This window comes from Halomonas urumqiensis, assembly GCF_003028575.1.
Classification (GTDB): Bacteria; Pseudomonadota; Gammaproteobacteria; order Pseudomonadales; family Halomonadaceae; genus Halomonas; species Halomonas urumqiensis.
Genome location: NZ_PYUD01000010.1, coordinates 1 through 57,671, shown reverse-complemented (window position 1 = coordinate 57,671; position 57,671 = coordinate 1). Strand labels below are relative to the sequence as shown.

Annotated in this window: 54 protein-coding genes and 1 tRNA gene (1 of these 55 running past the window's edge); 33 read left to right on the top strand and 22 right to left on the bottom strand. The window is 59.7% G+C overall.

Annotated features, from left to right (window positions below; genetic code table 11):
• From C6V82_RS16980 to C6V82_RS16935, 10 genes are all read right to left on the bottom strand, one after another.
• On the bottom strand, positions 1–741 hold the 5' portion of the coding sequence (locus C6V82_RS16980; protein ID WP_102587520.1) for an NAD(+) kinase. Its footprint begins 186 nt before the window's first position; the window shows 741 of its 927 coding nt (coding positions 1–741); its start codon is at positions 739–741; its stop codon lies off the left edge, out of view.
• Positions 742–804: 63 nt separating this feature from the next.
• Complete coding sequence (locus tag C6V82_RS16975) at positions 805–1,674, bottom strand: carboxylate/amino acid/amine transporter (RefSeq protein WP_102587521.1); 870 nt, start codon at positions 1,672–1,674, stop codon at positions 805–807.
• A gap of 111 nt (positions 1,675–1,785) precedes the next feature.
• A complete protein-coding gene (locus C6V82_RS16970) occupies positions 1,786–3,465 on the bottom strand; it encodes a glycerol-3-phosphate dehydrogenase/oxidase (protein ID WP_102587522.1) in 1,680 nt (559 codons plus the stop codon).
• Between the two features lie 143 nt (positions 3,466–3,608).
• The gene (locus tag C6V82_RS16965) at positions 3,609–5,351 is read right to left on the bottom strand and encodes an ABC transporter substrate-binding protein (protein ID WP_102587523.1); all 1,743 of its coding nucleotides are present in this window, start codon (positions 5,349–5,351) and stop codon (positions 3,609–3,611) included.
• A 60-nt stretch (positions 5,352–5,411) separates the two neighbouring features.
• Positions 5,412–5,684: a DUF2160 domain-containing protein gene (locus C6V82_RS16960; protein WP_102587524.1), complete on the bottom strand. Its 273-nt coding sequence runs from the start codon at positions 5,682–5,684 to the stop codon at positions 5,412–5,414.
• A 16-nt stretch (positions 5,685–5,700) separates the two neighbouring features.
• Positions 5,701–6,594 carry a carbohydrate ABC transporter permease gene (locus tag C6V82_RS16955; protein ID WP_219724487.1) on the bottom strand — a complete coding sequence of 298 codons (894 nt, stop codon included), beginning with the start codon at positions 6,592–6,594 and terminating at the stop codon, positions 5,701–5,703.
• A gap of 1 nt (position 6,595) precedes the next feature.
• Positions 6,596–7,477, bottom strand: a complete 882-nt coding sequence (locus C6V82_RS16950; RefSeq protein ID WP_102587525.1) for a carbohydrate ABC transporter permease — start codon at positions 7,475–7,477, stop codon at positions 6,596–6,598.
• Positions 7,470–8,570 (bottom strand): ABC transporter ATP-binding protein, encoded by a 1,101-nt coding sequence (locus tag C6V82_RS16945; protein WP_102587526.1) that lies wholly within the window; start codon positions 8,568–8,570, stop codon positions 7,470–7,472. Before C6V82_RS16945 ends, C6V82_RS16950 begins: the two co-directional genes overlap by 8 nt.
• Position 8,571: 1 nt before the next feature.
• Entirely contained in the window at positions 8,572–9,660 is a 1,089-nt protein-coding gene (locus tag C6V82_RS16940) for an ABC transporter ATP-binding protein (protein ID WP_102587527.1), read from the bottom strand.
• A gap of 374 nt (positions 9,661–10,034) precedes the next feature.
• Entirely contained in the window at positions 10,035–10,592 is a 558-nt protein-coding gene (locus C6V82_RS16935) for a YqaE/Pmp3 family membrane protein (RefSeq protein WP_102587528.1), read from the bottom strand.
• Positions 10,593–10,784: 192 nt separating this feature from the next.
• Between C6V82_RS16935 and C6V82_RS16930 the strand changes: the two genes are divergently transcribed.
• The 8 genes from C6V82_RS16930 (at position 10,785) to rnhA (ending at position 16,585) form a co-directional block, all read left to right on the top strand.
• On the top strand, positions 10,785–11,192 hold the full coding sequence (locus C6V82_RS16930) for a CBS domain-containing protein (RefSeq protein ID WP_102587529.1): 408 nt from the start codon (positions 10,785–10,787) through the stop codon (positions 11,190–11,192).
• Positions 11,193–11,569: 377 nt separating this feature from the next.
• Positions 11,570–11,643, top strand: a tRNA-Gly gene (locus C6V82_RS16925).
• A 151-nt stretch (positions 11,644–11,794) separates the two neighbouring features.
• Positions 11,795–13,120, top strand: a complete 1,326-nt coding sequence (locus C6V82_RS16920) for a tyrosine-type recombinase/integrase (RefSeq protein ID WP_102587530.1) — start codon at positions 11,795–11,797, stop codon at positions 13,118–13,120.
• A gap of 90 nt (positions 13,121–13,210) precedes the next feature.
• Positions 13,211–13,405: a hypothetical protein gene (locus C6V82_RS16915; protein ID WP_102587531.1), complete on the top strand. Its 195-nt coding sequence runs from the start codon at positions 13,211–13,213 to the stop codon at positions 13,403–13,405.
• A 47-nt stretch (positions 13,406–13,452) separates the two neighbouring features.
• Positions 13,453–13,833, top strand: coding sequence for a hypothetical protein (locus C6V82_RS16910; RefSeq protein ID WP_102587532.1), 381 nt, complete (start codon positions 13,453–13,455; stop codon positions 13,831–13,833).
• Between the two features lie 4 nt (positions 13,834–13,837).
• Complete coding sequence (locus C6V82_RS16905) at positions 13,838–14,215, top strand: KilA-N domain-containing protein (protein ID WP_102587533.1); 378 nt, start codon at positions 13,838–13,840, stop codon at positions 14,213–14,215.
• Between the two features lie 586 nt (positions 14,216–14,801).
• Positions 14,802–15,581, top strand: a complete 780-nt coding sequence (locus C6V82_RS16900) for a hypothetical protein (RefSeq protein ID WP_102587534.1) — start codon at positions 14,802–14,804, stop codon at positions 15,579–15,581.
• Between the two features lie 497 nt (positions 15,582–16,078).
• Positions 16,079–16,585: a ribonuclease HI gene (gene rnhA / locus C6V82_RS16895; protein WP_102587535.1), complete on the top strand. Its 507-nt coding sequence runs from the start codon at positions 16,079–16,081 to the stop codon at positions 16,583–16,585.
• On the opposite strand, the gene C6V82_RS16890 is transcribed toward rnhA, so the two are convergent.
• Positions 16,565–16,990, bottom strand: coding sequence for a KilA-N domain-containing protein (locus C6V82_RS16890; RefSeq protein WP_180978246.1), 426 nt, complete (start codon positions 16,988–16,990; stop codon positions 16,565–16,567). The genes rnhA and C6V82_RS16890 overlap by 21 nt on opposite strands.
• Before the next feature lie 983 nt (positions 16,991–17,973).
• On the opposite strand from C6V82_RS16890, the gene C6V82_RS16885 reads away from it, so the two are divergent.
• Positions 17,974–18,549 carry a recombinase family protein gene (locus C6V82_RS16885; protein WP_102587537.1) on the top strand — a complete coding sequence of 192 codons (576 nt, stop codon included), beginning with the start codon at positions 17,974–17,976 and terminating at the stop codon, positions 18,547–18,549.
• A gap of 207 nt (positions 18,550–18,756) precedes the next feature.
• A complete protein-coding gene (locus C6V82_RS18060) occupies positions 18,757–19,482 on the top strand; it encodes a hypothetical protein (RefSeq protein WP_146009666.1) in 726 nt (241 codons plus the stop codon).
• A gap of 282 nt (positions 19,483–19,764) precedes the next feature.
• On the opposite strand, the gene C6V82_RS18055 is transcribed toward C6V82_RS18060, so the two are convergent.
• Positions 19,765–20,322: a hypothetical protein gene (locus C6V82_RS18055; protein WP_146009667.1), complete on the bottom strand. Its 558-nt coding sequence runs from the start codon at positions 20,320–20,322 to the stop codon at positions 19,765–19,767.
• A gap of 212 nt (positions 20,323–20,534) precedes the next feature.
• A complete protein-coding gene (locus C6V82_RS18325; protein ID WP_102587538.1) occupies positions 20,535–21,272 on the bottom strand; it encodes an abortive infection family protein in 738 nt (245 codons plus the stop codon).
• Positions 21,273–21,818: 546 nt separating this feature from the next.
• Between C6V82_RS18325 and katG the strand changes: the two genes are divergently transcribed.
• From katG to putP, 6 genes are all read left to right on the top strand, one after another.
• The gene (katG, locus tag C6V82_RS16875; RefSeq protein WP_102587539.1) at positions 21,819–24,008 is read left to right on the top strand and encodes a catalase/peroxidase HPI; all 2,190 of its coding nucleotides are present in this window, start codon (positions 21,819–21,821) and stop codon (positions 24,006–24,008) included.
• Positions 24,009–24,274: 266 nt separating this feature from the next.
• On the top strand, positions 24,275–25,108 hold the full coding sequence (locus C6V82_RS16870; RefSeq protein WP_102587540.1) for a 3-oxoadipate:acetyl-CoA acetyltransferase: 834 nt from the start codon (positions 24,275–24,277) through the stop codon (positions 25,106–25,108).
• 68 nt (positions 25,109–25,176) lie between these two features.
• The gene (locus C6V82_RS16865) at positions 25,177–25,548 is read left to right on the top strand and encodes a hypothetical protein (protein WP_102587541.1); all 372 of its coding nucleotides are present in this window, start codon (positions 25,177–25,179) and stop codon (positions 25,546–25,548) included.
• A gap of 58 nt (positions 25,549–25,606) precedes the next feature.
• The gene (locus tag C6V82_RS16860) at positions 25,607–26,395 is read left to right on the top strand and encodes an AraC family transcriptional regulator (RefSeq protein WP_102587542.1); all 789 of its coding nucleotides are present in this window, start codon (positions 25,607–25,609) and stop codon (positions 26,393–26,395) included.
• Positions 26,396–26,710: 315 nt separating this feature from the next.
• The gene (putA, locus tag C6V82_RS16855) at positions 26,711–29,902 is read left to right on the top strand and encodes a bifunctional proline dehydrogenase/L-glutamate gamma-semialdehyde dehydrogenase PutA (RefSeq protein WP_102587543.1); all 3,192 of its coding nucleotides are present in this window, start codon (positions 26,711–26,713) and stop codon (positions 29,900–29,902) included.
• A gap of 734 nt (positions 29,903–30,636) precedes the next feature.
• On the top strand, positions 30,637–32,127 hold the full coding sequence (gene putP / locus C6V82_RS16850; RefSeq protein WP_102587544.1) for a sodium/proline symporter PutP: 1,491 nt from the start codon (positions 30,637–30,639) through the stop codon (positions 32,125–32,127).
• A 115-nt stretch (positions 32,128–32,242) separates the two neighbouring features.
• On the opposite strand, the gene C6V82_RS16845 is transcribed toward putP, so the two are convergent.
• The gene (locus C6V82_RS16845; RefSeq protein WP_146009668.1) at positions 32,243–32,542 is read right to left on the bottom strand and encodes a hypothetical protein; all 300 of its coding nucleotides are present in this window, start codon (positions 32,540–32,542) and stop codon (positions 32,243–32,245) included.
• A 434-nt stretch (positions 32,543–32,976) separates the two neighbouring features.
• Between C6V82_RS16845 and C6V82_RS16840 the strand changes: the two genes are divergently transcribed.
• Entirely contained in the window at positions 32,977–33,591 is a 615-nt protein-coding gene (locus C6V82_RS16840; protein ID WP_102587546.1) for an OmpW/AlkL family protein, read from the top strand.
• Between the two features lie 80 nt (positions 33,592–33,671).
• Here the strand turns inward: C6V82_RS16840 and C6V82_RS16835 are convergent, their stop codons facing one another.
• Positions 33,672–34,004 carry a YqcC family protein gene (locus C6V82_RS16835; RefSeq protein WP_102587547.1) on the bottom strand — a complete coding sequence of 111 codons (333 nt, stop codon included), beginning with the start codon at positions 34,002–34,004 and terminating at the stop codon, positions 33,672–33,674.
• Between the two features lie 316 nt (positions 34,005–34,320).
• Here C6V82_RS16835 and C6V82_RS16830 point away from each other — a divergent pair, with 316 nt between their 5' ends.
• From C6V82_RS16830 to C6V82_RS16815, 4 genes are all read left to right on the top strand, one after another.
• Complete coding sequence (locus tag C6V82_RS16830; protein ID WP_102587548.1) at positions 34,321–35,400, top strand: DUF3549 family protein; 1,080 nt, start codon at positions 34,321–34,323, stop codon at positions 35,398–35,400.
• A gap of 2 nt (positions 35,401–35,402) precedes the next feature.
• On the top strand, positions 35,403–35,840 hold the full coding sequence (locus C6V82_RS16825; RefSeq protein ID WP_102587549.1) for an ATP-dependent zinc protease family protein: 438 nt from the start codon (positions 35,403–35,405) through the stop codon (positions 35,838–35,840).
• Positions 35,841–35,870: 30 nt separating this feature from the next.
• Positions 35,871–36,779 carry a 30S ribosomal protein S6--L-glutamate ligase gene (gene rimK, locus C6V82_RS16820; protein WP_102587550.1) on the top strand — a complete coding sequence of 303 codons (909 nt, stop codon included), beginning with the start codon at positions 35,871–35,873 and terminating at the stop codon, positions 36,777–36,779.
• A 111-nt stretch (positions 36,780–36,890) separates the two neighbouring features.
• On the top strand, positions 36,891–37,337 hold the full coding sequence (locus C6V82_RS16815) for a hypothetical protein (protein WP_102587551.1): 447 nt from the start codon (positions 36,891–36,893) through the stop codon (positions 37,335–37,337).
• A 42-nt stretch (positions 37,338–37,379) separates the two neighbouring features.
• Here the strand turns inward: C6V82_RS16815 and C6V82_RS16810 are convergent, their stop codons facing one another.
• The 7 genes from C6V82_RS16810 to C6V82_RS16780 all read right to left on the bottom strand — a co-directional run bounded on the left by C6V82_RS16810 (position 37,380) and on the right by C6V82_RS16780 (position 44,305).
• Complete coding sequence (locus C6V82_RS16810) at positions 37,380–38,156, bottom strand: SanA/YdcF family protein (RefSeq protein WP_102587552.1); 777 nt, start codon at positions 38,154–38,156, stop codon at positions 37,380–37,382.
• Positions 38,157–38,251: 95 nt separating this feature from the next.
• Entirely contained in the window at positions 38,252–38,824 is a 573-nt protein-coding gene (gene sufT / locus C6V82_RS16805; RefSeq protein WP_102587553.1) for a putative Fe-S cluster assembly protein SufT, read from the bottom strand.
• Positions 38,824–40,095 (bottom strand): cysteine desulfurase, encoded by a 1,272-nt coding sequence (locus C6V82_RS16800; protein WP_102587554.1) that lies wholly within the window; start codon positions 40,093–40,095, stop codon positions 38,824–38,826. The genes sufT and C6V82_RS16800 overlap by 1 nt, the downstream gene beginning before the upstream one ends.
• A 16-nt stretch (positions 40,096–40,111) precedes the next feature.
• On the bottom strand, positions 40,112–41,479 hold the full coding sequence (gene sufD / locus C6V82_RS16795) for a Fe-S cluster assembly protein SufD (RefSeq protein ID WP_102587555.1): 1,368 nt from the start codon (positions 41,477–41,479) through the stop codon (positions 40,112–40,114).
• Complete coding sequence (gene sufC, locus C6V82_RS16790; RefSeq protein ID WP_102587556.1) at positions 41,476–42,228, bottom strand: Fe-S cluster assembly ATPase SufC; 753 nt, start codon at positions 42,226–42,228, stop codon at positions 41,476–41,478. Before sufC ends, sufD begins: the two co-directional genes overlap by 4 nt.
• Positions 42,229–42,314: 86 nt before the next feature.
• Entirely contained in the window at positions 42,315–43,757 is a 1,443-nt protein-coding gene (gene sufB / locus C6V82_RS16785; RefSeq protein ID WP_102587557.1) for a Fe-S cluster assembly protein SufB, read from the bottom strand.
• Between the two features lie 83 nt (positions 43,758–43,840).
• Positions 43,841–44,305: an SUF system Fe-S cluster assembly regulator gene (locus tag C6V82_RS16780; RefSeq protein WP_102587558.1), complete on the bottom strand. Its 465-nt coding sequence runs from the start codon at positions 44,303–44,305 to the stop codon at positions 43,841–43,843.
• A 315-nt stretch (positions 44,306–44,620) separates the two neighbouring features.
• On the opposite strand from C6V82_RS16780, the gene C6V82_RS16775 reads away from it, so the two are divergent.
• The 12 genes from C6V82_RS16775 to C6V82_RS16720 all read left to right on the top strand — a co-directional run.
• Positions 44,621–45,520 carry a complex I NDUFA9 subunit family protein gene (locus C6V82_RS16775; protein ID WP_102587559.1) on the top strand — a complete coding sequence of 300 codons (900 nt, stop codon included), beginning with the start codon at positions 44,621–44,623 and terminating at the stop codon, positions 45,518–45,520.
• Between the two features lie 253 nt (positions 45,521–45,773).
• Positions 45,774–46,886 carry a histone deacetylase family protein gene (locus C6V82_RS16770; RefSeq protein ID WP_229843244.1) on the top strand — a complete coding sequence of 371 codons (1,113 nt, stop codon included), beginning with the start codon at positions 45,774–45,776 and terminating at the stop codon, positions 46,884–46,886.
• Between the two features lie 231 nt (positions 46,887–47,117).
• Positions 47,118–47,783 carry an ABC transporter permease gene (locus C6V82_RS16765; RefSeq protein ID WP_102587560.1) on the top strand — a complete coding sequence of 222 codons (666 nt, stop codon included), beginning with the start codon at positions 47,118–47,120 and terminating at the stop codon, positions 47,781–47,783.
• A gap of 55 nt (positions 47,784–47,838) precedes the next feature.
• The gene (locus C6V82_RS16760) at positions 47,839–48,999 is read left to right on the top strand and encodes an ABC transporter ATP-binding protein (RefSeq protein WP_102587561.1); all 1,161 of its coding nucleotides are present in this window, start codon (positions 47,839–47,841) and stop codon (positions 48,997–48,999) included.
• Between the two features lie 4 nt (positions 49,000–49,003).
• On the top strand, positions 49,004–49,735 hold the full coding sequence (locus C6V82_RS16755; protein WP_102587562.1) for an ABC transporter permease: 732 nt from the start codon (positions 49,004–49,006) through the stop codon (positions 49,733–49,735).
• A 94-nt stretch (positions 49,736–49,829) separates the two neighbouring features.
• On the top strand, positions 49,830–50,708 hold the full coding sequence (locus tag C6V82_RS16750) for a glycine betaine ABC transporter substrate-binding protein (RefSeq protein WP_102587572.1): 879 nt from the start codon (positions 49,830–49,832) through the stop codon (positions 50,706–50,708).
• Positions 50,709–50,825: 117 nt separating this feature from the next.
• Entirely contained in the window at positions 50,826–51,668 is an 843-nt protein-coding gene (locus tag C6V82_RS16745; protein ID WP_102587563.1) for a nitrilase-related carbon-nitrogen hydrolase, read from the top strand.
• A 104-nt stretch (positions 51,669–51,772) separates the two neighbouring features.
• Complete coding sequence (locus C6V82_RS16740) at positions 51,773–53,035, top strand: M20/M25/M40 family metallo-hydrolase (protein WP_102587564.1); 1,263 nt, start codon at positions 51,773–51,775, stop codon at positions 53,033–53,035.
• A gap of 217 nt (positions 53,036–53,252) precedes the next feature.
• Entirely contained in the window at positions 53,253–54,731 is a 1,479-nt protein-coding gene (gene trkI / locus C6V82_RS16735; RefSeq protein WP_102587565.1) for a Trk system potassium transporter TrkI, read from the top strand.
• A gap of 35 nt (positions 54,732–54,766) precedes the next feature.
• Positions 54,767–56,848 carry an ATP-binding protein gene (locus tag C6V82_RS18320; protein ID WP_102587566.1) on the top strand — a complete coding sequence of 694 codons (2,082 nt, stop codon included), beginning with the start codon at positions 54,767–54,769 and terminating at the stop codon, positions 56,846–56,848.
• Positions 56,838–57,548, top strand: a complete 711-nt coding sequence (locus tag C6V82_RS16725; protein WP_102587567.1) for a response regulator — start codon at positions 56,838–56,840, stop codon at positions 57,546–57,548. The genes C6V82_RS18320 and C6V82_RS16725 overlap by 11 nt, the downstream gene beginning before the upstream one ends.
• Positions 57,545–57,671: NAD-binding protein (locus C6V82_RS16720; RefSeq protein WP_146157041.1), on the top strand; the 127-nt coding region annotated here is incomplete at its 3' end. The genes C6V82_RS16725 and C6V82_RS16720, both read left to right, overlap by 4 nt.

Here is a 57,671-nt window from a genome sequence, read left to right as displayed (position 1 = left end):
GATATGAATGCGGATCTCGCTTGCCGCATCGATGACGATCGGTCGGCTCGAGAGGGTATGCGGAAACATCGGCACCAGGGTCACCACATCGAGTTTCGGGTGCATGATCGGCCCGCCCCCGGAGAGCGAGTAGGCGGTGGAGCCGGTGGGCGTGGCGATGATCAACCCATCGCTGCGCTGGCTATAGACGAACTGCCCATCAATGAACAGCTCGAACTCGATCATGCGTACCGCCTTGCCGGGGTGCAGCACCACCTCGTTGAGTGCGTCGCCGCTGCCCATCAGGGTATCTCCCCGGTAGAGCTCGGTATCGAGCAGAAAGCGCTGCTCGACCTCATAGCGCCCTTCCAGCACTTCCCCGACCCTGGCTTCCAGTTCATCAGGTGAAATATCGGTGAGAAAGCCAAGACGGCCACGGTTGACCCCGAGCACCAGAGTACCGCTATGGCAGAGGGTGCGTGCCGCCCCCAGCAGGCTGCCGTCGCCGCCCACCACGATCACCAGGTCGCAGAGCTCGCCGAGCATGCGCCGGCTGGCCTCGGGATGATCGTGGCCGAGCAGCACGGTGGCAGTGCGATCTTCGATGATTACGTGGTGGCCACGCGCGTCGAGAAAGCGGATCAGGCGCTTCAGAGTATCGACCACCTTGGCGCTGCCCAGGCGGCCGATCAGGCCAATATTGCGGAACTGGCTGCGTCTGGCCGTGGTGTTCGTCGTTGGCTGACTGTGTTGGGGTGGCATGCACAAGCCTCTCGCATCGCAGCCGCTCATTATGGCGACTGCCCTGCCCTGCGGCAAACCGCCTCAGGCGGATTGTGGTCGGCGACGGCGCAGCCACCACTCGTTGAGGAACAACGAGCCGACGATGATTGCACCACCCAGCGCCAGTCGGGTCAGGTCGGCTTCACGATTCCAGATCAGCAGGTTGACCAGAAGTCCCGCGGGAATCAGGGCGTTGTTCATGATCGCAAGTGCCCCGGCATCGACCCGGGTCGCGCCAAGGTTCCACAGGAAATAGCCGACCCCCGAGGCGACAATCCCAAGCCACAGCAGCACCCCCCACTGCACACCGGTGGTGGGCAGCCCAGCGCTATTGCCGAGCAACAAAAAACCCGGGGCGGCAATCACCATGGCGCCAAGGTAGAACCAGGCGAACACGCTGTGGCGCGGTAGCGAATCGGGCAGCTCGGCGGAAAAGCGCCGGTAGCCCACCTGGCCCAGGGCGAAACACAGGTTGGCCCCCTGCACTACCAGAAAACCCAGCCAGAAATCGTTGTTCACGCCGTCATAACGGATCACTGCCGCCCCGACCACCGCCAGGGCGGCGGTGACGAGATACATCGGGGTGAAACGACCGAACAGCAGATCATCGAGCAAGGCGATGTAGAGCGGAGTGAAGATGGTGAACAGCAGCACCTCGGGTACCGAAAGCAAAAGGAATGATTGATAGAAGAACAGGTACATCACCCCGAGTTGCACCGCCCCCAGGGCCATCAGCACGAGCCGCTGGCGGCCACGCAGCAGGCGTGGCTTCAGAAACGGCAGGAACACCAGTGCCGCCAGACCGACGCGCAGCATGACCGCGAAGTAGCTGTCTACCTGGCCGGCCAGATAGACGCCGATCAACGAGAACGAGAAGGCCCACAATATGGTGACGCCAACGAGATACCCCATGGTCAACTCCCGAACAATGATAAAGTCGACACGAGTATACGCGCGCGTCCACGACACGCAATCTCACGCCGCGACCAATCCCGGGCCCCACCTGCCCCGACACCGGGCTCTCTACCAGCGCAAGGTTTCCGAATGCGCCGGGTTGTCGCTCTCCGCACCCGGCGACAAGGCCTCTTCCAGCGCCCCATTGTCCTCGGTCAGGTACTCGTGCAGGCGTGCCTCGGCCTGGTCGCCAAACAGCAGTTCGCAGGCCTCGTGCAGGCCCGGTGATTGGCGAATGACCTCCTCGCGCACCACCAGTGAAATCTTGGATCGACGCCGCAGGAAATCCTCGAGGCGGGTGATCATTTCCCGACGGCTCGCCTGGGCCAACTCGCAACGCAGGTATTCGGTGCCCTCGATCAGCACCTCGCCCTGACGAGGATCACGGCGAATGTCCTCGAGCAGTTCCATGGCCTGATCACCGTAGCGGCGCCACAGCCGGGTGCTCAATGGCTCGGAGGCATGGTCGGCGGTAAGCTCATCGAGTTGCATGGCGTGGGCCTGTGCCATGAACGCATCACGCCTGTCGGCATCGGGCTCGCCATACCAGCGAAACTCGGGGTCTGGTATCTCGATGCCAAGCGCCCTGACTTCCTCGACGATCTCCTCGCCGACGTTCAGGCAGTCGGTGAGCTTGCCGCCGAAGATGCTCAGGTGACGGTTAGCGGCATCGATGTCGATGGCATGCTTGCGCGATAGCTGCAGGAAATCGCGGTCCCCACCGGAACTCGCCTTCACCGCCAACGGACGCACGCCGCAGCGGGTGGCGATGATATCGTCCTTGCCAAGCGGCTTGTCGAGACTCAAGCGCTTGTTGATGTTGTCGAGCACAAAGCGAATGTCGTCCTCGGTGATACCGACCTCGGGCTTCTCCACCCGAGTATCGGTGGTGCCGATGCAAGTCCTCGCCCCCATGGGAATGACGAAGAACAGGCGGCCATCATCGGCGAAGAAGGCCAGCACCCGGCCACTCTTGGTCAGCCGCGGCACGATCAGGTGAATCCCCTTGGAAAACACATGCTGGTGACCTGTCGCCTGGCCAGACAGGCTGTTGAGTTCGTCAACCCAGGGGCCTGCCGCATTGACCATCACCTTCGAACGGATGGTAAAGGTCTCGCCGCTCATGCGGTCACGCACATCGGTCACCCACCCGTCATCCTCTCGGCGGGCACCGAGTGATTCGACATAGTTGGCGGCGGTCGCACCGAAATCCAGGGCGCCACGCACGAAATTGAAGACGAAGCGTGCATCGTTGTCATGCAGATACGCATCGGAGTACTCGAAACCTCCGACGGCTCCATCGATGTCGACGATCGGCTCTTCCGCCTTGATCGAGCGTGGCGACAGGAAACGTGGAATTCGCGTGAAGGCATTGCCGATCAGCCAATACAGCCACGCACCGGCCCACAGGTAGCGAGGATGGTAGCGAAAGCCGCGGCTGATAGTGGTCAGGAAGCGAATTTCCTGGACAGTGGAGGGATAGCTCTTGATCAAGTGGTTGCGGCTCTTGCAGAGCTTGCGCACCAGCGCGAAATCGCGACTCTCCATGTACTTGATGCCGCCCCACACCAGGTTGGATGAGTGCATGCTGGTACTGCCGGCGAAATCGCCGCGGTCGATCAGCGCCACACTGACGCCCTTGCCGCTCAATGCCGCGGCGGCCGATGCACCGTTGATCCCACCACCCACGATCAGCACATCGAATTCTCGCTCGGCCAATTGGCGGATATTGCTCCGACGAAGTTGCATATCAGGTCCTTCTTCTACAATAAGGCCCCGCTCGGCTTGCACCGAGCGGGGCCATGGGTCCCGTTCAGGCAACCGGTCACACGATCTTGAACGGCCCCGGCTCACACCAGGGCAGGTAAGGCGCGCAGCACCTCACCCGTTCATCACTCGCGATTACCAGCAGCCATCCACGCCTCCATCATTTCATCGTAGGGAACGGTGGTGCCCTGCGGCATCTCGTCATCCAGCTTGGCCTTCGGCGAGCCTGGCTGCGAGAGCCAATGCTCGGCATCCTGCTCGTCGTTCAAGTTCGGCGAGTAGGTCTCGAAAACGCTGGCACGCGCCAGGCGAGCCATGATGTTATCGAGGTCGCCAGCCAGGTTGTCGAGCGCCTCCTGCGGGGAGATTTCCCCATTCACCGCCGGTGCCAGGTTCTGCCACCACAACGGCGCCATGCGCGGGTAGTCCGGCACGTTGGTGGAGGAAGGCGTCCAGTTGGATTCGTTCGGGCTGCGATAGAATTCCACCAGACCGCCGAGTTTGGGCGCCATTTCAGTCATCTGATCGGAGAACACGTCGGATTCGCGGATCGGCGTCAGCCCGGTCATCAGCTTCTCCAGTGACACCGTCTTGGCGACAGTGAACTGGGCGAACAGCCAGGCCGCGGTGCGGCGATCCTCGGGGGTCGAATCGAAGAAGGTCCACGAGCCCACATCCTGATAGCCGACCTTCATGCCCTCTTCCCAATAAGGGCCAGTGGGAGACGGCGCCATGCGCCACTTGGGATTACCCTCTTCGTCGGTGACCGGAAGCGAAGGGTCGGTCATGTCGGCGGTGAAGGCGGTGTACCAGAATATCTGCTGGGCGATATTGCCCTGGGCAGGCACTGGCCCCGCCTCGCCGAAGGTCATGCCGCTGGCCTCGGGGGGCGCATACTTCTCGAGCCAATCGACCATCTTGGTGACCGCGAACACTGAGGCGGGTGAGTTGGTGGCACCACCACGGGTCACGCTTGCGCCCACTGGCTGGCTCTCTTCATTGACGCGAATGCCCCAATCGTCCACCGGGTTGCCGAACGGCACGCCGGGGCTGCCCATTCCCGCCATGGAGAGCCAGGAGTCATGGAAGCGCCAGCCCAGCGACGGATCGCGGCGACCGTAATCCATGTGGCCATATACCTTGGTGCCATCGATTTCGCCGACATGCTCGGTGAAGAACTCGGCGATGTCTTCATAGGCGGTCCAGTTGGTCGGCACACCCAGGTCATAGCCATAGATGTCGCGGAACTGCTCCTGCAGATCCTCGCGCTGGAACCAGTCGTAGCGGAACCAGTAGAGGTTGGCGAACTGCTGTGTCGGCATCTGATAGATACTGCCATCAGGGCCAGTTCCGTACTGGATACCGATGAAGTCGTCGAGATCCAGAGTCGGTAGGGTATAGTCCGCCCACTCGTTTTCCATCGCCTCGGAGATGTTGATGGTGGTGCCATAGCGAATATGCGTGCCAATGGCATCGGAATCGTTGACATAGCCATCGTAGATATTGCGACCAGACTGCATCTGGGTCTGCATGTTGTTGACCACATCACCCTCACCGATGATGTTGTGGGTCACATCGATTCCGGTGAGTTCAGCGAACGCCTCGGCCAGTACATCACGCTCGTAGATATGCGTGGTCAGGCCCTCCGCCACGGTGTTGATCTCCATGTCGCGGAATGGCTCGGCGGCCTTGGCGAACCACAGCAGCTCCTCGATCTGCTCCTCGCGGGAAAGCGTCGAGTCCTGGAAATGTTCGTCTATCAGACGCTCTGCGATGGCGCGTGCATCGTGAGAGTCGGCGTACAGCGCTCCTGAAGCCAGCATCAAGCTGCTGGCCAGCAGCGTCATTTTCATCGTGTTGTTCTTCATGTTGACCTCATTTCCTGTTGTCATCTTCCCTGACAGGTGGTTCATCCATGTCACCTTGATTCAGCCCCAGCGCATCAACACCAGCAACCACAGAATGGAAGCTGCCAGAGCAAACCAAATCGAAATTTCCGTAAAACCGACCACCATCAGGTGGATATAGGCTGCTGAAAGCAGACCGATGAACAGCCGGTCACCACGCGTCGTGGCAAGCGGTAGAAAGCCTCTTCTCTCTACGGTGGGCGAAACCAGCTCCCAGGCTGTCATTCCGATGAGAATCGCCGCAATCGCCGAAAAGAAGATCGCCGTAGGCACAGTCCAGACCATCCATTCCATGACGCACTCCTCCCCTTCAAGTCCTGCCCAGGGCAAAGCCCTTGGCAATATGATTGCGAACGAAATAGACGACCATGATGCCTGGCAATATCGTCAACGTGCCTGCCGCAGCCAGCGCCCCCCAGTCGATCCCTGATGCACCCTTGGTCTGCGTCATTACCGACCCAATGGGCTGGGCGCCAGTTGATGTCAAGGTACTGGCCAGCAGCAGCTCGACCCACGAGAACATGAACAGGAAGAACAGCGTTACCCCGATTCCTGAACTGATCATCGGAATGAATATCTTGACGAAAAACCTGGGAAAGCTGTAGCCGTCAACAAAGGCCGTCTCGTCGATTTCCTTGGGCACACTGCTCATGAATCCCTCGAGAATCCATACCGCCAGCGGGATATTGAAAAGGCAGTGCGCCAGAGCAACGGCAACATGCGTATCGAACAAACCCACCGTGTAATAGAGCTGGAAATAAGGCAGAAGAAATACTGCCGGCGGGGCCATCATATTGGTCAGCAACCAGAAGAAAAGATGCTTGTCACCAATGAACTTGTAGCGACTGAAGGCATAAGCCGCAGGCAGCGCCACACTGATACTGATCAGCATGTTCATCACCACGTAGGCAATGGAATTTATATACCCCATATACCAGCTAGAGTCGGTGAATATCTTCGCATAGTGTTCAAACGTAAAGTCTTGCGGCCACAAAGTCAGCCCACCCAGTATTTCGTTGTTGGACTGGAATGACATGTTGAGAAGCCAGTAGATAGGCAACAGGACGAACAGGATATAGGCCCCCATCAACCCACGCCGACGCCATTGCCGTGTGGCAGATCGGGTCTTGCGACGACGACGATTGTTGGCCAAGGCAGCCTGCTTTCTCACTGCATCAGGAGTGGTGGGTAGTGAATCACTCATGTCAGACCCCTCCTTGGTTTTTATCTTTCTGCATATTCATGATCGCGGTATAGAAAACCCAGCAAACCAGCAGGATGATCAGGAAATAGATCAGCGAGAAAGCAGCGGATGGCCCGAGATCCTGCTGGCCTACGGCCATGGTGACCAGCGATTGACTGAGAAAGGTTGTCGAGCTGCCAGGACCGCCTCCCGTCAGTACGAACGGTTCGGCGTAAATCATGAATGAGTGCATGAAACGCAACAGCACGCCGATGACCAGCACATTGGTCAACTTGGGCAGTTGAATGTAGCGAAACACCGCCCAACGTGACGCGCGATCGATACGCGCGGCTTGATAGTACGCGTCGGGAATCGAGCGCAGGCCGCTGTAGCAGAGCAAGGCGATCAGCGGCGTCCAATGCCAGACATCCATCAATATGATGGTTGCCCAGGCATCCACCGGGCTCGAGGTGATGTTGTAGCCGTAACCCAGCTCGCGAATGCTCCAGCCCATCAGTCCGATATCACCCCGTGTGAACAGTTGCCAGATGCTGCCCACCACGTTCCAGGGAATCAGCAACGGCATGGTCACCAGGATCAACACCGCTGAAGCTTGCCAACCGCTTTTTGGCATGATCAGGGCAATCCCGATACCCAATGGCACCTGGATGGCAAGCACTATCAGTGAAAAGGCGAACTGGCGAAGCAGTGCCGCATGCAGGCTGGGATCATTGAGCATCTCCTTGAACCACTCGGTGCCGGTGAAGAACCGAGTATGCGCATCAAAGACATCCTGAACGGAATAGTTCACGACAGTCATCAAGGGGATGATCGCCGAGAAGGCAACCAGTAGAAGCATGGGCAATATCAGCCACCATGCTCGATTGTTGTAGACTTTATTCATGTTCTAGCTCCACTCGATATTCATCTACATAAAGGCCAAGAAACTGCTCTGGAAAACGCAGGTAGGCCTTGTCTCGTGGAATTCGCTGATCCTCCTCGACACGCGCCTTGAGGGTAATATCGCCAAGTCGTAGCTGAAGTATTGAGTAGGTCCCGAGATCCTGAGAACTCAATATTCTTGCCTCCATGCCGTCCTCGACCGGCTCAGCATGCACTTCGATGAATTCCGGACGGATACCGAGCTTCACGTTAGCGCTTCGCGCGCGCCCGACGGCACTCTTTACCCTTGGAGTAACCTGCAAGGTAACGGCGCCAGAGACCACGTGCTCGCCTTCGATGGCGACCTCGAGAAAGTTCATCCCCGGGCTACCAATGAAGTAGCCAACAAAAGTGTGATTAGGGGTCTCGAACAGTTCCCGAGGGGTGCCGAATTGCACCACCTGCCCTTCGTACATCACCGCGATCTTTTCAGCGAAGGTGGAGGCTTCTAACTGGTCGTGAGTCACGTAGATCATGGTGATGTTGAAGCGCTCATGAATTTCCTTGAGCTTGCGGCGCAATTTCCACTTGAGCTGTGGGTCGATCACCGTGAGCGGTTCATCGAACAGGATGGCCGATACATCATCACGCACCAGACCGCGTCCCATGGACACTTTCTGCTTCTCATCGGCGGTGAGGTTGCGCGCCTTGCGCTTGAGCAGCGGGGTAAGCTCGAGAATGTCGGCAACTTCCGCAACGCGCTGTCTGACCTTGTCCTCGGGTGTGTTGATGTTGCGCAGTGGAAAGGCCAGGTTATCGAACACCGTCATGGTGTCGTAGATCACTGGAAACTGGAAAACCTGCGCAATGTTTCGGGCTTCGGGTGGTAGCTCGTTGACCACGCTGTCATCAAATTCCACTTGCCCATCGGAAGGCTGCAACAACCCCGAGATGATATTGAGCAGCGTTGACTTGCCGCACCCGGACGGCCCAAGCAAGGCATAGGCGCCCCCCTGGTGCCAAACATGATTCATCTCGCGAATCGCATAATCCTCTGGCCCCGCGGGGTTAGGCGAATAGGAGTGGGCCAGCGACTTCAGCGTTATCTGTGCCATATCACTGGGCTCCTATGCGCTTGGGAATGTGCACGACACCGCCGCCATGGTCGAAGGCATAGATCTTGTGCGTAGGGAAATAGACCTTGATGTCCTGGTCGACCGCGAACTCATGGATGCCTGTCAGGTGCAGCACCAGGTGGAACAAGTCGTTGTGCACATGAAGGAAGGTCTCCGACCCGCTGATCTCGGCGATGTCCACTCGCACCTCGATTTCCAGGTCATCATCGCTCTGGGGGGTCAGCGAGATATGCGAGGCGCGCACGCCAAACTGATACTGGCCGGGAGCCAGAGTCTTCAGGTCATCATTGAGGGGAAAGCGCACATCGCGGTCAAAGGTCACCTCCGAACCCGACACCATGGCCGGCACCACGTTGATGGGTGGCTCGGAAAACATCTCGGCCGTGAGAATGTCTCTGGGACGGTGGTAGACATCTTCCGTTGGTCCGTACTGGAGCATCTTGCCTTCGTGCAAGACCGCAGTGTTTCCACCCAGCGCAAGCGCCTCATTAGGTTCTGTGGTGGCGTATACGGCGATGCAGTTGCGGGCACGAAAGAGCTCACGTAGCTCTTCACGAAATTCCTCGCGAAGCTTGTAGTCGAGGTTGACCAGCGGTTCATCAAACAGGATCAGGTCGGCGTCCTTGACAAGGGCTCGCCCCATGGCCGTGCGTTGCTGCTGACCTCCGGAAAGTTCCAGAGGATAGCGGTCGAGAAGGTGCTCGATATGCAGCATCGATGCCGTGTCATGCACGCGTTGGCGAACCTCTTCCGGAACCACCTTGGCCAGCTTCAATGGCGATGCAATGTTGTCGAATACCGTCAGGCTGGGATAGTTGATGAATTGTTGATAAACCATCGACACATTCCGCCGCCGTACCGACACACCGGTAACATCCTCTCCATGCATCAGAACCCGGCCCGCGGTGGGCTGCTCCAACCCGGCCATGATACGCATCAAGGTCGTCTTGCCGGCCAGTGTTCGTCCCAGCAGCACATTGAAGGAACCGGGAGCCAATTCGAGATTGACCCCCTCGATATGGGCCTCTCCATTGACCACATGGTCAATATTTTCAAGTATCAGTGACATGCTGAACTCGCTGTCGTTATTGTCGTGAGCATTCGTGATAACACGGCGTTGTTCGTTTTAGCCGACAAACGATCATAAAATGTTCGATTCCGATAACAAACCTAGCCTAGACAGTATTCAGCGACAACGAAAAACGCCAGGAAATGCGTTATACCTTCGTCTACAATAACAATAAATATATATAATACAGTTACTTAGATTAAAGTCACGGGAGAGAAGCACCGACAGCGCTATGTTCGCTTTCAACAACAAAGCGAGTTCGAACGAACATTCTCTGGCCGGCATGGCAAGCACACCCCCGGCGCAGCACCGCCAGGGGGGGGGAAGGCAAAGAAGGGAGGTAAAAGGAGGGAGAGAGGTAATAAGGAGGGTGATCACGATGTCCGTTGCTTGAGCCACCACAGGGCATGGCAGGCACCAGGCAGCCAGCCAAGCAGAGTCAGGAACACGTTCAGCACAAGGGTCTTGCCTCGCAGCCCTGCCAACCCAAGCGCCAGTGGCGGCAGCAGCACAGCAAGCACGAGCAGTGCCAGGCGGGGACGCTTGGGCAGGGACCCGACAAGCGCTTCAGGGGCTTCGCCGACAGTGTGATCCTCTTCGTGGACCACGTGGCCAGGGTCGAAGGTCTCGACGCTCCTGTCAGGCATCACGAGCTCAGCGTCGCCCTTCGGCCCGCGATCGTCTCGCTGCTGATGGTCCAGGCCATGCCGATGCGCTTCCAGGTCTATCTTCTGTTCGATCGACTTGGCACTCTCAGCGAGCTCGGCGTGGTGGCGTTCCCAATCCTCCCAATCATGGGGAGTACCGGAGTGGGGACGATGATCACCCGCCTCACGCGCCCTAGACCAGGCCTTTTCCTCGAGGGTGTTGGGTCGCTCTTGATCGCGCTCGCCATCGAGCCCCTTCCTGGCGAGATATTCCCGGGCATCCATGGCGCCTCCAATCAGTGGATGAGTGACAACCTAAGGCATCTTACCGCCTTGGAACAATGACGGAAGCGCGGGTTCCCCCGGGTAAATCAATATGCCAACGTCGCGCAGCGTTGGCAGATCGACGATAAGCTTTGATTGTCACGGGTAAGAGTCAGCTATGCTGAAACCGAAATCGGCGCAAGGAGAATAGCCATGCCCAACAAGGCCCCTACCATTGTCCGTGAAATCATGTCCCGTGATTGCTACAGAGTGACCGGCAAGACCTCGGTCTCCACGCTTGCCGAAGGGCTGGCACTGCATCGACTTCCCGGCGTTCCGGTGGTCGACGAACGCGATCACCTGATCGGCTTCATTTCCGAGCAAGATGTGCTGGGCAAGGTACTGGAAAGCGCCTATCTCAACGAGGAGCCGCCGCTGGTCAGGGAACTGATGCGCAATGAAGTGCTGTCGGTGTCCCCCACCAAGAGTATCACCGACCTCGCCCAGGAGATGCTCGGCGCCAAGCCGAAGGTCTACCCGGTGGTTGAACAGCAGCGACTGGTCGGCATCGTCACGCGCCGCGATGTCTTAAGCGCCATCATCAGGATGCGCCATCGCTGAACCGCCTTTCCGTTGATGGATCCGACAACGCCCCACACCAGGGGCTTTTTCTGCGTATGGCAGCCGTTGCCGGGGCTTCAAGCGCAAAAGAAAGCCGCCTCACAATGGGAGGCGGCAAGATTTGATCGAATCAGCTAGTCAGGCAAACAGTGTTAGCGACTGCTATCGCGCTGCTGCCTGTGCTAGTTATGACACCATCAGGAAGAAAAGTTCTCTTTGGCATGTAAAATTTCGTGAGCACCATGTAACCCACCAAACCGCATCCTCTCGGGTGCCCTCAAGGGGTAGCCAAAACAACGTGTTATCCAGCATGCACCGAGAATGTCATGGGACAGCTTGCAATGCCTAAGCAATTGGTTTTACTATCGAAATAGCAAGCGGGTGTAGCTCAATGGTAGAGCAGAAGCTTCCCAAGCTTAAGACGAGGGTTCGATTCCCTTCACCCGCTCCATCCGGCTTTTAACCTACTGATCTCCAAGATTTTTCCCACCTTTCATGGGGTTAGGTGCTACAGGAATGGCTACACAAGTGGCTACACCTGATCCCCGCTCCAGTGATATCCTCGCCCTACTCGTACATTGGTCGAATAGAGGGCGAACATCATGGCCAGAGGCAAGCCCACCGACACCCGCAGCCTTCGCCAACGTGGCAACGTCTGGTTCATCCAGAAGCGGCTATCCCCTACCCTCGCCAAGCACCTTGGCAAGAAGATCCTCCAGCAGAGCACCCAGACAGGCGACCTCGATGAAGCCTGTCGGATACGGGACCGAGTGCTTGCCGACCTGGGCGACCTTGAAGCCCAGCTGAAGGGTGAAGCCTCGCAGCGCCAGCAGAGGCGCATGTTCCTCCAGGCACGGGACCAGCTCAGGGAGACAGCAGACTCGCTAGTCAGCACCGATACTCGCGATCCTGTGGGCCTGTCTGACGTAATAGACCCCGAGAAGCTCCCAGAGATCGAGCAGGACGCCTTCAGGAGTGTCTATGAGGGGGATATACCAGCCCGCTACCGTCTGACCCTGAGAGCGGCTCTAGAGGACTGGAAAGCGTCCCCGCTGGTAGAGCGTAAGCCCTCGACCCGATCAAAGAACGAGCTGGCCATGGAGCGTTTGCTGGCGCACCTGGGTGAGGATGACGTAGCACTGGTCTCCATCGACCGTCGACAGGTCAAAGGCTTCATCACCTCGATGCTTGGCGAGGGCAAGACGAAGCAGACAGTGGCCAACTACCTCTCGGGACTGTCGGCCATCTGGCATCACGCCGAATACTCGATGGAAGAGGAACTGCCAAACGGCAACCCGTTCAAGGGTCACCAACTCAAACCCAAGGCCAGCGTCAGGAGCTACGACCAGTTCACGAGAGCTGAGGTAGAAGCAATCTTCGCGGCTACCGATGAGAATCAAGGCATCTACCGACAGCTGCCCCGCCTGGGCTTCTATACGGGAGCCCGCATCGATGAACTCTGTTCGTTGAAGGTGACGGACATCATCCAACGGCAAGGCATCTGGTGTCTGGCGATCCGTGAGGGGAAAAACAGGAACGCCACCAGGGAAGTACCGCTGCATCCAGAGATCAAGGCTCCCGTACTCGACCAGCTCAAGCACGCCAAGGCAGCGGGGGTTGAGTATCTGTTCACGGAAGCCGAGGCAACCAAACGCAGTGACGGCAAAAAGAGCCCGAAGTTCTCACAGTGGTTCAGCCGGTTGATGGCAAAGACCATCGTCAGGGAAGACCGAAAGCTCTGCTTCCACTCGTTCAGGACCACCGCCATCACCATCATGGGGGACGCAGGAGTGAGTGAATCGGTCATCGTGTGGATCACGGGGCATGAGCGAGGACTTACTACTGCCAACAGGGTGTACAACAGAGGGCCGACCTTCAGGACGAGGCTGGAGGCGGTGGAGACGATACGGCTGGAGGCTCTGCACTGAGCGCTTTGGGCTTGCACACATAGCAAGCCGATAGCTACGGTGATTGTCGAGAAAGATATGTACTCGACGGCAGGGAAGTAGAGCTAAACGATGAAAAAACAGCAAGGTCAGACTGATTACAGTGCGTTGATAGGGGTAGCTCTTGGGGTGGTCAGTGTACTGGCTTGGTTTACCCACGTCATCACGTCTCTAGGTGAAGGCTGGTGGGGGTTCCTCATCGCGGGAGCCCTCTTCTTCCCGATTGGGATCATTCATGGTGTTGGGCTCTGGCTGGGCTTCTTTTAACACCCAATGAAACCGCAGCGACTCCAAGTAGAGGAATGATACATCCCATGTTGAAAAGTCCGCTATTCAAAGGTCCCCTCACAATAATTGCCATTTTGATCTCCTTCGACTCATCAGCAGAAATGATGACAGTTCAAGAGGTCAAAGATTACTACCACGGCGGCATGTCGGAAGAACTCATTGCAACAAGTTACTCACAAGGTGTTTTCGACGGCATGATTGCTATGGAAGGCGCTCGCAGAAATGAGGGCAAAGGGGGAAATGAGTTCTGTGACTTATTCGAAAGGGAGCAAAATGATAACCCCATTCGACATCCTGCCTATCGAACCGAGCAGCTAATTGAAGATTGGCAGGAGGGCGGCTATCCAATGGATGCCCCCTTCGCAGACCTGGCCATAAGCTACTTATCGGGACAATACGGCTGTTGAACCAATTCTTCATCCCAACCTTCACAAGGCAGCCGGTGGTGAGAACCGCAAGCGTCCCAGCTTGTGGGCGTCCAACCTTCAAACCCAAGACCTGATCGATGAGGTCAAAGCCCAAAATCGGGCTTCGGAACCTATCGTCTCCACTCGCGGAGGCACTGGTTCCAGCACCTACGTCGTCAAGGAGCTGGTCTACGCCTATGCCATGTGGATCAGCCCCAAGTTCCACCTGAAGGTCATCCGTGCATACGACCAGCTTCAAACCGAAGGCGTTGCGGTCGCTGACCATGCCGCCGACGACCTGATCGATAACCCGCTCGACTACATGGAGAAGCTCCTGGGTCAGGCGAAGCAACTGAAGGCTGAACGGCTCCACCTGTCCTAGATACGGCTGCGAGGCCCTCTAATCGCTTTCCATCTCCTCGCTAGACCACCCCTACTGCCTCTCCTCTCGAAGCCCATCACAAAGCCTCACAGCACCATCACAATTTTCCCTCACTCCAGGGAGAGCCACCTCCCACCTCAACGTGGACCGTCTGCCCTACTGGCGGGAATCTCGCTCCCGTTCACTGGCTGAGATTATGCCCACTGCGGGCAAGGGGCCATGAAGCCCTCCTCCTCCAGGCAATTACCATGCACTTCAGGGAGGGATGCAGCCCTGCTACCCAGGCAATCGACCCTGACCCAAGGAGTGAGCCTGGCCGTCTCGGGTAATTACCAGACACCTCAGGGGGGGGGGGTGAGCTTCCTTCCACTCATCACAGCGTTCAAGCGAGCCAGTCTCACTGGCGTTCGCCGTCCGGCACGGACATGAGGACGCTTCCACCACACCACCTGACCTCTCATCAGTAGAGCCACCTACCAGCCAAGCGCAGGACTGGGCCTTTCGTACGCCCGGTCAGGTAGTCCTGTGCCTATGGGCTTGTGGTGGGCTCGCTGGTGGGTGGTTCTACTTATGAGGAAAGTACGATATGACCATGAATGCCGCAACTGCTGGGGCCACTGACAGCCCTATCCGCTCCAATGTTGAGAGGTTCAATAGAAGCGGGACGCCGGGCTACCATGAAATGGTGGCCCGTGGGATAGCACTCAAGGAACGATCAGAGAAAAACCTCCAAGAGATCGACAACCTTCCGTATGATGCGTGGCCGTTCGGTCTAGGCACTGGGCCAGTCCACCCGATAGAGCAGATGCCGACCTTGACGAGGCGGTTGGGTAGAGGTCGAACAGCCAAGCTCCGTGCTCAATTCAATGGTAAACCTGTGACGCTCGAAAAGGCTTCTACCACTTCCCGCAACGGAGGCAATCGAGAGAAGCGCATCGAGAATACCGTACGGTCAGCCATGCGAGGGCGAGGGGTCGGCGATTTAGGCTGTCCTGCCTCAGATATTCTGTCTGGAATAGCGAACCTCGATCACCACAACCAGAAAGAGAGGAACATACCGCTCAACAAGATCAGCCTGTATGTAATCCTCCAAGAGATTGACGTGATCACAACGAGGGAAGTCAAGGGGCTTCTCGATGTGGGAGACCGTCAGGCTAGGAAGTATGTCAAGGCTTGTGAGATGGCACTTCCTTTCTTGGAGCGGTCGTTAGTGACAAAGGACATACAACCCCCCACGGAAAACGCTGAAGAAGGACTTTTCGACTACCCAATGAATGTGATCCCAGAGGACTGGCTGGATGACTGGATTCAAACAGAGCCCTATCCAATAGCATATTTAAATCAGCAGATTGGAAGCTCTTTCTAACGGACGCAGTATTAGGGCAACCCGGAAGATGAACAGAGTGAAAAACTGACTGAGAGTAATCGAACTGCCTTATCTATGGAGGATATTTCAACCGTGGTGAATACCACGAAAAAAGACTGCCTGTAGGGTTCGCCTTCAGGGCATCCGTCAGACGATCTATCGAGAGTCGATGGTTGGACTGACACATGGTCCTGAAGATGGGTCCAATATCTCGCTTCGCTCGGGGCTGACATCATTACTTCCTTGGCTCCGCCGTAGACGCTACTGAAGACTTCCGGTCAGTCTCATCGATCAACCTCCCGCTCATCTACCAGTACACCCAACGACATCGATAGACCTGCGTCAGGCTATCGAGAAGGCTCGTCCCTTGAGCCATCCCTTTCGATCATCACCAGCACATTCTCGAAGACAGTCGGTCAGACTGGCGGTTTCGTCCGTCTGCTGGTCCGTCTGTCTGAAGGGAACCGACTGTCTCCGACAATGAGGACGAAACAATCATGGTTGCACCAAACACACTCTCGAATACCAATAGCTCGACCGATACCATCAGCATCTTCACCGACGGTGCCTGTACCAATAACGGTCAGAGCAATCCACAAGGTGGCTGGGGGGCTGTTCTGCTCAGTGCCTCTGGACACCGCCTGAAGATCGCTGACAAGCTCCAAGGTGAACCTGTGACCAACAATCGGGCCGAGTTGACCGCCGTCATTGAAGCTCTGTCAGCACTGAAGAAGGCGTCCACTGTAGACCTGACCACCGATAGCGAGTACGTCATGAAGGGAGCCACGGAATGGCTTCACGGGTGGAAACGGAAAGGCTGGAAGACGGCCAGCAAGAAGCCCGTCAAGAATGCCGACCTGTGGCAGCAACTCGATAAACTGCTGGGGGTTCACTCCGTCCGGTTCCACTGGGTCCGTGGTCACGATGGACACCCAGAGAACGAACTGGCCGATGCTCTGGCGGTGGCTGGGGCTGACGGTCAGTCAGTGAAGGAGTACGGCTAAACAAGCCTGACCCAGGAGCGTCTCCATGTAGGGCAGCGGGTTGTCGAGCAGGTCATCGGCAGCGTGTTCAGCCACTGCCACTCCATCTGTCTGGAGCCGGTCGAACGCACGGATCACCTTCACCTTGAACGCGGGGCTGATCCACATGGCGTAGGAGTAGACCAGCTCCTTGACGACGAAGGTGCCACCGTAGCGACCACGTTTGGAATTGACTGGGTTAAAAGCGGGATTTCCCGCCTTTAACTCATCGACCAACTCGGTGGCCTTGCCATAGCGCAGCCACTCGCTCGGCTTATCCTTCGGATCACCACCGGCTGCCTTGTGGAGGTCGTTGAGGTTGTAGCGACCGTGGTCGTCCTGGCGAACGGTCATGTCTGCGACGGTAAGGGTCTGGTTGTTGCTCATTGCGTAGCTCTTTCGCGAAATCTGACTGACCATCAAGGCGTTGGTCCTGTCGATTTGCTCATGTGGCGAGAAATGCAGACGCACATAGATTCGATCTGCATGTGATCCATCAACATGGTGGGGGCTTACGTGTCTGACTGCGTGTCGACTCTACAGCGACAGAGGAACGGGACTCCTACCAACGGTCAGCCAGCGACCTGACCACCCCGGCTATTTTGTGGCGAATATCTGAGCCAGTATTGATGTATATAGAGCAGCGCGATTACCCCACGGTGCCCCTGGCTAAGGCCTATGGTGGATGTATGAGATCGACTTTTTGATACCCAGGGGTATGCATAACACGGACGGATACTCATCCCCCCATTCTGAATCTCAAGGGTTACAGCACGGGGTCATGCTTGGAGTCTGCCCACCGATCCATGGACAGGCCACACTGATTCCAAGCGAGTTGTCCAACCATCGGCACCCGCAGGAAAACATCGCCAGCGACCAGTCGGACTTTCAGTCCCATGATGGTCAGCTCCATGCCACGGCGTGTTAACTCGATCCGCATTGTTTTGACTCCTTGCACTCGCTCTTGCGAGCTGCGTCTAGCTGTCTGGTGGTAGTTCATCAGCGCCCCTTCTGAGCGCCAGCAGGAACACGCTACAGGTCATGCCGATTATAGGTAAGGCTTTGATTATAATGGATTAACCCTCTTTCGAATGTGATTCGGTATGGGATAGCAGGAATCGCCTGTGCCTCTTCGCATCTGGTGGAAACCAATGCACCACTGGATAAGTCAGACCGATGAGCAATCGGCACAGATGGCATACTTTCGAAGTGCCCGGCTCCAATAGCCTAGTCTCAACAACCGTCCGTCTTATGATCCCAACGACTGGCCTCCTATGCTGGTATCAACAATTCAGGGTTGACGGATGATACCACCCCTATTAGCCTGATACCACGTTAAGCGATACCAGCATTATAGAGGGGAAACCAGCATGAGCCGCACCTTCGCCTATTGCCGAGTGAGCACCGTCGAGCAGTCCACCGACAACCAAGTGGCTGCCATAGAGAGAGCCATCGGGCATCTTGTAGAGCCGCACAGGATTGTCTCGGAGACCATCAGTGGGTCAGTTCAGGCAATGGAGAGGCCAGCCTTCAAGGCCATGGTGGAGCACAAGCTAGAGCCTGGAGACACCTTGGTAGTCTTGAAGTTGGACCGGCTGGGCAGGGACAACATCGATGTACAGCAGACCATCACGAAACTCTCCGAAGCTGGTGTCAAGGTAGTCTCCTTGGACCTACCAGCACAGGACTTGGCGAGCAGTGAGGGTAAGCTGCTGCTACAGATGTTCGCTGCATTCGCCGAGTTCGAGCGGAACCGGATCAGGGAGAGGACACAGGAAGGACTGGAGAGAGCCAAGAGGCAGGGCAAGAAGCTCGGTCGGCCTGTCGCCAAGGACACGACGGAGAAAGTCCAAAGGCTCAAGGCACAAGGGCTCAGTCAGTCACAGGCGGCGGCTCAGGCTGGTCTGGGGATTGCCACAGTCAAGAGGCACTGGAACGCTCGCTAGACGAACATGAGCAGGGCATAAATAATAGATATAAAAATCACCCTATCGATGAATGTTTGTTATGTACGTTCATTAGTGGTGGGGTGATTTATTTCAATCGTACTGCGCGTATTCTAGCCAAAAGTGAATTGATATTGAGATAGGTTGGGGTTATAGTTGTAGATGTATGTCATACATGATAAAAAGCGCTAGGAAAGCAGGGGTCATATGCTCAACTCAAAGTTATTAATTGCATCAACGGCTTTGGTGTCGTTGACAGCGTGTTCCTCAATGGCCATAGAGCGAAAGATTGCTGGTTATGATGATGCGAAAAGTGACTTGATGAAATATAACCAACATCAGGTGTTGGCGTGGGATGTCGGGGTCGAGGAAAAAACCAAATCCAACTCCTCACAACCCAAAACTGAACTCATAAAAAGTGAGTGTGCTGATGATTTTAGCCGTAATGCTAATAACGTTATGAATAGCTTGTCTTTTCGAGATAGTATTTCTTATAACTTGTTCGCAATCAACAGAGATGCGGCGTCAGAGGCAACAAGCGAATTCGAAAAATGTGCCAGTGATTATAATGCCATCGCTGAGTACAGATATGTTCACAGTGAAAAGAATGAATGGGTCACTATCAATGAATGGGTTCGCCAGATGCGTAGCTACGACTACCAGAGGAAGCTGGCCCTCGGCGAACTAGAAGAAGCGAGAGAAAATGATGCTTCGTTAAAAAGGACAATCGGAGTGATTACTGCTGTTGGGGTTGCAGCAGCTGCAGCGGCATCAGCTGCGCACAATACTAGCTATGCAGCTCCGATAAGCAGCTATACTAACTCTAACCGACACTGGGTGAATAGCTACTTTCGAACTGATGGCACCTATGTTCCAGGCCATTGGAGAACTAACCCCAACGATACATGCTTAGATAATATTAATGGATGTTAAGTGGCTAGGCACCTATGAGCTGTTATGACATTGCCTGTTGAATCACCGACGGGCATTTTGCGTTATAGAAAGAGGAATTTATGCTATACAAACAAATTCTGATTTTTTTACCGGCAGCAGCATCTCCGAGACTATTGTCACTCTTTGCTTGGGCTAATTGATGGCTCAGTTTGACGACATGTTACTAGGTTTTCTTTGGTTGCTGTGAGCAGCCAGCATGGGCACAAAGCCTTACCGTTCTTACTACATACTGGAGGACGTACGGAGATATCTTCATCTAGTTTATTCATTGCCTTTCTTCACCCCATCCGTGAAAAATTTAATGTACTGCTCTTGTATACAGTTATAATAACCCTCGAAGTCTCTATATTGCCCAAGACCTTCCATAACTAGATCAAGATTTCCCTTTATTTCTTTAAGCCACTCATTGTTTGTATCTATATTATAGAATGGCTCGCAAATATTTAAAGCGGCTCGACCGTAGCCAGGTTTGTTAGCATATTTATTTGCGAAATCTGATACTTTATCTTGATACTCAGCTCTTTTCAAACTACATTGATTGAGTTTTTCTCCTTCACAGTTAATTACATCCATTGCATGAAATAGAAAGTATCTCTGAAAACATGAATTAGGCATAGGGGTATCGATGCAGTGTGTTTTTATAGTATCACAATCTTTTTTTCCGATATCATTACAAAGCTCTGAAGCACTCTCTGATATTAGTTTATCTTTTGACGCCAGCTCATCAATGTCGTACGCGAAACCTTGCGCATGAGAATAATTAAACGCGAAAAGTAAAACCGCACAGAACATGGCTACTAAAGTCAGTTTTTTATTCATAAGCCACTCCATAATGCTGAACAGTTAAAATACCTTAAATTCAATATCTATCTATTGGCTCTATGCAATGAGAAACTCAAGGATATTGCTAATATAAAAACTTAAAAATTTGACCTCCCGATTAATACACTGAATCACAGAATTTATTCCATTGGCAAGAATTAATACAATACATTACGCTCCTACCCATTTTTCACATGTCGGGATAATTCTCACTTATGAGACTCAAGGGTAGAGATCAAAAATGATGCCATGGTTCCTGCCAAGTTGACAGCAAGTTCTGCATGACGCGGGCTAGGCTTTACTGCTTTTGGTCCTTGACCATGAGCATCACCAATTTTGTTTCGCACCTCTCCCAAACCGGTCACGATATTGGAGCAGCCTCCAAGGATGCGCTTGAAGATATCCTCCATGTGTTGCTCCGGAGCTAGGTTTAGCGCTTGCGAAGCCTTTTTATAAAGAACGGGAAGGTCATCGCTCCGGCCAGTATACTCCTGGCCTTCTACATCTTCGATAATGTGCTTGCAAGTACTCTCGACCAAGGTCTTGGCCATGGTGATCGCACCTTCAGGGTCTGACATCCTCCGTGACAACGCCTTGTGCCAAGCTGCATGAACATGCTCGGAATCGTACCTCTCCAGGTTCTCGGTAACCGTCATGTCAGACGGTGCGCCCACTTCTTCCAGCTTGTCCAGAAGTGGCCTGAACTCGCCCCAGACGTACTCGCGACGCTCGGCATAGCTTGGCCACTGCTTTATGAATCCCCAGAATTGATCCGGAGTCCGGCACGTCTTGACCATATGAGGGACCAGAGGAGCAATGCTGCCATCTGACAGGAGAGCTTGTCTGACTTGACCGTACTCCCATGGTGAAGCATCTCCACCAGTCGCACGAGACACCATCATGTTCTGAAGAGATTCGGCTTGCTCCAGCAAGAAGCTCCTATCCATGCAGCATTCCTTCAACGGTATGAGACTGAGCGGGCGGTTGTTTACCTACCTCCCTTCCTGACTGTACATTCCACCGACATTGGGCGGCTACTGGAATGGCTACAGACATGCCTACAGATGGCTACCGAATCTACATAACTAATTGATTTTAAAAACCATAGCGAAGTGGCGGGCGATTCCCTTCACCCGCTCCATCCGGCTATTCGCGTCACTTCCAGAATTCCCTTCCCCACGCAACACGCTGTCCTTCCCGAAACTGGCTGGCTGATCCACCACCCGTTATCCAGCAACAGCGTTGATGCCGAATGCACGTCGTCAACTGCTACGCTAGAGGGCAACAGGCAGGACCGTGACCAGCCACCGCTTGTCCGTGGCCAGCATAGCCTGTGTGCCCCTCGACAGGTGGATACTACCCGGTGGGCTGGCCATATACCTGCCCTATCGCATTGGTGCAAAAAATCAAATCCATCCAATGCAGTGGGTCTGATATACCTGGGACACACGTGACATTCACCCCCAGCAACCATCAGCAATCCGGAGAGCGAAATGGACGGCAAGGACAACACCAGCGCAGGCAAGTGCCCCGTCATGCACGGTGCCAACACCAAGATGGGCGGTCGTGGCCCCATGAACAAGGATTGGTGGCCCAATCAGCTCAATCTGAGCATCCTGCACCAGCACAACCCCAAGTCCGACCCCATGGGCGAGGACTTCGACTACGGTGAAGCGTTCAAGTCACTTGATCTTGCGGCAGTCAAGAAAGACCTCGCTGACCTCATGACCGATTCCAAGGAGTGGTGGCCGGCCGATTATGGCCACTATGGCCCGTTCTTCATCCGCATGGCCTGGCACAGCGCGGGCACCTACCGGACCGCCGACGGCCGCGGCGGTGCCTCTACCGGCAATCAGCGCTTTGCCCCGATCAACAGCTGGCCCGACAACGGCAATCTGGACAAGGCCCGCCGCTTGCTTTGGCCGATCAAGCAGAAGTATGGCAACAAGCTGTCATGGGCCGACCTGTATATTCTCACCGGCAACGTGGCCCTCGAAACCATGGGCTTCAAGACCTTCGGCTTCGGTGGGGGCCGCCGCGACATCTGGGCACCCGAAGAGGATATCTACTGGGGGGCCGAAAAGGAGTGGCTGGCGACGAGCGACAAGCCCGACAGCCGTTACTCGGGTGACCGGGAACTGGAGAACCCCCTGGCGGCCGTTCAGATGGGCCTGATCTACGTCAACCCGGAGGGCCCCGATGGCAATCCCGACCCTCTCGCGTCGGCCAGGGACATTCGCGAGACCTTCGCCCGCATGGCCATGAATGACTACGAGACGGTTGCGCTGACGGCGGGTGGCCACACCTTCGGCAAGACCCACGGCGCCGGTGACCCGGAGCATGTCGGCCCCGAGCCGGAAGCGGCACCGATCGAGCAGATGGGTCTTGGCTGGATAAGCAGCCACGGCAGCGGCAAGGGTCGCGACGCCATCACCAGCGGACTCGAAGGCGCCTGGACACCGACACCCACCCGTTGGGACATGAGCTACTTCGACGTGCTGTTCGGCTATGAATGGGAACTGACCAAGAGCCCGGCGGGAGCCCAGCAGTGGGCGCCGAAGGGCCTGGCGGACAAGGATCACGCGCCGGACGCGGAAGACGCTTCCCGCAAGGTCGGCATCATGATGTCCACCGCCGACATGGCAATGCGAGAAGACCCGGATTACCGCAAGATCGCTGAACACTTCCACAAGAACCCCGAGGAGTTTGCCGACGCCTTTGCCCGCGCCTGGTTCAAACTGACCCACCGCGACATGGGTCCCAAGGTTCGCTACCTGGGCCCGGAAGTTCCGGCCGAAGACTTGCTCTGGCAGGACCCCGTGCCGGCTGGTAGCACTCACTACGATGTCGATGCCGTCAAAGCCAAGATCGCTGCCAGTGGCCTTGGCATCAACGAGATGGTCGCCACTGCCTGGGACAGCGCCCGCACCTTCCGAGGCTCTGACTTGCGTGGCGGCGCCAACGGGGCGCGTATTCGCCTAGCCCCCCAGAGAGACTGGGAAGCCAACGAGCCCCAGCGCCTGACCAAGGTGCTTGGCGTGCTGGAGGGTATCGCCACCGAGACCGGCGCAAGCATTGCAGATGTGATCGTGCTGGCGGGTAACGTCGGCATCGAGCAGGCTGCCAAGGCCGCTGGTGTCAACGTCGACGTGCCGTTTGCTAAAGGTCGCGGCGATGCCACCGACGAGCAGACGGACGCCGAGTCATTCGACCCCCTGGAACCCGAGGCGGATGGGTTCCGCAACTATCGCCGCGCCAGGTTCACCGTGCCGGACGAGGAAATGCTGGTTGACCGCGCCCAACTGCTGGGCCTCAGTGCGCCGGAGATGACTGTGCTGGTCGGCGGCTTGCGGGTACTGGATGCCAACCACGGCAACGTCAAGCACGGCGTACTCACCGACAAGCCCGGCACCCTGACCAACGACTTCTTCGTCAATCTCGTCGATACCAATACGACGTGGAAGCCGAGCGCGGCCGACGAAGACGTATTCGAAGGTCGTGACAGCAAGACCGGTCAGGTGAAGTGGACCGGTACGCGGGTGGACCTGATCTTTGGCTCCAATTCACAGCTGCGCGCCCTGGCCGAAGCCTATGCCCAGGACGATGCCAAGCAGAAGTTCGTCAAGGACTTCGTGGCGGCCTGGACCAAGGTGATGAACGCCGACCGCTTTGACCTGGCGTAAGCAGGACTTGCCACCGGCCAAGTCAACGACATGACTTGGCGATAGGCAACATCAGGCACTCCCGACGCTTTGGGAGTGCCTTTTTTATTGAACTGACGTTATCGTAACGCCAGTCACCAACGGTAGGCGAGCACGCCAAAAAAGCCTAACCTTCGTGAACAACGCACCCGACCCAATTTCATGTGGACAGGTGGCGAGGGGGCTTGAAGCCCATGACACGGGCCGCCTCGCTGCCAGCATGAGCCAACGCCAGGGAGGAAAGTCCCATGAGCAAGCCCTGCATCATCTGTGTCGCCATTACCGGTAGCGTGCCCCGCAAGGAGAATAATCCAGCGGTACCCATCACCATCGAGGAACAGGTGGAGAGTACTCAGGCAGCCTTCGAGGCCGGCGCCACCATCGCCCACTGTCACGTGCGCAACGCCGACCAGACCCCGAGCTCCGACCCCGAGAAATTCGCCCGCCTGATGGAAGGTCTCACAAAGCATTGCCCCGGCATGATCATCCAGCTCTCCACTGGTGGTCGCTCAGGTGCCGGCGAAGAGCGTGGCGCGATGCTGCCATTGGCTCCCGATATGGCGAGCCTGGCCGTGGGCTCCAACAATTTCCCCAACCGCGTGTACGAAAACTCGCCTCAACTCGTCGACTGGCTAGCGGAAGAGATGCGCAAGTACCACATCAAGCCCGAGATCGAAGCCTTCGACCTGTCGCATATCCACCAGGCGGTCAACATGACGAAGGATGGCCGGATAGAGGCGCCACTCTACGTGCAGTTCGTGATGGGCGTGAAGAACGCCATGCCTGTCGACAAGCCGACGTTCGATTTCTACATCGAGACGCTGAACCGGCTCGCGCCGGATGCCGAATGGTGTGGAGCGGGTATCGGCGCCCAGCAGTTGACACTCAACGAATGGTCGATTGCCGCGGGGGGCCATACGCGAACCGGGCTCGAGGATAACGTGCGCTTCGACAAGCATACCCTGGCACCCTCCAATGCCGCCCTCGTGGCGCGGGTCGCCGAACTTTGCCAACGCTTTGATCGCCCCGTGGCGAGCATCCGCGAGGCACGCGAGATCCTGCATCTGGCACCATCTGGCTGATATCATCGCACGACCATTCATGGTGGCCCGCCAGATACCGAAACGGGTCGCCTGACAAGAGTGATGTCATGGCATTGTTCCTGCTCGTCTTCGCGGTCTGCCTGGTGATCTTCGGCGGCATGGTGGCCATCATGCTGCTGTCGCACACCCCCCGCTTTCGAACCGAACCAGACCATCTGCTGATGCTATTCGACAAGGCATTGGCAAGCGAGGTAGGCGAAACGGAATGGAATACCCTTATCGATTATCCGATTCGACATGACGATACCCTCGATGGGGTGCGCCGACGTGCCAAGCGAATCATGGAAGAGCACGGTCGCCATGGCCGCGTGGCTCGCGGCAAACCGCTGCTCGATGCCAGCGGTCAAGAGGAACTCGGTGCCCTGCGCCAGCATCTTGCCGCGCATACCGCGTTGAAGCGGCGTCAGAGGGAAACATGAGACGCCCGGACCGCATGGACTAGAATGAAGGCCCATACCTGCCCTGACAGGAGCCATCATGTCGAGTGCCATTCGCCAGATTCCTCTCGATACCGCCACCCACCATCATGCCCACGATTACCACCAGATCGTGATCGGTCTGCGTGGACAGGCGGAATTCGAGATCGAGGGCCTGGGCGGATCGATCTCCGCACTGTCAGGCTGCATCGTGCCAGCCAACCATATGCATTACTACGCCGGCACCGGTGACAATCACCAACTGATTCTCGACCTCCCGGGCCAAGCCCCTGCGTTGACCGGCTTCCATCATGAGCTGGCGAAACTCTTTGAGGCCCCCCGCTTCTTTACTCTTGATGAACCACTCAAGCGCTACCTCGACTTTCTTCTGCTCGAGTTGAGCGCCTCCCCCAACCACGCTAGCGCCCAGAACGACCGCCTGGCCGCCACTTTATTGGGTTGCCTGCATGCCCGGCTGGCTGAGGCAGACGCTTCGACCTACCAGCGTCTGGATCTGCCACGACTCGACCGCTTTATCGCCCATCATCTATCGAGCCGCCTGAGCGTCGGCGACCTGGCCCGCGAGGCCTGCCTCAGCGAAGCCCACTTCCGCCATTGCTTTCGCGCACAGACCGGACTTTCGCCGTGGCAGTACGTGCGACGCAAGCGGCTCGAAGCCACCCGCCGCCTGCTGGTCGAAAGCCCCCTGCCGCTCTCCGAGATTGCCGACCTCACCGGATACGCCACCCAAAGCGCACTCTCCCATGCCTTCCGCGCGGCATTTGGCCATGCCCCGAGCCAATACCGAAAGCTGCATCAACTCGGCACACTCTCGGTGACCGACACCTGAGCGATGCCAACCTGGCCCGCTCCAACCACGCTGTTTCGCGCCAGGAGAATCACTCTCCGATTCCACATCCCATTACACCCGAACAAGCCCCCGGCTGCTTGGCGTAAATGCCCGGCGCTTGAATAAGACCAAAGTTGCATAAAGCGCACCATTTCAGCCCCTGCCCGCGAAATCCACAACAATCTCCGCAGAATCGGCAAGCGGTGGTACCCCTCAGAACCTAGAGTCTTGGGTATATCCGCTTTCACGCGTCCGCCGCGTTTGTCGCAACGTGCCACGATGTCCCTACTCGTGGCGTCAACCAGGAGATCTTTCATGCTCGACGCCAACGCCATGCTGCACACCACCACCTGGCAGCAGGATCTCGACACCCTCTTCGCGCGTATCAGTGATCATTACGTGCTCGACGAGGATGTCTTCGTTGGCGAGCTGATCGACACCCTTGCGGCCAATGCCGATGACTTTCGCCGCATCGCCTCGCAGACCGCTGAACTGGTGCGCGAAGTGCGTGGGATGGATACCGCCGTCGACACTATCGACGAGTTGCTCCAGCAGTACAGCCTCGATACCCATGAGGGCCTGATGCTGATGTGCCTGGCCGAGGCGATGCTGCGGATTCCCGACACGTCCACCGCCGATGCGTTGATCGAAGACAAGTTGGGGCCGGCCGACTGGCAGGCCCACATCGGCAAGAGCGACTCCTGGATGGTCAACGCCTCCACCTGGGGGCTGTTGATGACCGGCCGCGTGGTGACTCTGGACAAGCCCCACGACGGCAAGCCCAGCGGCTTCATCAACCGGCTGGTCAACCGCATGGGAGAGCCGGTGATTCGCCGAGCGATGGTCGAGGCGATGAAGGTGATGGGCAAGCAGTTCGTACTCGGACGCGATATCGATGAAGCGCTCAAGCGTTCCAAGCCACTCTTCGACAAGGGCTACACCTACTCCTACGACATGCTGGGAGAAGCCGCCCGCACGCGGAAAGATGCCGCACGCTATTTCGAGGATTACGCCAAGGCGATCCAGCAGGTCGGCAAGACCAGCAAGTCGCTGTCAGCGAAGACGCCCTCGCCTTCGGTCTCCATCAAGCTCTCGGCGCTGCACCCGCGCTATGAGTTCGGGCGCCGCGAGCAAGTGCTGCGCGAGCTTGTTGGCAGCGTACGCGAGCTTGCCGCCATGGCGCGCGAGCAAGATGTCGCGGTGACCATCGACGCCGAGGAGGTGGACCGCCTGGAGCTCTCCCTGGAAGTGTTCCGCGCCGTCTATGAAAGCGAGACGTGCAAGGGCTGGGGCCATTTCGGGCTGGTGGTGCAAGCCTATTCCACGCGTGCGCTGCCCGTACTGCACTACCTCAACCGCCTGGCCGACCAACAGGGGGACGAAATCCCGCTGCGCCTGGTAAAGGGCGCCTACTGGGACAGCGAGATCAAGGAATCGCAGCAGCTTGGCGTCGCTAGCTACCCGGTATTTACACGCAAGGCGAGCACCGATGTCGCCTACCTGGTGTGCGCCCGTTTCCTGCTCTCGGAAGATACCCGCGGCAAGCTCTTCCCGCAGTTCGCCACCCACAACGCCCATACCATCAGTGCGATCCTCGAGCAGGCCAATGAAGCCACTCGCCCGTTCGAGTTCCAGCGCCTGCATGGCATGGGCGAAGCCCTCTACGACGGCGCCCTGAAGCGCGCACCCGAGGGCACCTATTGCCGAATCTACGCACCGGTGGGTGCTCATAAGGAGCTGCTGCCCTACCTGGTTCGCCGGCTGCTCGAGAACGGTGCCAACTCATCCTTCGTGCACCAGCTTGTCGACCCCAAGGTACCGGTCGAATCACTCTGCGAGCACCCGGTGCAGTCGCTCAAGCACCACTCGCGACTGGCCAATCCGCGCATCCCGTTGCCTCGCGACATCTATGGCGAGAAGCGCCCCAACTCACGTGGCGTGAACCTCAACATCCGCAGCCAGTATCAACCCCTGATGGAGGCCATGGGCAAGTTCATGGATTCCACCTGGGATGCACGCCCGCTGCTGGCCTTCGACGTACCCGCCGCCCCGGACAACACGCATGCGGTCACCAGTCCCTATGACCGGCGCCGCAAGGTCGGCAGCGTGCAATGGACCAGCAAGGAGCAGGCCGCCAAGGCGGTGGATGCCGCCTGGGTCGCCTTCCCGCGCTGGAGCGATACACCGGTGACGGAACGTGCGGCAATCATCCGCAAGCTGGGCGACCTGATGGAGGACAACCTCGCCGAGCTGATGACACTGTGCTCTCGCGAGGGCGGCAAGCTGCTCACCGATGGGGTCGATGAGATCCGCGAGGCAGTCGACTTCTGCCGCTACTACGCGATGCGCGCCGAACAGCAGTTCGCCACACCCACGGCCCTGCCCGGGCCAACCGGGGAATCCAACGAGCTGTCGATGACCGGCAAGGGGGTGTTCGCCGCGATCAGCCCCTGGAACTTCCCGGTAGCGATCTTCTGCGGCCAAGTGGTAGCCGCTGCCGTGGCCGGCAACACCGTGCTTGCCAAGCCAGCCGAGCAGACCTCGATCGTCGCACACCGCGTCATCGAGCTCTTGCACGAAGCCGGCATGCCGCGCGATGTCGTACAACTGCTGCCCGGCGACGGGCCTACGGTGGGCAGCGTATTGACTGGCGACCCGCGCATCACCGGCGTGGTGTTCACCGGCGGCACCGACACCGCCCAGATCATCAACCGCTCACTGGCGGCGAGAGAGAATGCGCCACTGCCAACCCTGATCGCCGAAACAGGCGGCATGAACGCGATGATCGTCGATTCCACCGCACTGCCCGAGCAAGTGGTCGCCGACGTCATTCAGTCGGCCTTCCAGAGCGCCGGCCAGCGCTGCTCCGCATTACGGGTGCTGTTTCTACAGGACGACGTGGCGGATCGCGTCATCGAGATTCTCGATGGTGCCATGGCCGAGCTGCATGTTGGCGACCCGCGCGAGCTGGGCACCGATGTCGGTCCAGTGATCGATGATGACGCCCGCCGCGGGCTCACCGAACACATCGAGAAGCTCAAGGGCGAAGGGCGCCTGCTCGCCGAGACGCCGCTCGACCCCGTTCACACCGCTGAAGGCACCTTCATCGCACCGGCGGCATTCCTCATCGATGGGATCGACGCGCTGGACCGTGAACAGTTTGGCCCTGTTCTGCACATCGTTCGCTACCAGGCCAGCGAGATCGACCGCGTGATCGAATCGATCAATGCCCGCGGCTACGGCCTGACCTTCGGCGTGCATAGCCGCAATGAGTCATTCGCCGAACGGATTGTCAGGAAGGTGCAAGTCGGAAACGTCTATATCAATCGCAACATCATCGGAGCCGTGGTGGGCGTTCAGCCCTTCGGGGGGCAGGGGCTTTCCGGCACCGGCCCCAAGGCAGGCGGCCCCAACTACCTGCTACGTTTTGCCACGGAAAAGACCATCACCATCAACACCGCGGCACTTGGCGGCAACGCCTCGCTGCTGGCACTCGGTGATGAGTGAGCGATGGGAGAGTGACAAGCCAAGGGTGAGTCACAGTTGTTGTCACTACCGGTACTGCAACCCGACACAGCCATGATGGACCATAGGCCCTGCCGCGTCAGGCGCGGATGCCATGACATCATCCAGCCATCCAGGTGCTACATTCGGCAGGGCAACATGGTGCACCTGCCACACTCTCGCCTCCGGTCACCGTGGGCAATCCCGACAAGCGGTCTGCAACAATCACAATTCGAGGCCCCATCATGAAAGGCACTACCACCTCCGGGAACGTTGGCGAGCCGGCACTCGAGGGTGTTCTTGACCCCGTGGCCATCACCCTCGCGACACTTGCCGTTCAACCCACCCACTTTGAGGATTTCACACCCCATATTCGCTGTTCATAGGTATCACGATGGCCGGCATACTTGGCCTGATGCTCGGTCAACCGAGGCCAACTACCGAGAGGTGAGCCATGAAATGACAAAAGTTGAACGTCCGTTAGCATTCTCGCCCCTATACTCATAATGTGACCATAATAATGTTGAAGCTAGTGCCAAAGGCAGTGACGACATTAGTAACGAAAAATATACCGACAACCGGACGCAAGGAAATTCCCCATGGTTGAAAACAACACTACCATCGCCTTCACCATCGCACCCTACCTGATCGCGATGCCTGCCATCAGCGCTCTGGCTTGAATGCGCACCAAAAACCTGTCGGAGCTACATCCGGCCCAATAAACTGGAGTTTTTTTTATGGCTATCGGTGTATGGATCAGTCTCATCGCTTACTTTGCGCTGATGATCGCCATCGGCGTATACGCGATGCGCACAGCGACGTCTTCATCCGAAGACTACATGTTGGGTGGCCGAGGCCTCAGTCCACAGGTAGCGGCCTTGTCGGCCGGCGCTTCGGACATGAGCGGCTGGCTGCTGCTGGGGTTGCCCGGGGCAATGTTCGTCTCCGGCCTGGGGTCCGCCTGGATCGGGATCGGTCTGCTCGTGGGTGCGTTCTTCAACTGGACACTGGTCGCACCACGCCTTCGCGAACAGACGGTTCACTACGGCAACGCGATTACCATTCCGGAGTTCCTGGCTAACCGGTTCCCGACACGAGCACTTTCCCTTCGCACGGTGTCCGCCATCGTCATCGTGGTGTTCTTCGCCGTTTACACGGCATCAGGCCTGGTGGCCGGTGGCAAGCTGTTCGAGAGCGCGTTTGCCGGTATCTTCAACTTCGGTGGCCTGAGCGACTACGCGGCTGGGATCGTCATCACGCTGGGCGTGGTACTCGTCTATACGGTGGTTGGCGGCTTTCTGGCCGTGAGCATGACGGACTTCGTACAAGGCTGCATCATGATGCTGGCCCTGGTGATCATGCCGGCGGTTGTGCTGTTCGGTGAAGGCGGCGGCGGTTTCTCCCAAGCCTCGCAAACCCTCAATGAGGTCGACCCCACGCTGCTATCGTGGACGGAAGGACTGACCTTCATCGGCTGGCTGTCTGCGGTGACCTGGGGACTTGGGTATTTCGGGCAGCCGCACATCATCGTGCGCTTCATGGCCATCCGCTCTCTGAAGGACGTTCCCATTGCCCGCAACATCGGCATGAGCTGGATGCTCATCTCTCTGATCGGCGCGATCTCTCTGGGTGTGTTCGGCCGGGCCTATGCGGTCCGCAACGGTATGGATGTCCAGGATCCGGAAACGATCTTCATCATCCTGGCGGATCTGCTGTTCCATCCGCTGATCACCGGCTTCCTGTATGCTGCACTGCTCGCCGCGATCATGAGCACCATTTCCAGTCAGCTCCTGGTGTCGTCTTCCTCACTGACCGAGGACTTCTATCGCCTGTTCCTGCGCAAGGAAGCCAGCGAGAAAGAGTGTGTGACCGTAGGCCGGGCTTGCGTAGTGGTAGTGGGTCTGGTGGCAACCATCATTGCCTCCAATCCGGACTCACAGGTTCTGGGGCTGGTCAGTAACGCCTGGGCAGGCTTCGGCGCGGCATTTGGCCCGTTGATCATCCTGTCGCTGATGTGGTCGCGCACCAACGGCGCTGGTGCCATCGCCGGTATGGTGGTGGGTGCTGTCACCGTCATGATCTGGATTTCCTTGGGCTGGAACGGAGAGTTCATGGGGGGTCCCGGCGTATACGAGATCATTCCTGGTTTCCTCGCTTCCTTCATTGCCATCCTGGTGGTGAGCAGTGTGACTGCCGACGCTGGCGAATATCAGCACATCACTCGCTAAAAGCGCGCCTGGCGCACTCACGCTCTACCGCGCCAGTCCGTAGGCATAGAGAAGCCGCCCCAAGGGGCGGCTTCATGTTTTTCACGGATCCCCCACCCCGCCAACACCGTGGCCGTCAGACGAACACCACACAGCCCACCAGCACCAGAGCGAACACCAATAACATCAGCAAACTCGCCTTGGGCGATAACGCCTGGCCGAGCAGACCTCGGCGCTGCTGATCCTGCATGGGTTGCACGAAGCCCGCGCCCAACGACCAGATCCCCAGCAGGATTACCGGTACACGCAAGGCCATTGGCAAACTCTTGATCACCTCGGGCTGCATCAGCAACCAGACAGCAAGGCCAGCCGCCAGCAGCAGAGTGATCATCGCCAACATCCATGAAGGTTGTCCGGGGGACGTCTGGGTTCTCATCGCCACACTCCTCGTCAACGACTCGCCAACTCTAGTCTGCTCAAGCTCAGCAACCCTACCGACCTCACCCGCCTGGCCGCTGGCTTTCAGTCAAGCCGATTTTTTCTTCCGGCGCGAGCCGTAAACACTGCAACGCATCAAAAGTTGTACAATAAGACCACACCTACCAGTCCTCACCCGGGCACCTACCATGGCATAAACCCTGGCACAAACCCTGTAACCCAGGGATTTAATGGGCATGAAGTAGTTTACAAAAATTTACGAGATTTTTTGAACTACCACCCCTATCATTATCTTGTACAAGTTTTATGAAAGAAATACCTGTTGGATGTGGCGTGCAAGTGACCCAACCCTACGCCACCTCACGATGCATTCGGCGGTCGATCATTCAGCCATCGCCTACGCGGTTATCTCGACGAAAGAGGACTCTCTCGATGAGCAAGTCAACTATCATCTGTTCCGCTGTCATCTCGGCCAGCCTGTTATTGACAAGCCAGGCCGCACTGGCCTTCGGCGCAGGAGACATCTTCGTGCGTGGAGGTATTGCCAAGACCGACACCAAGGACCAGAACGGCACCCTTGACGTGGCGGGCGACCTCAACGTCTACAACGCACGAGGCCTCTACTACGGTGTGGGTTACCTGTTCACCGACAAGATCGGTATGGAGCTTTCCGGACAGGAACCGGTCGATCACATCCTGGTGACCGGCAATGTGGGTAATATCGGCACGGTTGATCGCACGCCGGTCAACCTGATGGCCAACTACTACCCATTGGGTGGCATGGCGTCTCGGGTACAGCCTTATGTCGGAGTGGGTATCAATTACACCCACTTCTCAGGAGAGGAACTGGAGGGTCTCGACGTCGACAACACCTATGGCGTTGTCGGGCAGGCGGGGGTGGATCTGGCGATCACCGACAACCTGATGCTCAATGGCTTTGCCAACTATGCCGACGTGAAAGCGGATGTCAGCTTAGGTGCAGCAGAGCTTGGCGAAGCGGACATCCGGCCATTGACCGTTGGCGGCGGCATCACCTACCGCTTCTGAACATGATGGCGGCATAGTGATAAAGTGCCGTTGGTGCACCATCGCCGGGCCTTGAGCCCGGCGATGGCATCAACAACCACTCAATTCTCGGTGACCAGGCGGTCGACTTCTTCCACTGCCTTTTGCATCAACAGGCGATGAGCCGCGCTGATACCCTTCTCTGCCAGGTAGACATCCACCGCGGGGGCCACCTCGCATTTCGCCGGCATCGCAGCGCGATGCTCGACAAGTGTGTCGAGACGTGCAATGAACACGAACCGCAGCCACTGCTGCATCGTCATGGTATCGATGCAGAAGGGTGCTTCGCTGGCATAGGCGTCAGGAGATGGTGGCTCCATACGCCATAAGTTGGCGGCCATCATGGTAGCTTCGAGCCGGCGTAACGCCGTATCCAGTTCCTGATGAACGGACATGGGACCTCTCTTCTCTGGTTGGATCACCATTATCGATGCCTGCGTGCTCGCCAGCAACGCCCCGAACATTCACTGCGGATTCAAACGCCAGGCAACTCGATCTCGCACACAGCACGACAGGAAGGTCAGGCATAATTCACAGAATGGCTGAACGGCCCTGTGGATAATCACTGGACACACTTCGCCGGGCCAGGCGGCATGGGCATTTCAGCCGATCGATCAATTCGTGATCAACATGCCCTGAAAGACGTCTTCCCACCTGCTGACATCACCTATTCACCAAGGTAGAGTGCACGGTTCGCAACACGGAGACACCATGCAACCGATCCACAGCCTTCATGACTTCTTCGAGCGTAGCGGCGCCGAGGTGTGGCTTTATCACCTGGGCCGACGCGTCGAACCCTGCTCGATGGCGACCCTTGCCGCCTTCGAAGCCGGTGAACAGCCATGGCCGTTGCCCTGGCAAGGCCAGGCGCGCCTTGGCCTGGTGTTTCGCCTGGCCGGTGTGGACGATCCATTGATCTGGTTCCTGGCGCTGCCGCTGGACGAGCAGGGCCTGCTGGTGCCAGCACCGCGTGACGCTTTCGTGCAACGCCTGCTGGAAACCCTGGGTCGCAGCGCAACGGCTCTCGATCAAGGCGACGGGCTGTCCACCAATGGTCTTCCTGTCGACGGCAAAGCCGGTGTGGATAACCTGATGCAGGACAATCCGCTGGCGTTCTCCCCAAGCCTGCCCTTCCAGGCCCTGCTGCACGCACGCGCCAGTCGCGACCTGGACCAGCCTGCAAGCCAGCACCTCGAGCCAGTGGAAGCCTATTTGAGTGGTCAGCAAGACTTCGACTGGCAGGCGCTTGGGCTTCAGGGACTGGCGGATTTCTCGGTGCGCATGGACGCAAACGCGGCACTTTCCCTTGCCAAGCATATGCCGACATTGCCAAGCCAAGTCGTCATCTCGCTGTGTTACTGTCTCGAACACCTCGAGGTGGACGACAATCTTGCACTAGCGCTGCGAGAACGCGGTGAGAAGGCCGCTCAATCGGGTGATATTGAAGCCTTCTGCGCGTGTGTCAGGGCAGTGAGTGGCGCCAATGATGCTGTCGCTGGCGCCTGGATCGATGCACTGCTGGCGGATCCCGATGCCTGCGGCCCCGACCTGCTGGCGGCCATCGCCGCGCGGGGCTATCGGCATCTCGAGCACGCGCAGCGGCTACCGAGATTTCTCGAACGCCTGGCATCCTGTGATAATGCCGATTTCATGGGCGTGGCACGTGATCTTGCACTGATCCCACGTCTACGCTTGCTGGTTTTGATGACGCTGCGTGACGTCTCTGCGGACACTGCCATCGGCCGGCGCCTGGCGACACTCACAAGGCTTGCGGGGACAGCGACACGATGACAATGAAAGAACTTCCCTATGCACCAAGGGCGGTGATCGGGCGCCGCGAGATGGTCACGCTACCCGAGATGGGGCTACTACTTTGCTCCAAGGTGGATACCGGTGCGCGCACTTCCGCACTGCATGCCGAAGACATCGAGTCCTTCGAGGAAGGCAACCATCTATGGGTCAGTTTCACGACTCGCAGTGGTGGCCCAAACACGCCACCTCATGTATTTCGCATGCACCTTCATGACCGCCGCAAGGTACGCAGCTCCAATGGTCAGGAGGAGTGGCGCTACGTGATTCGTACTCCCCTGCGCCTTGGTGACCTGGAATTCCCGGTGGAGTTGACCCTCACCGACCGGCGCAACATGCGCCATCCCATGCTATTGGGCCGCCGAGCACTGCGCCGCCTGCTGGTGGCCCCAGGTGCAGCCTTCCTGCACGGCGAACCCTGACACACATGGCCCAGAGCCAAGGAGCCCCTGATGCACATCGCCCTGCTGTCGCGTAATCGCAATCTCTACTCGACCCGCCGCCTGATGGAGGCAGCCGAGCAGCGCGGCCATACCGCGCGGGTCGTCGACACACTGCGCTGCTACATGAGCATCGCCTCCCATCACCCTTCGATTCACTACAAGGGCCAGGAGGTCGAGCCATTCGACGCAGTGATTCCACGCATTGGCGCGTCGGTGACCTTCTATGGGTGCGCGGTGCTGCGTCAGTTCGAGATGATGGGCACGTACGTACTCAACGACTCCGTATCGATCACCCGCTCTCGCGACAAGTTGCGTTCCCTGCAGTTGCTCTCACGCAAGGGCCTGGGCCTGCCGATCACCGGTTTCGCGCACTCGCCGGATGACATTCCCGACCTGATCACCATGGTGCGTGGCGCGCCACTGGTCATCAAGCTGCTGGAAGGTACCCAGGGCATCGGTGTGGTGCTGGCGGAAACCAATCAGGCCGCAGAATCGGTGATCCAGGCCTTCATGGGCATGAAGGCCAACATCATGGTGCAGGAGTACATCAAGGAAGCGCGCGGCGCCGATATCCGCTGCCTGGTGATCGGCGACAAGGTGGTCGCCTCGATGAAGCGCCAGGCCGCCGACGGCGAATTCCGCTCCAACCTGCACCGCGGAGGGACGGCAAGCCTGATACGCATCACCCCGGAGGAGCGCTCGACCGCCATTCGGGCGGCCAAGGCCATGGGGCTCAGGGTCGCCGGTGTCGACCTGCTGCGCTCCAACCATGGGCCGGTGATCATGGAGGTCAACTCATCGCCTGGTTTGCAAGGTATCGAGAATGCCACCGGCAAGGACATTGCCGGATTGATCATCGAACACATCGAAAAGAACGCCACACCCGCGCGCAAGGCACCCCCTAAGCCCAAGGGGTAATTGCAAAAAGGCGTTAATAGCGGGTTAATGAGCGAAAATTTATTGCCGCCGGGGGTAGCAAAACAGTGTTTCCCCCGCCACAATCTGCGTCACCGGAGGAGGTGACCGCTCATGTTTCTCGACAATCGCCAAGTGGCGATGGACAGTGCCTTGGAGGCCCTGGCCGACAGTATCGATTATTTTCAGGACAACCTTGAGCGCCTGGGCCCGTCCCTGCGCGACGCCCTGAAGCCCCACTACGAGGCACGCGCCAAGTCGATGCAGAAGCTTCAGGGCCTGGCGCGCCAGCACCTCAACATGTTGCCCCGCGATGCCGATGTCGAACGCGACGATTACATGTGGCTGTGGAGCCGTCTGAAGAGCTTCGTCGGCAACGAAAGCCAGGTGGTGATCGGCGAGCTGCTCGAGCAGGAGCGGGTTCTGATGCAGTCGCTGTCGACGCTTTACACTCACCCACTGCCCGAGGCCGTCGAGCCGGTCATCGAGGAGTGCTGGAAGGGGTGTCGTGCGCTGATCCGCGAACTCTATCGCCAGCAGAAACAACGCCAGCGCCGCTAAGGCAGCGTGGCGGATGCGCTTCCCTGGTGTTGATACACCTGCTCAAGGCGTATCGCGCTCAACTCTCTCCGTGTTCCCTGCGCTCTCCACGAGAGCCGTCGACGCCCGTGCCTGTTCAGCCGCATGGGCGTTCTGATCTGCGTCCCACTCTCGTGGCGCGATCTCGAGCGGCTCCAGCGGTCCAAGGAAGTAAGGCGCCCTGCCCCACAGGTAGAGATCGCCAATGGTCGCCACGCGCGCGACCCATTCCCTTGCCACTAGCTTCCACAGCCCGCTTACCGGGCGTGCCGGCACCGCGCATCCGGTCGCTTCGACACCCAATGCATCGGCGATGAAAAGCGCCCTGGGCAGGTGCCATGACTGAGTGACCAACAACGCCCGGTGAACATCGAAGACCTCCCGAGCACGCGCCAAGGTATCGAAGGTGCTGAAGCCGGCGTAATCCAGGGTCATGTCGGCGTCGCGAACTTCACGGCTGCGCAGGTCGCGCCACATGGTCACTGGCTCATTGTAGTAACGCGTACGGTTGTCGCCGGAGAGCAGCAGATGGTCGACACGCCCGAGTCGAATCAAGCGTGCCGAGGCGCTCATTCGCGCATCAAAGTGCGGATTTCGCACGCCGCTACGGGTCCAGTGGGAGGTGCCGAAGACGATGCCAACCCGCTCGGCACGGCACAAGGGAAGCGTGGTCTCGATACGCGACTGCGCCTTGCCAACCACCCACACGTTGATGCCCACGAACAGCAACGTGGCCAGCAACGCAAGTGCGCCCAGCGACATCAGCAGTACCTTGAAGGCCTTCCACACCAGCACCTGCATTGACACCCTCACCCATGAAAAGATGCCGAACGGGAAACCTGCTGCCCACCATCAAGCCCACGCGAGGTCACGCCAACGCGACATGGACCATTCACTCAGAACATACCGAGTTCGAGCTTGGCCTCATCGCTCATCATCTCACGGCTCCAGGGCGGGTCGAAGACGATATCGGTGTGTACCTGGCTGATCTGCGGTGCGCCAAGGATCTTGTTGCGGGCATCGGCGGCAATCACATCGCCCATCCCGCACCCAGGCGCGGTCAGCGTCATGCGGATGGTGACGATGCGCTCACCAGTGAGCAAGCGTTCGATACGGCAGCCATAGACCAGGCCAAGATCGACGATATTGACCGGTATCTCGGGGTCGAAGCAGGTGCGTAACTGATCCCAAACGAACGCCTCGATGTCGTCATCACTGGCGTCTTCCGGCAGTGTCGGGCGCGGCAATGCCTCGAGCCCCAGGGCGTCGAGGTTGGCACCCTCGATCAGATATAGCCGCCCCTCATGGGCAACGCTGACCGTGCTGCCCTTGGCTTGCATCACGCTGACCTCGCTGTCCTCGGCAAGCGTGATGGTCTTGCCGAAGGGGATGGAGATAGCCGCCACATCGCGCTGCAGCGGCAACGTCTGGCCCTTGTGGAGACTTTCTATCTGCTCGATATCACTCATCAGCGAACCATGTCGATGACGCGTTGCAATGCCTCGGCAAACACGTCGATCTCTTCGAAGGTGTTGTAGGCGGCAAACGACGCGCGACAGGTAGCGTCCAGGCCAAATTGCGCCAGCAGTGGCTGGGCGCAGTGGTGGCCGGTGCGAATCGCCACGCCGAGCTGGTCGATCAGAAGGCCGATGTCCTGGGCGTGGGCGCCATCGACCACGAACGACAGCACGCCAGCCTTGTCGGGGGCAGTGCCGAGAATGCGCAGGCCATCGATACGCGACACCCGGGCGGTGGCATGGGCAAGCAAACGCGCTTCCCAGGCACCGATGGCATCGAGCCCCACACCGGATATCCACTCGAGCGCCTTGCCAAGCGCCACCACCTCGGCGATCGCCGGCGTGCCGGCTTCGAACTTGTGGGGGATCTCCGCGAAGGTGGTACCGGCCTCGAAGGACACCGTGCGAATCATCTCGCCGCCACCCTGCCACGGCGGCATTGCCTCGAGCAGCGCCGCCTTGCCGTATAGCACCCCCACACCCGTTGGCCCATAGACCTTGTGACCCGAAAAGGCATAAAAGTCGGCATCGATGTCATGCACATCGACACGCTGGTGTGGTGTGGCCTGGGCACCATCCACCAGGATCAGCGCACCATGCTGGTGGGCGATGCTAGCCATCTCGCGCACCGGATTGACCGTGCCGAAGGCATTCGAGACATGGTTGACCGCCACCAGCCGGGTACGCTCGGTGAACAGTGCCCGATAAGCCGCCTGATCCAGCACTCCACGCTCATCGACCGGAATCACCTTGATGGTAAAGCCAATCTCCTGGGCCAATAGCTGCCAGGGCACGATATTGGAGTGATGCTCGAGGCGCGAGATCAACACCTCATCGCCCGGGCGAAGGTTGGCCCTGCCCCAACTGTTGGCCACCAGATTGATCGCTTCGGTGGTGCCACGGGTAAAGATGATTTCGCGAGATGCGCCGGCATTCAGGAAGCCGCGCACCGTCTCGCGGGTACCCTCGAAGGCGGCTGTTGCCTCGTCCGCCAGGGTATGAAGCCCGCGATGAATGTTGGCATTGAGCCGCGAATAGTAATCATCGAAGGCGGCTATCACCTGGCGCGGGGTCTGACTGGTCGCGGCATTGTCGAGATAGACCAGCGGCTTGCCATGCACCTGCCGCGCAAGGATCGGGAAGTCCGCACGAATCGCGGCCACGTCCAGGACCGGGGGTTGAGAGGTACCTGCCCGTGGCAGGTCGCTGGCAAGCTCGCTCATGATGGTCTCCTCACGCTTATTCATCGCCCAAGGCGACGGCGGCCTCGACGAGTCCGGCCAGGTTGAAGCGCTCCGGCAACTTGCCCGCCACGGCGAGCTCGACCCGCTCGGCGATGGCATCGAGGTCGACCTCTTCCAGCACCTCGCCGGCAAACGCCAGTGTCAGAAGGCCACGGGCGGTCTGCTCGTCGATGCCGCGCGTACGCAGCGCAAAGACGGCATCGGCGTCGAGCTGTCCAGTCGTGGTGCCGTGGGAACACTTCACGTCATCGGCATAGATCTCGAGTTCCGGCTTGGCATCGATCTCGGCGCGATCGGAGAGCAGCAGGTTGGCGTTGCTCTGGTAGCCTTCGATCTTCTGGCTATCGCGCTTGACCACCACCTTGCCGTTGAACACGCCATGGGCACGGTCGTCGAGGATGCCCTTGTAGTTCTCGTTGGAGAACGTCAGCGGTGCGTTGTGGTTGGCCAGGGTATGATTGTCGACGTGCTGGCGCCCCTGGCCGTAGAACAGACCGTAGAAGTTGGCGGTGGCACCCTGGCCGTTGAGCTCGCTGATCAGGTCGTTGCGCACAAGCCCGCCCCCCAGGTTCAGGTTGAACGAGGTGTAGTGCGCATCGCGAGCCTGCTCGACGTGAATGCTGGCCACGTGCAGGTCCGCAATCGGCGCTTCCTGCAACTTGTAGTGGGTCAGAATGGCGCCTCGGTCGAGCATGATCTCCTCCACCAGGTTGGTGAAGTTGGCAGCCTCCTGCTCGCCGACATGATGCTCGATCACACGGGCCTCGCTGCGCCCGCCGGCCTCGATCAGGATGCGCGGGTGACTCATCACCGGCTGCGATCCGTTCCTGGAAAGAAACTGCAGGATGATCGGCTTTTCCACCACGCAGCCAGGCGCCAGGCGCAGCACCGCGCCCTCTTCCATGAAGGCCGTGTTGAGCGCCGAGAACGGCGAGAATTCGACGCCGGTGAGCCGGCCAAGCGGGCCACCCACGGCTTCGTGGTTCTCGGCAAGCGCCTGTGACAGCGGCAACAGGTGAACTCCCGTCGGCAGGTCATCGAGCTGCGACAGGGCCGGGGCGAACACGCCATCGACGAAGGTCAGCCGGTGCGCATCAATGGGCAGCGTCAACGCCGCCGCGGAGGCCTTGGAGAACTCGGCGTCCTGCGCCAGCCCGAACTCGCCACGCGCAATGGCGCGCACGTCGGTGTATTTCCACGCTTCGTCGCGCCGGGTCGGAAACCCGAGCGCCTCGAAGCGTGCCGCTCCCGCCTGCCGGCGGGCGGCGATCCAGGTCGGCTCGGGGCCGTTGGCGGCGCGCTCGGCACGGCGCTCGGCGAGCCGCTCGAGAAAGCGCGTCACGTCGCTTTGCACATCACTCATGCCGCGGACTCCTCCACTACCCAGTCATATCCACGAGACTCGAGCTGCTTGGCAAGCTCAGCATCACCGCTCTTGACGATGCGGCCATCGACCAGCACGTGTACGCGGTCCGGCACGATGTAGTCGAGCAGGCGCTGATAGTGGGTGACCAGCAGGATGGCCCGGTCCTGGTCACGCAGGCTGTTGACGCCATCGGCCACTACGCGCATGGCGTCGATGTCGAGGCCAGAATCGATCTCGTCGAGCATGGCGAGCTTGGGTTCGAGCACCAGCATCTGCAGGATCTCGTTGCGCTTCTTCTCGCCGCCGGAGAAGCCCTCGTTGACGGCGCGCTGCAGGAAGCTGGAGTCCATCTTCATCTGGGCGATCTTGTCCTTGATCAGCTTCATGAACTCCGGCGCCGGGATATCATCCTGGCCATTGGCCGCCCGCTTGGCGTTGAGGGCCGCCTTGAGCAGGTAGATGTTCTTGACCCCGGGAATCTCGACCGGATACTGGAACCCCAGCAGCATACCGGCCAGGGCACGCTCCTCGACCTCCATCTCCAGCACGTCCTTTCCCTCGAAGGTGATCGAGCCGGACGTCACTTCATAGCCCTCCTTGCCGGCGATCACCGCGGACAGGGTCGACTTGCCGGCCCCATTGGGGCCCATGATGGCGTGCACTTCCCCGGCGTTGATGGTCAGCGACAGGCCCTTGAGAATTTCAGAGCCTTCCACCGTGACGTGCAGATCCTTGACTTCGAGCATGTTGAATACCTTTCGATTCTGGCGAGCCGCCTGGGCGACTCGTTAAACATTTATCCACTGCAAGCGAAAGACGCGCAGCCGTTTGCTCAGCCAACCGCGCCTTCCAGCGTCACGCTCAGCAACGCCTCGGCTTCCACCGCGAACTCCATCGGCAGCTCCTGGAAGACATCCTTGCAGAAGCCGTTGACGATCATGCTGACCGCATCTTCCTCGGAGATACCGCGGCTCTGGCAGTAGAACAACTGGTCCTCGCCGATCTTCGAGGTGGTCGCTTCGTGCTCGACCGTGGCGGTGCTGTTGCCGATCTCCTGGTAGGGGAAGGTGTGGGCGCCGCAGGTGTCACCGATCAGCAGCGAGTCGCACTGGGTGAAGTTGCGCGCGCCCTTGGCCCGCGGACCGATCTTCACCAACCCGCGATAGGACTGGTTGCTTCTACCGGCGGAGATGCCCTTGGAAATGATGCTCGAACGAGTTCCCTCGCCGATGTGGATCATCTTGGTGCCGGTATCGGCCTGCTGGCGGCCATTGGTCACCGCCACGGAGTAGAATTCGCCGATGCTGTCGCGGCCACGCAACACGCATGACGGATACTTCCAGGTGATCGCGGACCCCGTCTCGACCTGGGTCCAGCTGATTCTCGAGCGATCGCCCCGGCAATCGCCACGCTTGGTGACGAAGTTGTAGATGCCGCCCTTGCCATCCTCGTCGCCCGGATACCAGTTCTGCACCGTGGAGTACTTGATGTAGGCATCTTCCAGCGCCACCAGCTCCACCACCGCGGCGTGCAGCTGGTTCTCGTCGCGCATCGGCGCGGTACACCCCTCCAGGTAGGAGACCTGGGCGCGCTTCTCGCAGATGATCAGGGTGCGCTCGAACTGGCCGGTGTTGGCGGCATTGATCCGGAAGTAGGTGGAAAGCTCCATCGGGCAGGTCACGCCCTCGGGCACGAACACGAAAGAACCATCGGTGAATACCGCGGAATTCAGCGCCGCGAAATAGTTGTCGGCCACCGGCACCACGGTGCCCAGGTACTGCTTGATCAGTTCCGGATAATCGCGGATCGCCTCGGAGATCGAGCAGAAGATCACGCCCGCCTCGTGCAACTTGTCCTTGAAGGTAGTGGTCACCGATACCGAATCGAACACCGCATCCACGGCGACACCGGCCAGTGCCGCCCGCTCATGCAAAGGAATACCCAGCTTCTCGTAGGTCTCGAGCAGCTTGGGGTCGACCTCATCCAGGCTCTGCGGACGATCCTCGTCCCGTTTGGGCGCGCTGTAGTAGGAGATCGACTGATAGTCGATGGGCGGATAATCGAGATGTGCCCAGGACGGCGTCTTCATCTTGAGCCACTGGTGATAAGCCTTGAGACGCCACTCGAGCATCCACTCGGGCTCGCCCTTCTTGTTGGAGATGAAGGCGATGGTGCTCTCGTCGAGGCCGGGCGGTACGGTCTCGCTCTCGATATCGGTCACGAACCCTTCCTTGTAGTCGCGACGAACGAGCTGTTCCATTTCCTGACTTGCCATGATGTCTCCCCTCCCGGGCGGTTGGGCTGGCGAACGTCACGCTCGCCGGGATAATGTTGATTCGTGGGTGCGCAACGCGCGGCTCACGCCGTATCGGCGGCCAGGCTCACGCTCTGAATGGGTAGCTGTACCGGCAGCTTGATGGGCGAGGTATCCGCCAGGTGCGCAAGCGTCACGCTGTCGAGCAGAGTGCGAACCCCCAGCGACACACGCTGCCAGTTGTCCGCCACGCCACAGGTCGCCGCCAGGTCGCAGTCGCCCTCGGCATGACTGCACTCGGTCATCGCCACCGGCCCTTCGATGGCGGTGATGATATCGATGGCGGTGATGCGCGAGGCCGGACGGGCCAGCGAATAACCACCCTGGGCGCCGCGCCGCGACTCGAGAAGCCCCGCCTTGACCAGCATCTTCAATGTCTTGGACACCGTGGGGTGCGGCAATTGCACGGCTTCGGCAAGCTCGGTGGCCGCGTGGGGATGCTCGGGATGACGCGCGATTTGCGCCATCACCACGGCGGCGTAATCGGTCAACCGTGAAAGCTTGAGCATGCCGACCCTCCAGGGTACTGAGTCACAAACCGTTGAAAATCAAAATCTTGATCTCAACATGGCTCGTTTTCGCGCGGCACGAGATGTGCGGCGGCTTGTTGCGTGACGAGCTCGATACGTCAATTGCGGACCATTTTAGTCCTGTATCAATTCGATGTGAAGCCCGAGTGAATGTTCCCGCCATGAAACAGCAGGATGCCGGCACGTTCACTGCCATTCACATCAAAAACGACAATCATTCTCATTGATGGAATGCATGACGCCACGCCCATCCGCTGGCACGATATGGCGAAACACGCGCAACCGGGAGATCCGATGCCACAAGCCCGCATCACCGTATTCGGCGGTACCGGATTCCTGGGCCGCGAGATCGTCCGTGAACTGGTGGAATCGGGCCACCTCGTGCGCCTGGTAGCCCGCGCTCCCACGCCCCCGGCATGGGCACTGGAAAGCGATCAACTGGAAATGGCCATCGCCGACATTCGCTCCGACGCCGATGTCGCCATGGTGCTTGAAGATGCCGACGCGGTACTCAATGCCGTGAGCCTCTACCGCGAGACGTCAACCACCGGGTTCGAGGAGATACACGTCGAGGGGGCCGGACGGCTCGCGATGCTCGCCCGCGAGGCAGGCATCGAACGCCTGGTGCATGTCTCCGGCATCGGCGCCAGCAACGACTCACCCTCGGCCTATGTGCGAGCCCGAGCCAGGGGCGAGGAAGCGGTGCTCGACGCCATGCCGCGCGCCACCCTCCTGCGCCCGAGCGTACTGTTCGGCCGCGACGACGCCTTTCTCGCCGCACTCGATACGCTGACCCGATTGCCCGTGGTGCCATTGTTCGGGCGCGGCGAGACGCGCCTGCAACCTGTACATGTCATCGACGTGGCGCGCGCCGCCGCACGTTTGCTGGCCGGCCCCGAGCAGCCGCGTCGGCTGTTCGAACTGGGTGGGCCAGAGGTGATGAGCTACCGCGAAATCGTCGAGCTGGTAATGGCGTACCGTCAGCGCCAGCGGCGCCTGCTGACGGTGCCCTTCTGGGTCTGGAGAACGTTGGCAAGCCTGCTCTCCCCGTTGCCCGATGCCCCGCTGACCCGCGATCAAGTCATCCTGATGCGCGACGAAAATCAGGTCGGTGACGGTGTCGGCACCTTCGCCGACCTGGGGCTAGCGCCGCGCTCATTGCGCGATGCCCTGCCCGACTGCCTGGACGATTGACGCGTTCGACGCCCCCACGCCATGCCGCCTTCCTCTTTCAACGGCTATGCTGTTTGGGAAACGCTGAACAAATTGTCGAGCGAGATGAAGCGCAAGGCGCACGGAGCACAGGGACCGGAGCATATGGGGTATATGTGAGGATACCGAGCACCGCGCAACGCAGCGATTCGCTCGTACAGGCATTTGTGCTGCGTTTCCTTAGCCAGGTGCCGCCTACGCGGCAAACTCGAATAATGGACAAGGGAGTCCCCAGGTGGCCGAACGCAACAGCGTGATTGCCTTCTACGACGAACGGATGCTGGCGCACCAGCCGGATATCGATGCCGCCTTCCTGCCCGGGCGAATGGACAAGCGCATTCGCCAGCTACTCTCCGAGATGCAGGTGCCTTGGAAGTATCCCGAACACCCGGGCCGCTTGACGGCCATTCGCCATCAGCTCGACCTGGAGCCAGTCCCGGGGCTTAAGTTCGACACCGGCCGGGTCGCAAGCCATGAACAGCTTGCCCGGGTTCATACCAGCGCCTACCTCGACCAGGTCATGAAACTGCGCGGCCAGAGCGCTTGGCTCGATGACGATACCACCGCCGTGTCGCCGGGCAGCGTCGAGGCCGCCGAGGTGGCCGCGGGCACCGCCATGGCCGCCGTCGAGGCGGTGGTGGCAGAGCGCTGCGAGAGTGCCTTCGCGATCATTCGCCCCCCCGGCCATCATGCCGAGCCGGTGCGGGCGCGAGGCTTCTGTCTGTTCAATAACGTGGCGGTAGCCGCCGCCCATGCCCAGGCCGCCCTTGGCTGCCAAAGGGTAATGATCGTCGACTGGGACGCCCACCACGGCAACGGCACCCAGGACATCTTCTGGGCAGACCCCGACGTGCTGCTGTTCGATATTCACCGCGGGGCGCCCTTCTACCCCGGCAGCGGGCGTATCGAGGACATCGGTGCGGGGCTTGGTGATGGCACCATCGTCAATGTCCCGTTGCCCGCCGATGCTGGTGACGCTGCCTATCTCAAGGCCTTCCGCGAGATTCTGGTCCCGGCGACCGCCTGGTTTCAGCCGGACCTGATCCTGGTATCGGCGGGCTTCGACCCCCACGCACACGACCTCGCCCTGAACGTCTCCTACGAGGGCTTCGCCGCCATGACCTCCATCCTGCAAGCCCTCGCCCGCCAGTATTGCAATGGCAAGCTGGTGTTCGTGCTGGAGGGTGGCTACAACCTGATCTCGCTGTCACGCGGCGTGCGCACCGTGCTGCAGGTGCTTGCCGGGGGCAAGCTGGCCGAGCCCGGCAGCATCGGCATCGCCGAGGTGGCCGCGGCCGCCGACTTTCACCGCCCCGCCTTCATCGACCCGGCCCTGGATTCTCGATGACCCGCGTTGCCGCGCTCACGAGGCAAGCATCACCAACATCAATTCTACTCATTGAGTATCGTCATTCATTAACAAACGATATAGATGAGGGACTTTGCTAGTATCACGTCATTCCCCTGTGGCGAATCGCCACACGTAAGCGCCCACCACCAGGGTGGCAGGGGCGTGCCCATCGCCAGGGGCGGTCACGACTCGGCGCCCGGCTGTGCCGCGCTGTAGAGGAGACTCGACTTGGAACTGATTCAATACGCACTGGATAACCTCGACCTGCTGGTCAGCCGAACCTTCGAACATATCGCGCTGGTCGGGGTTGCCGTGGGAATCGCCACACTGACCGGCGTACCCATCGGTATCGCCATCACTAAGAACGAACGCGTGGCCCGTCTGGTGCTCTACGTGGCCTCGATCATCGTCACCATTCCCTCCATCGCGCTGTTCGGCATCATGATCCCGGTGCTTTCCGTGTTCGGCCATGGTATCGGCTACGTACCGGCGGTGATTGCAGTGCTGCTGTACTCCCAGCTACCGATCATCCGCAACACCTACACCGCCATCAACAACGTCAACCCGGCACTGCGTGAGGCCGCGCGGGGCATCGGCATGAGCCCCAACCAGCGCCTGCGGATGGTCGAGATTCCCCTCGCCGTGCCGGTGATCATGGCCGGGGTGCGCACCGCCGTAGTGCTCAATATCGGCGTGATGGCCATTGCCGCCTATATCGGCGCGGGCGGCCTTGGCACCTTCATCAGTCGAGGCATTTCTCAATCCGACCCACGCCAGCTGATCGTTGGTGCCGTGGCGGTCAGCCTGCTGGCGATCATCGTCGACTACACCCTGCTGTTCGTTCAGAAGCGTCTGACGCCCAAGGGCATGGAACGCGAAGCCGCGGCGACCTGACCCCTCGCCCATACCCCTCGTCCATGACACCTCCGGCCCCCGACAAGGAAACGACATGATTCGACTCGACAACCTGACCAAGGTCTTCGAAACCCCCAAGGGCCCCGTGGTCGCCGCCGATCATATCAGCATGGATGTGCCCTCCGGAGAGATCTGCATCCTGCTCGGCCCCTCCGGCTGCGGCAAGACCACGACCCTGAAGATGATCAACCGGATCGTGAAGCCGACCTCCGGCAAGGTACTGATCAACGGTGAAGACACCACCGGCATGGATACCCAGACCCTGCGCCGCAACATCGGCTATGTGATCCAGCAGATCGGCCTGTTCCCGAACATGACCATCGAGGAGAACATCACGGTGGTGCCCAAGCTGCTCGGCTGGGACAAGGCCAGGTACCGCGAACGGGCCCGCGAGCTGATGGCGATGATCGCCATGGACCCGGATGCCTTTCTCAAGCGCTACCCGAGCGAGCTCTCCGGTGGCCAGCAGCAGCGCATCGGCGTGGCCCGGGCACTGGCCGCCGACCCGCCGGTGATGCTGATGGACGAGCCGTTCGGCGCCATCGACCCGATCAACCGCGCGGTGATCCAGGACGAATTCCTGAAGATGCAGCAGGCACTCAACAAGACCATCATGTTCGTCAGCCATGACATCGACGAAGCCATCAAGATGGGCGACCGCGTGGCGGTGTTCCGCGAAGGCAAGCTGGTGCAGTACTCGACCCCAGACGACCTGCTGGCCGCGCCGAAGAACAGCTTCGTCGAATCTTTCCTCGGCGAGGACCGAGCGCTCAAGCGCCTCAACCTGGTCAAGGTGCGCGAACTCGTCACCGACGAAATCGCTACCGTGACCCCAGGCGACACACTGGAAACCGCCCTGGCCAAGATCGAGGACTTCGGCTACCAGAACTCGATCCTGATGGTCAACGAGCGCCGCCAGCCCGCCGGCATCATCAGTCGTTCGCTGGCACGCACCACCAAGGGCTATTGCCGCGACCACTTCCAGACGGTGCCGGCGGTGATCGGTCTCGATGACGACCTGCGCAAGGCCGCATCACTGATGTTCGCCCATGACACCACCTGGCTGCCCTGTGTGGACGACGAAGGCCGTGTGTGTGGCCATGTCACCCAACGCGCCATGACCAGCCACCTGGGCGCTCGCTTCCGGACTCGCCAAGGCGATACTCGCAATCCCGATCCTGCCATCAAGGAGTGAGCCGATGCCCATTCAGACCATGAAAGGGGCCCTGCGGATCGCACTGCTGGTAGTGATCTTCTTCGCCGGCGTGTGGAGCCATTCCAGCGGGCTGATCGACGACTTCCTGTGGTACCTGCCGGATGTGCAATACCTGATGGGTGAACACATCTGGCTCACCGCGATGTCCGGGAGTCTGGCTATCCTGGTCGCCATTCCGCTGGGCATCGTGCTGTCGCGGCCGAGCATGGCGCGTTTCGCGGAATCGCTGATGCAGGTGCTCAACGTCGGCACCACCATTCCCACCCTTGCAGTGCTCGCACTGTCCATGAGCTTTCTGGGCATTGGCACACTGCCGGCGGTGTTCGGGCTGTTCGTAGCGACCCTGCTGCCCATTACACGCAACACCTACACTGGACTGAAGGGCGTCAACCCGGCACTCATGGAGGCCGCCGCCGGCATCGGCATGTCGCCCGCCCAGCGGCTGTTCAAGGTCGAATTGCCCAATGCCCTATACGTGATCTTCGCTGGCATCCGCACGGCGCTGACCATCAACGTGGGCACCGTGCCACTGGCGTTCTTGATCGGCGCGGGCGGGCTTGGCGAGCTGATCTTCACCGGCATCGACCTCTACGACCCGGTGATGATGCTCTCCGGCGCCATACCCACGGCCTTGCTCGCCATCGTGGTGGATGCACTGGTCGCTTTCACCGCCTTCCTGCTGGTCCCTCGCGGGGTCAACCCGGCCCGCGCCTGAGCGAGCCTTTTCACACGAGCCTTTTCACACGAGCCATTCCATAGGAAGCATTTCAAGCAAGCCATCCCAAGCAAGCAACAAGAGGTATGCAATGATGAAACGCCTGATGACCACCCTCTCCGGCCTGGCCCTGGCCGGCGCGATGACCGCCGCCCACGCCGATATCACCGTCGGTGGCAAGAACTTCACCGAGCAGCAGATTCTGGCCACCATGACCAGCCAGTATCTCGATGGGCTCGGCTACGATGTCGACACCCGCGCCGGCATGGGCTCCACGGTACTCCGCCAGGCCCAGGAGAACGGCCAGGTCGATCTCTACTGGGAGTACACCGGCACCTCGTTGATCAACTACAACGATGTCACCGAGCGGCTGAGCCCCGAGGACACCTACGCACGTGTCAAGGAACTGGATGCCGAGAAGGGCCTCGTCTGGCTCGAGCCTTCCGCCGCCAACAACACTTACGCATTGGCCATGCGCGCCGACGATGCCGAGGAACGCGGCATCATGACGCTGTCCGACCTGGCCCAGGCGATCAACGACGAAGAGTCGCTGGCGATCGGCCTGAATGCCGAGTTCTATGCGCGCGAGGACGGCTGGCGTCCGCTGATGGAAGCCTACGAGTTCAGGGTCGGCCGTGGTGATGTCAGCCGCATGGATTCAGGGCTCGTCTACCAGGCACTGCGTGACGGCGATGTCGACGTCGGCTTGGTGTTCGCCACCGATGGGCGCATCCCGGCCTTCGATTTCCATGTTCTGGAAGACGACCGCGACTTCTTCCCGGCCTACGCCCTGACCCCGGTGGTGCGCGAGGAAACGCTGGAGGAGAACCCGGATCTGGCCGAGCAGATGAATACCCTGTCAGCGCTGCTGGACGACCAGACCATGGCCGACCTCAACGCGCAAGTGGATGTGGAACGCGACAGCATCGAGGACGTGGCCCAACAGTTCCTCGAGGAAAACGACCTGTTGTGAAGACCATGCTGTGAAGGCCATTACTTGATCACAGTTCCTGGCTTGGCATACTGTCGCTGAATGGCATCTTCGAAAGGCCGCCCACGGGCGGCCTTTTGTTCATTGGGAGGCGCTTGCATGCACTATCAGGACAGGCTCGAGGTCGGCGCCGCGCAGATCAACACCGAACTCGGCGACGTAGACCGCAATCTCGAGCGACACCTCGAGGTGATCGGCGAGGCCCGCGAAAACGGGCTCGAGCTGCTGGTGTTTCCGGAGCTTTCGCTGACCGGCTACGGCCTGGGTGGCCAAGTCATGCAGGTGGCCATGCCGCTGGAGGACCCACGTTTGGCTCGTCTCGCCGAGGCCTGTGGCGACATGCAGACGGTGGTCGGCTTCGTCGAGGAGGCAAGCCCCGGCGAGTACTACAACGCCCTGGCGATCCTGCAGGACGGCGAAATCGTCGCCGTGCACCGCAAGCTCAACCTGCCCACCTACGGCGGCTTGGAGGAAGGCAAGTGGTTCACCCACGGCAGCCAGCTGACCCTGACCGATGTGCGACCCGGCTGGTCGGCCACGCAACTGATCTGCGCCGATCTGTGGAATCCCGCGCTGGTTCACGCCGCGCTGCTGCCCCGCCCCACGGTGCTCTGCGCACCGATCAACTCGGCCAGCGGCATCGTCAGCGAAGACTTCTCCAACGAAGAGAACTGGGCGCTCAACGTGCGGTTCCACGCCATGACCTACGGCACACCGGTGATCATGGCCAACCGCTTCGGCCACGAGGGCCAGAGCCACTTCTGGGGAGGCTCGCGAATCCTCGGCCCGCGCGGCGAGATCCTGGCACAAGCCAGCGACCGCGAAATGCTGATCAGCGCCGAGCTTTCGCGCACCGCCATTGCACGGGCCCGTTTCGAGCTGCCCACCCACCGCGATGCCGACACGCCACTGATTCGCGAATTGATGGCGGGCTACCGCTGAACCAGCACGTTGCCCCGCCCCACGATGCACCTCCCACTCACCCGTCGGGCGTTACGGGTGTTACTGTACCAGCGTTTTCCGTCCGTACAGCCAGAGAGCAGACCATGACCGATACTCCCTCCCCCTGGACCACCGCGATGCCCGAGGCGCAGTTCGAGCTGATGCGCAGGATTCTGGCCGCACCGAGCCCGGTCGGCCTGGAAGGCGCGATGACCTACGGTGTCCTTGCGCCCTACTTCGAGAGCTTCGCACCCGAGGGTTGGCAGCTTCACCAGTACAAGGGCCATGCCGGCGTCGTGCTCGATACCCACCCGGGCTGCGACGACATGTTCAAGGTCATGCTGATCGGCCATGCCGACAAGATTCGCATGCAGGTGCGCAGCATCGGCGAGGATGGCAAGGTGTGGATCAACACCGACTCCTTCCTGCCCACCACCCTGATCGGCCATGAGGTCAAGCTATTCAGCGAGAACCCCGATGCGCCCGGCGAGTACCGGGTAATCGAGGGCGGCACCGTGGAAGCGCTCGGCGCCATCCACTTCGCCGACCCTGGCGTGCGCGCCGGCGACAAGGGGGTGAAGAAAGAGCAGATCTACCTGGAACTGCAGATCCATGGCGAGAACAAGAAGCAGCAGGTGCTGAACCTGGGCGTGCGCCCGGGGGATACGCTGATTCTCGACCGGCCGATCCGTCACGGATTCAGCCCCGACACCTTCTACGGCGCCTACCTCGACAATGGCCTTGGCTGCTTCGTCACCGCCGAGGTGGCGCGGCTGATCGCCGAGGCCGGCGGCACCGACAACGTGCGCGTGCTGTTCGCCATCGCCAGCTACGAAGAGATCGGCCGCTTCGGCAGCCGGGTGCTGGCCGGCGAGCTGCGTCCGGATGCGGTGATCGGGGTCGACGTCAACCACGACTACGTGGCCGCCCCCGGTATCGGTGACCGGCGCATGCAACCACTGGAAATGGGCAAGGGCTTCACCATGTCCGTGGGCGCCATCGCCAGTGAACAGCTCAACCGCATCATCGAGAGCACCGCCCGAGAGCAGGGCATTCCCATGCAGCGCGACATGGTCGGTGTGGATACCGGCACCGACGGCATGGCCGGGGTACTGGCCGCCGTGGATTGCGTGGCCACCTCGATCGGCTTCCCGATCCGCAACATGCACACCATTTCCGAAACCGGTAACACCCGGGACGTATTGGCCGCCGTGCATGCCCTGGCCGCCTCGCTGAAGGCACTCGACAAGCTGCCCGACCCGCACCGCGAATTCCGCGACAACCACCCGCGCCTCGATCAGGCCGGCGCACTGGGTCACCAAGGCGCCGAGAAGCCGAACACCGAAACGCCCGAGGTATCAGACTGACGCTTCGACTCGCGGGCGTCATCCCAAAGGCATGGCGCCCGCCCCCTCCCTTTCTTGCTTGACATCATCATGACCGGGCCTTGGTGCGCATGACAGCAGCGTGCCAAATGCTCGTGCCTATTCGTCTCGTCGGAATCTTTACGGATTTTTTATATCGCCCCATGATTACATTCCCTTCATGGCCTCGCTGAGGTGATGGAAGGGAGTGCTTCGACCCATGCGGCGACGCGACAAGATGCATGCACGGTGGCGCCAATGGGCACCGGTCATCAAGATCCTTGCGGTGTTGTGGCTGGTGCTCGCCACGTTCATGACCCTTCCCCTGGGAGTGCTGATGATCGAGGGCGAAGCCGATGCCATGGCCTTTGCGCTGTCCATCGCCATCGTGCTGTCGGCAGTGGCCCTGACATGGGTCACGACCTGGCAGGTTCCCGTCGAGCTCAAGCCACGGCACATGTTCGTGTTGACCACCGCGAGCTGGGTCAGCATCAGTGTCTTCGCCAGCCTGCCGCTGGTACTCGGTGCCCCGCAACTCTCGTTGACCAATGCGGTATTCGAATCGGTTTCCGCCATCACCACCACCGGTTCGACGATCCTGGTGGACATCGACGACCTCTCCGATGGCCTCAAGCTGTGGCGCGGCATCATGCAGTGGCTGGGCGGGATCGGCATCATCGTCATGGGCATCGCCATCCTGCCGTTCCTCAAGGTCGGGGGCATGCGGCTGTTTCATACCGAATCATCGGACTGGTCCGACAAGGTAATGCCACGCACGGAAGGTATCGCCAAGGCAACGCTTGGCATCTACTGCGGCTTCACGCTGACCGCGATGCTTGCCTACTGGACAGGTGGCATGGCCCCTCTGGATGCCATCGTGCACGCCATGACATCGCTTGCCACCGGCGGCTTCGCCAACTCCGATGCGTCATTTGGTGCCTATGCAAGCCAGCCTCATCTGTTGTGGATGGCCAGCCTGTTCATGCTGGCGGGCGCCCTGCCCTTCGTGCTCTATATTCGCCTGCTCAGAGGGTCGAGTTCGGCACTGTGGCGCGATCAGCAGGTCCATGGCCTGCTGGCACTGCTGGGCTTGGTGATTCTCGGGCTCAGTGGCTGGCGCATGCTGCAAGGTATCCCGGCGTTCGAGGCGCTGACCCATGTCACCTTCAACGTGGTCTCGGTGGTCACCACCACCGGTTATGCCTCGGATGATTACAGTACCTGGGGCCCGCTTGCCTACGTGGCCTTCTTCTACCTGACCTTCGTCGGTGGGTGCAGCGGCTCGACCAGCGGGGGGATGAAGATATTTCGTTTCCAGGTGGCGATGATCCTGCTGCGCAATCAGTTGCGCTTCCTGATCCATGCCAACGGTATCTTCTCGTCGCGCTACAACGGCCAGCCCCTTACCGACGACATCACACGCGGGGTCGTGGCCTTCTCCTTCTTCTTCTTCCTGACGATTGCCGGGATCGCACTGGGGCTTGCCATGCTGGGCCTGGACTTCACCACGGCGCTGTCGGGAGCCGCCACGGCGGTCGCCAATGTCGGGCCCGGGCTTGGCGACACCATTGGCCCCGCCGGCAATTTCGCACCGCTGCCGGATGCCGCCAAGTGGCTGCTCTGCCTGGGCATGCTGATGGGTCGGCTGGAAATTCTCACCGTGCTGGTATTGCTGACGCCAATGTTCTGGCGCAAGTAAGCTGGCAGGACACCCGTGACAGGACTTCGCGATAGATGACCTCACCCACAACGCCTGCGCATTCCGACCACCAGCCGATGGCCATTGCCACTGAAATAGCCACTGAAGACGCCGCGTCGGCAGGGCTGTCAGCCGGTTCTCGCCCGCGCCAGCCACGCCTGCTGGTGGCCCTCAGCGGTGGCACCGAGGATGCCGCCCTGGTGCGCGCCGCTCACCGCCTCGCACTGCGCGAGGGGGTCCACTGGCGCGCCATTCATGTCGACAATGGTCGCCACGATGCGCGCCGCCGTCTGGTGCTGGAAAAGGACTTCGCCATGGTCACGCGATTGGGTGGCGAAACCCGCGTGCTCCAGGGGCAGGATCGTGCCGAGGAACTGCTGCATCACGCCCGCGAACACAGCGTATCGACGCTAGTGATCGGCTGTTCGCGTCCATCGGGCTGGCGATTCTGGCGCCGTACACTTGCCGAGCAACTCCTGCGGCGTGGCGGCACCTTCGATCTGGTGGTGGTCGCCGAGGCACGCAAGCGCGCGCGTTTCCGGCCCCACCACACCTGGAGCCCGTTGCGCCTGCGTGAACCGCTGGTGGCCTTCGCCGGTGTCATGGTGGCCCTTGGAGCGGCGTGGGTACTGCAGACGTGGCTGGAGCTTGCCAACCTGTCGCTGCTGTTCCTCGCCGCGGTGCTTGTGACCGCCACACTCGCCGGCACCCGAGCCGCCATGCTCAGCGCCGTGCTTGGCTTCGTTGCCTTCAACTTCTTCTTCACCCGACCGCACTTCTCGCTGGCGATCATCGAGCGTGACCAACTTCTCACCGTGAGCTTCTTTCTGCTGGTCGCCCTGGTGGTCGGCCAGTTGGCGGGTAGTGGGCGGCGTCGGCTGATGGCGCTACGCAACAGCCAGGAACAGGCGCAGCGCCTGCTGGCCTATTCGCGGGCACTCTCCGCGGCCACCGATGCCGAGCAGGTATGTCACATCGGACTGAGTTCACTGGAACGCTGGCTCGGCGTGCCGGTGGTCTTCCTGAGCCGACACGAGGGCGGTGCGGAGCTCTCGGTCTCTCACACATCGCCTCCCGGCATCCGGCCGGATGCCGCCGCCATGACGGCCGCCAGCTGGAGCTGGCAGCATCTGCAACCCAGTGGGGTCGGGACTGGCCACCTGGCGGATGACGACCAGCGCTGGCGCATGCATCCGCTGGTCGAGCAAGGGCGCGTATTGGGCATCATCGGCCTGGAGCTGGCCGTCCGGGAGCACGCTCTGACACCCGATCAGGAGGCCATGATCGAGGCCCTGACCAGCCAGTTGACCCTTGCCCTGGAGCGGACACGACTGGTGGGCGAGCTCGGTTCGGCGCGCGTCTCCGAGGAGAACGAACGACTACGCTCGGCGCTGTTGTCCTCGGTATCCCATGACCTGCGCACGCCGCTCTCCTCGATCATCGGCTCGGCGAGTTCGCTACGCGAGCTGGAGCCACAGCTCAGCCATGCCGACAAGACCGAACTCCTCGACGGCATTCTCAGCGAGAGCGACCGGCTCAACCGCTACATCCAGAACCTGCTGGACATGACGCGCCTGGGCCACGGCAGCCTCAAGATAGAGCGCGACTGGATAACCCTGGACGACCTGGTGGCGGCCGCCCTGCAACGGCTTGGGCCGGCGCTCGAAGGGCTCGCCCTGGTGCGTGACTGGCCAGGCGACCTCCCCTTGTTGCACGTGCATCCCGCGCTGATCGAGCAGGCACTGGTCAACGTCATCGACAATGCCGCTCGCTTCTCACCGGATGGGGGCACCATCACCATACGCGCCACCCGGCTGGAGGCCTCGAACCAGTTGGAAATCACCGTGGCCGACCAGGGGCCCGGCATCCCGCCGGCGCTGCGTGAAGCGGTATTCGACATGTTCTTCACCGGCAACGAAGGTGACCGTAGCCGCTATGGGACCGGACTTGGCCTTGCCATCTGCCGGGGCATGCTCGGCGCTCACGGCGGCGACATCGAAGCGAGGTTGGGCCCCGGGGGCACCGGTACCACCATCGTCATGCGCCTGCCCTTGCCGACCCCCGATGTTTCCGCCAAACCATCAGGGCCACAGCAAGGCGGCCATCATGACGACTGAACATGCCCGGGTGCTGATCATCGATGATGAGCCCCAGATTCGACGCTTCCTGCGTATCAGCCTGGTCTCCCAGGGTTTCGAAGTCAGTGAGGCGGCCACCGGCCAGGAAGGGGTTGCCCGGGCGAATGAGGCATCGCCGGACCTGGTGTTGCTGGATCTGGGCTTACCGGACATGGACGGTCAGGACGCGCTGGATGCCATCCGCCAACACAGCCAGGTACCGATCATCGTGGTATCGGTGCGCGAGAACGAGGCGGAGAAAGTGCGCGCGCTGGACAACGGCGCCAACGACTATGTCACCAAGCCCTTTGGTATCCAGGAATTGCTGGCACGGGTGCGTTCGCTGTTGCGCCAACACCAACGTCAGCCAGCGCATCCCTTGCGCTACCGCCACGGCGAGTTGCTGATCGACCCCATCGCACACCTGATCACCCTGAAGGGCGAACCGGTACGCCTCACCCCGAAGGAGTACGCCGTGCTCGGCCATCTGGTGCGTCAGGCCGGTCGGGTGGTCACCCAGACCCTGCTGTTGCGAGAAGTGTGGGGCCCGACCCACACCCACGACAGCCACTATCTGCGCATCGTGATCAGCAAGCTGCGTCACAAGCTCGGGGATGATCCCCAGGCACCCCACCTGCTGCAGACCGAGGCGGGAATCGGCTATCGCCTGCTGGTCGAACCGGAGGAGTCACCCCCATGAAGATCATCATTCTCGGCGCCGGCCAGGTCGGCGGCACCCTGGCGGAACACCTGGCTCGCGAAGAGAACGACATCACCGTGGTCGACACCGACGGTGACAAGCTGCGCGAGCTGCACACCAAGC

What these genes read in the sequence shown, in the direction of transcription:
- C6V82_RS16975 (WP_102587521.1), bottom strand. Translation starts at nt 1,674, where the DNA reads ATGGGGTATCTCGTTGGCGTCACCATATTGTGGGCCTTCTCGTTCTCG.
- C6V82_RS16970 (WP_102587522.1), bottom strand. Translation starts at nt 3,465, where the DNA reads ATGCAACTTCGTCGGAGCAATATCCGCCAATTGGCCGAGCGAGAATTC.
- C6V82_RS16965 (WP_102587523.1), bottom strand. Translation starts at nt 5,351, where the DNA reads ATGAAGAACAACACGATGAAAATGACGCTGCTGGCCAGCAGCTTGATG.
- C6V82_RS16960 (WP_102587524.1), bottom strand. Translation starts at nt 5,684, where the DNA reads ATGGAATGGATGGTCTGGACTGTGCCTACGGCGATCTTCTTTTCGGCG.
- C6V82_RS16955 (WP_219724487.1), bottom strand. Translation starts at nt 6,594, where the DNA reads ATGAGTGATTCACTACCCACCACTCCTGATGCAGTGAGAAAGCAGGCT.
- C6V82_RS16950 (WP_102587525.1), bottom strand. Translation starts at nt 7,477, where the DNA reads ATGAATAAAGTCTACAACAATCGAGCATGGTGGCTGATATTGCCCATG.
- C6V82_RS16945 (WP_102587526.1), bottom strand. Translation starts at nt 8,570, where the DNA reads ATGGCACAGATAACGCTGAAGTCGCTGGCCCACTCCTATTCGCCTAAC.
- C6V82_RS16940 (WP_102587527.1), bottom strand. Translation starts at nt 9,660, where the DNA reads ATGTCACTGATACTTGAAAATATTGACCATGTGGTCAATGGAGAGGCC.
- C6V82_RS16935 (WP_102587528.1), bottom strand. Translation starts at nt 10,592, where the DNA reads ATGGATGCCCGGGAATATCTCGCCAGGAAGGGGCTCGATGGCGAGCGC.
- C6V82_RS16930 (WP_102587529.1), top strand. Translation starts at nt 10,785, where the DNA reads ATGCCCAACAAGGCCCCTACCATTGTCCGTGAAATCATGTCCCGTGAT.
- C6V82_RS16920 (WP_102587530.1), top strand. Translation starts at nt 11,795, where the DNA reads ATGGCCAGAGGCAAGCCCACCGACACCCGCAGCCTTCGCCAACGTGGC.
- C6V82_RS16915 (WP_102587531.1), top strand. Translation starts at nt 13,211, where the DNA reads ATGAAAAAACAGCAAGGTCAGACTGATTACAGTGCGTTGATAGGGGTA.
- C6V82_RS16910 (WP_102587532.1), top strand. Translation starts at nt 13,453, where the DNA reads ATGTTGAAAAGTCCGCTATTCAAAGGTCCCCTCACAATAATTGCCATT.
- C6V82_RS16900 (WP_102587534.1), top strand. Translation starts at nt 14,802, where the DNA reads ATGACCATGAATGCCGCAACTGCTGGGGCCACTGACAGCCCTATCCGC.
- rnhA (WP_102587535.1), top strand. Translation starts at nt 16,079, where the DNA reads ATGGTTGCACCAAACACACTCTCGAATACCAATAGCTCGACCGATACC.
- C6V82_RS16890 (WP_180978246.1), bottom strand. Translation starts at nt 16,990, where the DNA reads ATGAGCAACAACCAGACCCTTACCGTCGCAGACATGACCGTTCGCCAG.
- C6V82_RS16885 (WP_102587537.1), top strand. Translation starts at nt 17,974, where the DNA reads ATGAGCCGCACCTTCGCCTATTGCCGAGTGAGCACCGTCGAGCAGTCC.
- C6V82_RS18060 (WP_146009666.1), top strand. Translation starts at nt 18,757, where the DNA reads ATGCTCAACTCAAAGTTATTAATTGCATCAACGGCTTTGGTGTCGTTG.
- C6V82_RS18055 (WP_146009667.1), bottom strand. Translation starts at nt 20,322, where the DNA reads ATGAATAAAAAACTGACTTTAGTAGCCATGTTCTGTGCGGTTTTACTT.
- C6V82_RS18325 (WP_102587538.1), bottom strand. Translation starts at nt 21,272, where the DNA reads ATGGATAGGAGCTTCTTGCTGGAGCAAGCCGAATCTCTTCAGAACATG.
- katG (WP_102587539.1), top strand. Translation starts at nt 21,819, where the DNA reads ATGGACGGCAAGGACAACACCAGCGCAGGCAAGTGCCCCGTCATGCAC.
- C6V82_RS16870 (WP_102587540.1), top strand. Translation starts at nt 24,275, where the DNA reads ATGAGCAAGCCCTGCATCATCTGTGTCGCCATTACCGGTAGCGTGCCC.
- C6V82_RS16865 (WP_102587541.1), top strand. Translation starts at nt 25,177, where the DNA reads ATGGCATTGTTCCTGCTCGTCTTCGCGGTCTGCCTGGTGATCTTCGGC.
- C6V82_RS16860 (WP_102587542.1), top strand. Translation starts at nt 25,607, where the DNA reads ATGTCGAGTGCCATTCGCCAGATTCCTCTCGATACCGCCACCCACCAT.
- putA (WP_102587543.1), top strand. Translation starts at nt 26,711, where the DNA reads ATGCTCGACGCCAACGCCATGCTGCACACCACCACCTGGCAGCAGGAT.
- putP (WP_102587544.1), top strand. Translation starts at nt 30,637, where the DNA reads ATGGCTATCGGTGTATGGATCAGTCTCATCGCTTACTTTGCGCTGATG.
- C6V82_RS16845 (WP_146009668.1), bottom strand. Translation starts at nt 32,542, where the DNA reads ATGAGAACCCAGACGTCCCCCGGACAACCTTCATGGATGTTGGCGATG.
- C6V82_RS16840 (WP_102587546.1), top strand. Translation starts at nt 32,977, where the DNA reads ATGAGCAAGTCAACTATCATCTGTTCCGCTGTCATCTCGGCCAGCCTG.
- C6V82_RS16835 (WP_102587547.1), bottom strand. Translation starts at nt 34,004, where the DNA reads ATGTCCGTTCATCAGGAACTGGATACGGCGTTACGCCGGCTCGAAGCT.
- C6V82_RS16830 (WP_102587548.1), top strand. Translation starts at nt 34,321, where the DNA reads ATGCAACCGATCCACAGCCTTCATGACTTCTTCGAGCGTAGCGGCGCC.
- C6V82_RS16825 (WP_102587549.1), top strand. Translation starts at nt 35,403, where the DNA reads ATGAAAGAACTTCCCTATGCACCAAGGGCGGTGATCGGGCGCCGCGAG.
- rimK (WP_102587550.1), top strand. Translation starts at nt 35,871, where the DNA reads ATGCACATCGCCCTGCTGTCGCGTAATCGCAATCTCTACTCGACCCGC.
- C6V82_RS16815 (WP_102587551.1), top strand. Translation starts at nt 36,891, where the DNA reads ATGTTTCTCGACAATCGCCAAGTGGCGATGGACAGTGCCTTGGAGGCC.
- C6V82_RS16810 (WP_102587552.1), bottom strand. Translation starts at nt 38,156, where the DNA reads ATGCAGGTGCTGGTGTGGAAGGCCTTCAAGGTACTGCTGATGTCGCTG.
- sufT (WP_102587553.1), bottom strand. Translation starts at nt 38,824, where the DNA reads ATGAGTGATATCGAGCAGATAGAAAGTCTCCACAAGGGCCAGACGTTG.
- C6V82_RS16800 (WP_102587554.1), bottom strand. Translation starts at nt 40,095, where the DNA reads ATGAGCGAGCTTGCCAGCGACCTGCCACGGGCAGGTACCTCTCAACCC.
- sufD (WP_102587555.1), bottom strand. Translation starts at nt 41,479, where the DNA reads ATGAGTGATGTGCAAAGCGACGTGACGCGCTTTCTCGAGCGGCTCGCC.
- sufC (WP_102587556.1), bottom strand. Translation starts at nt 42,228, where the DNA reads ATGCTCGAAGTCAAGGATCTGCACGTCACGGTGGAAGGCTCTGAAATT.
- sufB (WP_102587557.1), bottom strand. Translation starts at nt 43,757, where the DNA reads ATGGCAAGTCAGGAAATGGAACAGCTCGTTCGTCGCGACTACAAGGAA.
- C6V82_RS16780 (WP_102587558.1), bottom strand. Translation starts at nt 44,305, where the DNA reads ATGCTCAAGCTTTCACGGTTGACCGATTACGCCGCCGTGGTGATGGCG.
- C6V82_RS16775 (WP_102587559.1), top strand. Translation starts at nt 44,621, where the DNA reads ATGCCACAAGCCCGCATCACCGTATTCGGCGGTACCGGATTCCTGGGC.
- C6V82_RS16760 (WP_102587561.1), top strand. Translation starts at nt 47,839, where the DNA reads ATGATTCGACTCGACAACCTGACCAAGGTCTTCGAAACCCCCAAGGGC.
- C6V82_RS16755 (WP_102587562.1), top strand. Translation starts at nt 49,004, where the DNA reads ATGCCCATTCAGACCATGAAAGGGGCCCTGCGGATCGCACTGCTGGTA.
- C6V82_RS16750 (WP_102587572.1), top strand. Translation starts at nt 49,830, where the DNA reads ATGAAACGCCTGATGACCACCCTCTCCGGCCTGGCCCTGGCCGGCGCG.
- C6V82_RS16745 (WP_102587563.1), top strand. Translation starts at nt 50,826, where the DNA reads ATGCACTATCAGGACAGGCTCGAGGTCGGCGCCGCGCAGATCAACACC.
- C6V82_RS16740 (WP_102587564.1), top strand. Translation starts at nt 51,773, where the DNA reads ATGACCGATACTCCCTCCCCCTGGACCACCGCGATGCCCGAGGCGCAG.
- trkI (WP_102587565.1), top strand. Translation starts at nt 53,253, where the DNA reads ATGCGGCGACGCGACAAGATGCATGCACGGTGGCGCCAATGGGCACCG.
- C6V82_RS18320 (WP_102587566.1), top strand. Translation starts at nt 54,767, where the DNA reads ATGACCTCACCCACAACGCCTGCGCATTCCGACCACCAGCCGATGGCC.
- C6V82_RS16725 (WP_102587567.1), top strand. Translation starts at nt 56,838, where the DNA reads ATGACGACTGAACATGCCCGGGTGCTGATCATCGATGATGAGCCCCAG.